50 protein-coding genes, 1 tRNA gene and 1 pseudogene (2 of these 52 running past the window's edge) are annotated in these 57,671 nt (G+C 65.6%); 40 read left to right on the top strand and 12 right to left on the bottom strand.

Translation table 11 applies throughout. The features are described 5' to 3' along the window. The 6 genes from WS57_RS29205 to ftsB all read left to right on the top strand — a co-directional run. Window positions 1–1,590, top strand: the 3' portion of a protein-coding gene (locus WS57_RS29205; protein ID WP_069245193.1) for a DNA internalization-related competence protein ComEC/Rec2. Its footprint begins 891 nt before the window's first position; 1,590 of the gene's 2,481 nt are visible here — the last part of the coding sequence; its start codon lies off the left edge, out of view; it ends in the stop codon at window positions 1,588–1,590. Between the two features lie 104 nt (window positions 1,591–1,694). Continuing rightward, window positions 1,695–2,525: an alpha/beta fold hydrolase gene (locus WS57_RS29200; protein WP_040127752.1), complete on the top strand. Its 831-nt coding sequence runs from the start codon at window positions 1,695–1,697 to the stop codon at window positions 2,523–2,525. Window positions 2,526–2,647: 122 nt separating this feature from the next. Then, window positions 2,648–4,309: a CTP synthase gene (locus WS57_RS29195; RefSeq protein ID WP_009689675.1), complete on the top strand. Its 1,662-nt coding sequence runs from the start codon at window positions 2,648–2,650 to the stop codon at window positions 4,307–4,309. After that, complete coding sequence (gene kdsA, locus WS57_RS29190; protein ID WP_009689674.1) at window positions 4,306–5,160, top strand: 3-deoxy-8-phosphooctulonate synthase; 855 nt, start codon at window positions 4,306–4,308, stop codon at window positions 5,158–5,160. The genes WS57_RS29195 and kdsA overlap by 4 nt, the downstream gene beginning before the upstream one ends. Before the next feature lie 106 nt (window positions 5,161–5,266). Further along, the gene (eno, locus tag WS57_RS29185) at window positions 5,267–6,550 is read left to right on the top strand and encodes a phosphopyruvate hydratase (protein ID WP_009689673.1); all 1,284 of its coding nucleotides are present in this window, start codon (window positions 5,267–5,269) and stop codon (window positions 6,548–6,550) included. A gap of 83 nt (window positions 6,551–6,633) precedes the next feature. Continuing rightward, on the top strand, window positions 6,634–7,059 hold the full coding sequence (ftsB, locus tag WS57_RS29180; RefSeq protein WP_059518835.1) for a cell division protein FtsB: 426 nt from the start codon (window positions 6,634–6,636) through the stop codon (window positions 7,057–7,059). An 81-nt stretch (window positions 7,060–7,140) separates the two neighbouring features. On the opposite strand, the gene WS57_RS29175 is transcribed toward ftsB, so the two are convergent. The 3 genes from WS57_RS29175 to WS57_RS29165 all read right to left on the bottom strand — a co-directional run bounded on the left by WS57_RS29175 (window position 7,141) and on the right by WS57_RS29165 (window position 9,118). Next, window positions 7,141–7,491 (bottom strand): hypothetical protein, encoded by a 351-nt coding sequence (locus WS57_RS29175; RefSeq protein WP_059481361.1) that lies wholly within the window; start codon window positions 7,489–7,491, stop codon window positions 7,141–7,143. A 126-nt stretch (window positions 7,492–7,617) separates the two neighbouring features. After that, window positions 7,618–8,568 (bottom strand): Hsp33 family molecular chaperone HslO, encoded by a 951-nt coding sequence (gene hslO / locus WS57_RS29170; RefSeq protein ID WP_009689670.1) that lies wholly within the window; start codon window positions 8,566–8,568, stop codon window positions 7,618–7,620. Between the two features lie 25 nt (window positions 8,569–8,593). Then, window positions 8,594–9,118: a gamma carbonic anhydrase family protein gene (locus WS57_RS29165; protein ID WP_059518833.1), complete on the bottom strand. Its 525-nt coding sequence runs from the start codon at window positions 9,116–9,118 to the stop codon at window positions 8,594–8,596. Between the two features lie 144 nt (window positions 9,119–9,262). Between WS57_RS29165 and WS57_RS29160 the strand changes: the two genes are divergently transcribed. The 11 genes from WS57_RS29160 to WS57_RS37730 all read left to right on the top strand — a co-directional run bounded on the left by WS57_RS29160 (window position 9,263) and on the right by WS57_RS37730 (window position 18,570). After that, on the top strand, window positions 9,263–10,117 hold the full coding sequence (locus tag WS57_RS29160; RefSeq protein WP_196787370.1) for a ferritin-like domain-containing protein: 855 nt from the start codon (window positions 9,263–9,265) through the stop codon (window positions 10,115–10,117). Between the two features lie 135 nt (window positions 10,118–10,252). Next, on the top strand, window positions 10,253–11,143 hold the full coding sequence (locus WS57_RS29155) for an alpha/beta fold hydrolase (protein ID WP_040127750.1): 891 nt from the start codon (window positions 10,253–10,255) through the stop codon (window positions 11,141–11,143). Window positions 11,144–11,214: 71 nt separating this feature from the next. Further along, on the top strand, window positions 11,215–12,045 hold the full coding sequence (locus WS57_RS29150) for a 3',5'-nucleoside bisphosphate phosphatase (protein WP_069245192.1): 831 nt from the start codon (window positions 11,215–11,217) through the stop codon (window positions 12,043–12,045). Between the two features lie 72 nt (window positions 12,046–12,117). Then, window positions 12,118–12,750: an L-threonylcarbamoyladenylate synthase gene (locus tag WS57_RS29145; RefSeq protein WP_009695048.1), complete on the top strand. Its 633-nt coding sequence runs from the start codon at window positions 12,118–12,120 to the stop codon at window positions 12,748–12,750. Window positions 12,751–12,797: 47 nt separating this feature from the next. Next, window positions 12,798–13,460, top strand: coding sequence for a site-2 protease family protein (locus WS57_RS29140; RefSeq protein WP_009695047.1), 663 nt, complete (start codon window positions 12,798–12,800; stop codon window positions 13,458–13,460). 8 nt (window positions 13,461–13,468) lie between these two features. Further along, window positions 13,469–14,671 (top strand): tryptophan--tRNA ligase, encoded by a 1,203-nt coding sequence (locus tag WS57_RS29135; protein ID WP_040127748.1) that lies wholly within the window; start codon window positions 13,469–13,471, stop codon window positions 14,669–14,671. 5 nt (window positions 14,672–14,676) lie between these two features. Further along, window positions 14,677–15,279 (top strand): class I SAM-dependent methyltransferase, encoded by a 603-nt coding sequence (locus tag WS57_RS29130; protein ID WP_069245191.1) that lies wholly within the window; start codon window positions 14,677–14,679, stop codon window positions 15,277–15,279. 46 nt (window positions 15,280–15,325) lie between these two features. Further along, complete coding sequence (dapA, locus tag WS57_RS29125) at window positions 15,326–16,231, top strand: 4-hydroxy-tetrahydrodipicolinate synthase (RefSeq protein WP_009691189.1); 906 nt, start codon at window positions 15,326–15,328, stop codon at window positions 16,229–16,231. Window positions 16,232–16,340: 109 nt separating this feature from the next. Beyond that, on the top strand, window positions 16,341–17,486 hold the full coding sequence (bamC, locus tag WS57_RS29120; protein WP_069245190.1) for an outer membrane protein assembly factor BamC: 1,146 nt from the start codon (window positions 16,341–16,343) through the stop codon (window positions 17,484–17,486). A gap of 4 nt (window positions 17,487–17,490) precedes the next feature. Continuing rightward, window positions 17,491–18,267, top strand: a complete 777-nt coding sequence (locus tag WS57_RS29115; protein WP_069245189.1) for an MBL fold metallo-hydrolase — start codon at window positions 17,491–17,493, stop codon at window positions 18,265–18,267. 120 nt (window positions 18,268–18,387) lie between these two features. Continuing rightward, window positions 18,388–18,570, top strand: a complete 183-nt coding sequence (locus tag WS57_RS37730; protein ID WP_162482999.1) for a hypothetical protein — start codon at window positions 18,388–18,390, stop codon at window positions 18,568–18,570. Window positions 18,571–18,891: 321 nt separating this feature from the next. On the opposite strand, the gene WS57_RS29110 is transcribed toward WS57_RS37730, so the two are convergent. Beyond that, window positions 18,892–20,112, bottom strand: a complete 1,221-nt coding sequence (locus tag WS57_RS29110; RefSeq protein WP_009691194.1) for a cupin domain-containing protein — start codon at window positions 20,110–20,112, stop codon at window positions 18,892–18,894. A 32-nt stretch (window positions 20,113–20,144) separates the two neighbouring features. Between WS57_RS29110 and WS57_RS29105 the strand changes: the two genes are divergently transcribed. After that, window positions 20,145–20,699, top strand: coding sequence for an FKBP-type peptidyl-prolyl cis-trans isomerase (locus WS57_RS29105; protein WP_009691195.1), 555 nt, complete (start codon window positions 20,145–20,147; stop codon window positions 20,697–20,699). Here the strand turns inward: WS57_RS29105 and WS57_RS29100 are convergent. From WS57_RS29100 to WS57_RS29090, 3 genes are all read right to left on the bottom strand, one after another. Continuing rightward, on the bottom strand, window positions 20,679–21,950 hold the full coding sequence (locus tag WS57_RS29100) for a hypothetical protein (RefSeq protein WP_059518830.1): 1,272 nt from the start codon (window positions 21,948–21,950) through the stop codon (window positions 20,679–20,681). The genes WS57_RS29105 and WS57_RS29100 overlap by 21 nt on opposite strands. After that, window positions 21,931–24,585: a DNA mismatch repair protein MutS gene (gene mutS, locus WS57_RS29095; RefSeq protein ID WP_059481270.1), complete on the bottom strand. Its 2,655-nt coding sequence runs from the start codon at window positions 24,583–24,585 to the stop codon at window positions 21,931–21,933. Before mutS ends, WS57_RS29100 begins: the two co-directional genes overlap by 20 nt. A 242-nt stretch (window positions 24,586–24,827) precedes the next feature. Beyond that, window positions 24,828–25,631, bottom strand: a complete 804-nt coding sequence (locus tag WS57_RS29090; protein WP_060245258.1) for an inositol monophosphatase family protein — start codon at window positions 25,629–25,631, stop codon at window positions 24,828–24,830. Between the two features lie 236 nt (window positions 25,632–25,867). Here WS57_RS29090 and WS57_RS29085 point away from each other — a divergent pair, with 236 nt between their 5' ends. Then, window positions 25,868–26,740 carry an RNA methyltransferase gene (locus WS57_RS29085; protein WP_009689449.1) on the top strand — a complete coding sequence of 291 codons (873 nt, stop codon included), beginning with the start codon at window positions 25,868–25,870 and terminating at the stop codon, window positions 26,738–26,740. A 367-nt stretch (window positions 26,741–27,107) separates the two neighbouring features. Beyond that, the gene (cysE, locus tag WS57_RS29080) at window positions 27,108–27,881 is read left to right on the top strand and encodes a serine O-acetyltransferase (RefSeq protein ID WP_009689448.1); all 774 of its coding nucleotides are present in this window, start codon (window positions 27,108–27,110) and stop codon (window positions 27,879–27,881) included. A 45-nt stretch (window positions 27,882–27,926) separates the two neighbouring features. Here cysE and WS57_RS29075 read toward each other — a convergent pair whose 3' ends face one another. The 4 genes from WS57_RS29075 to WS57_RS29060 all read right to left on the bottom strand — a co-directional run bounded on the left by WS57_RS29075 (window position 27,927) and on the right by WS57_RS29060 (window position 30,676). Next, window positions 27,927–28,727, bottom strand: coding sequence for a UDP-2,3-diacylglucosamine diphosphatase (locus WS57_RS29075; protein WP_009689447.1), 801 nt, complete (start codon window positions 28,725–28,727; stop codon window positions 27,927–27,929). 22 nt (window positions 28,728–28,749) lie between these two features. Further along, window positions 28,750–29,241, bottom strand: coding sequence for a peptidylprolyl isomerase (locus WS57_RS29070; RefSeq protein ID WP_009689446.1), 492 nt, complete (start codon window positions 29,239–29,241; stop codon window positions 28,750–28,752). Window positions 29,242–29,329: 88 nt separating this feature from the next. Then, window positions 29,330–29,905: a peptidylprolyl isomerase gene (locus WS57_RS29065; protein ID WP_009689445.1), complete on the bottom strand. Its 576-nt coding sequence runs from the start codon at window positions 29,903–29,905 to the stop codon at window positions 29,330–29,332. A 48-nt stretch (window positions 29,906–29,953) separates the two neighbouring features. Then, window positions 29,954–30,676 (bottom strand): tetratricopeptide repeat protein, encoded by a 723-nt coding sequence (locus tag WS57_RS29060; protein ID WP_009689444.1) that lies wholly within the window; start codon window positions 30,674–30,676, stop codon window positions 29,954–29,956. A 234-nt stretch (window positions 30,677–30,910) separates the two neighbouring features. On the opposite strand from WS57_RS29060, the gene cysS reads away from it, so the two are divergent. The 4 genes from cysS to tilS all read left to right on the top strand — a co-directional run bounded on the left by cysS (window position 30,911) and on the right by tilS (window position 35,784). Further along, window positions 30,911–32,308, top strand: a complete 1,398-nt coding sequence (cysS, locus tag WS57_RS29055) for a cysteine--tRNA ligase (protein WP_009689443.1) — start codon at window positions 30,911–30,913, stop codon at window positions 32,306–32,308. 43 nt (window positions 32,309–32,351) lie between these two features. Beyond that, the gene (locus WS57_RS29050; RefSeq protein ID WP_059481261.1) at window positions 32,352–33,230 is read left to right on the top strand and encodes a DNA-3-methyladenine glycosylase family protein; all 879 of its coding nucleotides are present in this window, start codon (window positions 32,352–32,354) and stop codon (window positions 33,228–33,230) included. 114 nt (window positions 33,231–33,344) lie between these two features. Next, window positions 33,345–34,316 carry an acetyl-CoA carboxylase carboxyltransferase subunit alpha gene (locus tag WS57_RS29045; RefSeq protein ID WP_009695370.1) on the top strand — a complete coding sequence of 324 codons (972 nt, stop codon included), beginning with the start codon at window positions 33,345–33,347 and terminating at the stop codon, window positions 34,314–34,316. Window positions 34,317–34,362: 46 nt separating this feature from the next. Then, the gene (gene tilS / locus WS57_RS29040) at window positions 34,363–35,784 is read left to right on the top strand and encodes a tRNA lysidine(34) synthetase TilS (RefSeq protein WP_069245500.1); all 1,422 of its coding nucleotides are present in this window, start codon (window positions 34,363–34,365) and stop codon (window positions 35,782–35,784) included. 134 nt (window positions 35,785–35,918) lie between these two features. On the opposite strand, the pseudogene WS57_RS38400 reads toward tilS, so the two are convergent. Then, window positions 35,919–36,156: pseudogene (locus WS57_RS38400) on the bottom strand (hypothetical protein); the annotation flags it as partial. Here WS57_RS38400 and WS57_RS29035 point away from each other — a divergent pair. From WS57_RS29035 to WS57_RS28955, 16 genes are all read left to right on the top strand, one after another. Further along, window positions 36,139–37,392, top strand: a complete 1,254-nt coding sequence (locus WS57_RS29035) for an aspartate kinase (protein ID WP_009692732.1) — start codon at window positions 36,139–36,141, stop codon at window positions 37,390–37,392. The pseudogene WS57_RS38400 and the gene WS57_RS29035 overlap by 18 nt on opposite strands. Window positions 37,393–37,502: 110 nt before the next feature. After that, window positions 37,503–37,596, top strand: a tRNA-Ser gene (locus WS57_RS29030). Between the two features lie 471 nt (window positions 37,597–38,067). After that, on the top strand, window positions 38,068–40,803 hold the full coding sequence (locus WS57_RS29025; RefSeq protein WP_009692731.1) for a type VI secretion system Vgr family protein: 2,736 nt from the start codon (window positions 38,068–38,070) through the stop codon (window positions 40,801–40,803). Window positions 40,804–40,837: 34 nt separating this feature from the next. Further along, entirely contained in the window at window positions 40,838–42,832 is a 1,995-nt protein-coding gene (locus WS57_RS36375) for a phospholipase D-like domain-containing protein (protein ID WP_009692730.1), read from the top strand. 127 nt (window positions 42,833–42,959) lie between these two features. After that, window positions 42,960–44,498 (top strand): tetratricopeptide repeat protein, encoded by a 1,539-nt coding sequence (locus WS57_RS29010; RefSeq protein WP_009692729.1) that lies wholly within the window; start codon window positions 42,960–42,962, stop codon window positions 44,496–44,498. Window positions 44,499–44,643: 145 nt separating this feature from the next. Beyond that, window positions 44,644–46,017: a hypothetical protein gene (locus WS57_RS29005; RefSeq protein ID WP_059518849.1), complete on the top strand. Its 1,374-nt coding sequence runs from the start codon at window positions 44,644–44,646 to the stop codon at window positions 46,015–46,017. Between the two features lie 552 nt (window positions 46,018–46,569). Further along, window positions 46,570–48,099 carry a complex I subunit 4 family protein gene (locus WS57_RS29000; protein WP_059518824.1) on the top strand — a complete coding sequence of 510 codons (1,530 nt, stop codon included), beginning with the start codon at window positions 46,570–46,572 and terminating at the stop codon, window positions 48,097–48,099. Between the two features lie 272 nt (window positions 48,100–48,371). After that, a complete protein-coding gene (gene cyoA / locus WS57_RS28995) occupies window positions 48,372–49,259 on the top strand; it encodes a ubiquinol oxidase subunit II (protein WP_059518823.1) in 888 nt (295 codons plus the stop codon). Between the two features lie 3 nt (window positions 49,260–49,262). Further along, window positions 49,263–51,269: a cytochrome o ubiquinol oxidase subunit I gene (gene cyoB, locus WS57_RS28990; RefSeq protein ID WP_059518822.1), complete on the top strand. Its 2,007-nt coding sequence runs from the start codon at window positions 49,263–49,265 to the stop codon at window positions 51,267–51,269. Continuing rightward, the gene (gene cyoC / locus WS57_RS28985) at window positions 51,269–51,877 is read left to right on the top strand and encodes a cytochrome o ubiquinol oxidase subunit III (protein ID WP_009692723.1); all 609 of its coding nucleotides are present in this window, start codon (window positions 51,269–51,271) and stop codon (window positions 51,875–51,877) included. Before cyoB ends, cyoC begins: the two co-directional genes overlap by 1 nt. After that, window positions 51,878–52,210, top strand: a complete 333-nt coding sequence (gene cyoD / locus WS57_RS28980) for a cytochrome o ubiquinol oxidase subunit IV (protein ID WP_009692722.1) — start codon at window positions 51,878–51,880, stop codon at window positions 52,208–52,210. It abuts the gene before it with no gap. Window positions 52,211–52,518: 308 nt separating this feature from the next. Beyond that, entirely contained in the window at window positions 52,519–52,860 is a 342-nt protein-coding gene (locus tag WS57_RS28975) for a hypothetical protein (protein ID WP_009692721.1), read from the top strand. 216 nt (window positions 52,861–53,076) lie between these two features. Beyond that, a complete protein-coding gene (locus WS57_RS28970; protein WP_059601492.1) occupies window positions 53,077–54,957 on the top strand; it encodes an extracellular solute-binding protein in 1,881 nt (626 codons plus the stop codon). 56 nt (window positions 54,958–55,013) lie between these two features. Then, window positions 55,014–56,057, top strand: coding sequence for a microcin C ABC transporter permease YejB (locus tag WS57_RS28965; RefSeq protein WP_009692718.1), 1,044 nt, complete (start codon window positions 55,014–55,016; stop codon window positions 56,055–56,057). Between the two features lie 75 nt (window positions 56,058–56,132). Continuing rightward, window positions 56,133–57,230 (top strand): ABC transporter permease, encoded by a 1,098-nt coding sequence (locus tag WS57_RS28960; protein ID WP_009692717.1) that lies wholly within the window; start codon window positions 56,133–56,135, stop codon window positions 57,228–57,230. Then, window positions 57,227–57,671, top strand: partial view of an ABC transporter ATP-binding protein gene (locus WS57_RS28955; protein ID WP_059518820.1) — the 5' portion only. 1,178 nt of this gene lie beyond the right edge of the window; 445 of the gene's 1,623 nt are visible here — the first part of the coding sequence; the start codon lies at window positions 57,227–57,229; its stop codon lies off the right edge, out of view. The genes WS57_RS28960 and WS57_RS28955 overlap by 4 nt, the downstream gene beginning before the upstream one ends.

The raw sequence follows: 57,671 nt of genomic DNA, 5'->3' as shown, positions 1-57,671 counted from the left end.
CTCGCGGTGCCGGCGCCTTACGCGGCGGCGCTTGCGGCGCTGGGCGGCGCCGCCGCCTACGCGACGCTGGCCGGTTTCAACGTGCCGGCGCAGCGCGCATGGTGGATGATCGCGGCCGGCGGCGTCGCGTATCTGGCCGGGCGCGGCGTGCCGACCTCGGCGGTGCTGTGCGCGGCGCTCGGCGGCGTGCTGCTGGCCGACCCGTGGGCCGTGCTGTCGGCCGGGTTCTGGCTGTCGTTCGGTGCGGTCGCGGTCATCCTGCTGTCGGTCGCCGGCTGGCGCGCGGTGCGCGATGACGATGCCGAAGCGGACGGCGACGCAGTTGCCGCTCCGTGGCAAAGGCTGCGCACATGGAGCCGGCGCGCGGCGCGACGCGTGGCCGAGGCGGCCCGCGTGCAATACGCGGTGACGATCGGACTCGCGCCGCTGACGGCCGCGTGGTTCGCGCAGATCTCGGTGTCGGGGCCGCTCGGCAACGCGTTCGCGATTCCGTGGGTCAGCTTCGTCGTCACGCCGGTCGTGCTGGCCGGCCTCGTGCTGCCCGCGCCGCTCGACGCTTATGCGTTCCGGCTCGCGCATGCTGCGCTCGAACCGATGATGGCGCTGCTCGGGCGGCTGGCGGACTGGCCGCCGGGCGTGATGGCGCTGCGCATGCCCGGCTGGCCGGTGCTGGCGCTCGCGTGCGTGGGCGTCGTCTGGATGCTGATGCCGCGCGGCTGGCCGCTGCGCTGGGCCGCGCCGCTCACATGGCTGCCGCTCGTCGCGCCGGCATCCGACGCGCCGCCCGTCGGCGGCTTCCGGCTGACCGTGCTCGATGTCGGGCAGGGCGCATCGGTGCTGGTCGAAACCGCGCGCCGCACCTTGCTGTTCGACGCGGGGCCGGGCGCGGAATCGACCCACGCGGGCCAGCGCATCGTCGCGCCGTCGCTGCGCGCACGCGGCATCCGCACGCTCGACGCGTTCGTGCTCAGTCACGCGGATGCCGATCATGCGGGCGGCGCGCCGGCCGTCTATGCGTCGGCGCAGGTGCGGCAGCTGCTGGCCGGCATTCCGCGCGGCCACCGGCTGTGGCGCGACGCGCAGGCGGCGGGCGTTGCCGACCGCGTGCCGTGCGCGGCCGGGCAGCGCTGGCGCTGGGACGGCGTCGATTTCACGGTGCTGTGGCCGCCGGGCGGCCCCGGCGCGGGCGCGTCGAACCGGCAGTCGTGCGTGCTGCGCATCGACGCGGGCGGGACGTCCGCGCTGCTGACCGGCGATATCGATGCCCATGCCGAGCGTCGGCTGGTCGATACGATGCGCGACGCGCTGGCCGCGCAGATCCTCGTGGTGCCGCACCACGGCAGCCGCACCTCGTCGGTCGAGCCTTTCCTCGACTCGGTCGGGCCGCGCGTCGCGGTATTTCCTGTAGGCTATCGAAACCGTTTCGGGCACCCGCACCCGAGCGTCCTCGCCCGCTACGCGGCACGCGCGATTCCGCTGCCGCGCACCGATCGCGACGGCGCGGTGCGGTTCGACGTCGCACCGGCGGATCGCGGCTTCGCGTTCGAGCGCTACCGCGATGCGCAGCGCCGCTACTGGATGGATCGGTGAGCGGGCGGGCGTCGGGCCGCAGCGATGTCGGCGCGCCCCGGCGCAGGGCAAGGAAACCGGGCAGGCGCCCGCCCGGTTCGACAAGACCACGGAGGCATCGGCGTTTGAAGGACATCCTGCATTTCTCTCACGCGAACGGTTTTCCGGCGTCGACGTACCGGACGATCTTCGCCGAGCTGGCCGACGACTACGAGCTGCGCTACATCGAGCGGATCGGCCACGATCGCCGCTATCCGGTGACGCGCGACTGGCCGCATCTGGTCGAGCAGCTGCTCGACGACATCGGCAGCCGCTACGAGCGCCCGGTGTGGCTGGTCGGCCATTCGCTCGGCGGCTACCTGTCGTTGATGGCCGCGCTGAGGAAACCGCAATGGGTGCGCGGCGTCGTGATGCTCGATTCGCCGATCATCGCGGGCTGGCGCGCCGGCGCGCTGCGCGCAAGCCAGTGGGCGGGGCTCGACGAGCGGCTGTCGCCGGCCGCCGCGACACGCAACCGGCGCACGCGCTGGGCGAGCCGCGACGAAGCGTGGCGGCATTTCCGCGAGAAGCCCGCATTCGCGCGCTGGGACGAGCGGATGCTCGCCGACTACATCGACTACGGGATTCCGCAGGCGGGCGCCGACGGCGAGCGCGCGCTCGCGTTCGACCGGCAGGTCGAATACCTGATCTACCGGACGCTGCCGCACACGCTCGGCCCGCGGCTCGCGCACGGCGCGCCGGTGCCGCTCGGCTTTCTGGCCGGCACGCGTTCGCGCGAGGTGCGGCAGGTCGGTCTCGAGGCGACGCGGCGGGCGTCGCGCGGCCGCATCGAATGGCTCGAAGGCAGCCACCTGTTTCCGATGGAGCGGCCGGTCGAGACCGCCCGGGCATTGCAGCGGATGCTGAATTCGCTGCGCGCGGCCGAAAGCGCGGTGCCGCTCGCGAAGCGCGCGTGACCGGTTGCGCGCGGCGCGCACGGCCGGCGCGGCACAGCGCGAAGGGGCGCGATCATCGCGTCAATTGCTGAGAGAAGGGCGGGCTTTACGGTATAATCCGTTTTTCCCGCGAGCATCCAGCGATGACCAAATATGTTTTCGTCACCGGCGGCGTAGTTTCTTCCCTCGGCAAGGGTATTGCCGCCGCCTCTCTCGCCGCGATCCTCGAATCGCGCGGTCTGAAAGTCACCCTCCTCAAACTCGATCCCTACATCAACGTCGACCCCGGCACGATGAGCCCGTTCCAGCACGGCGAAGTGTTCGTGACGGAAGACGGCGCGGAGACGGATCTCGACCTCGGCCACTATGAGCGCTTCATCAGCACGAAGATGCGCAAGGCCAACAACTTCACGACCGGCCAGATCTACGAATCGGTGATCCGCAAGGAGCGCCGCGGCGACTATCTGGGCAAGACCGTGCAGGTCATCCCGCACATCACGAACGAGATCCAGGCGTTCATCGAGCGCGGGGCCGCGTCGGCCACCTGCGGCGAGCCCGACGTCGCGATCGTCGAGATCGGCGGCACGGTCGGCGACATCGAGTCGCTGCCGTTCCTCGAGGCCGCGCGCCAGATGAGCCTGCGCCTCGGCCGCAACAGCGCGTGCTTCGTGCACCTGACGCTCGTGCCGTACGTCGCGACGGCCGGCGAGCTGAAGACGAAGCCGACCCAGCACAGCGTGCAGAAGCTGCGCGAGATCGGCATCCTGCCGCACGTGCTGCTGTGCCGTGCGGACCGCCGCATCCCGGACGACGAATCGAAGAAGATCTCGATGTTCTCGAACGTGCCGGAAGACGCGGTGATCTCGGTGTGGGACGCCGACAGCATCTACAAGATTCCGCAGATGCTGCACGACCAGGGCCTCGACAGGATCATCTGCGACGAGCTGAAGCTGTCGCCGCACGACGCCGACCTCAGCATGTGGGCGGAACTCGTCGAGAAGCTCGAGAACCCGAAGCATGAAGTGACGATCGGCATGGTCGGCAAGTACGTCGACCTGACGGAATCGTACAAGTCGCTGATCGAGGCGCTGCGCCACGCGTCGCTGCACACGTCGACGAAGGTCAACATCGAGTACATCGACTCGGAAGAGATCGAGACGAACGGCGTCGACAGCCTGAAGCACCTCGACGCGGTGCTGGTCCCGGGCGGTTTCGGCCGTCGCGGCACCGAAGGCAAGATCGCGGCGATCCGCTATGCGCGCGAGGCGAAGGTGCCGTACCTCGGCATCTGCCTCGGCATGCAGCTCGCGGTGATCGAGTTCGCGCGCGACGTCGTCGGCCTGAAGCAGGCGAACAGCACGGAATTCGATCCGGACACGCCGGAACGCGTGGTCGCGCTGATCACCGAATGGTACGACCGCGAAGGCAAGGTCGAGACGCGCACCGAGGAATCCGACCTCGGCGGCACGATGCGCCTCGGCTCGCAGCGCTGCCCGATCAAGCCCGGCACGATGGCGGAAGAAATCTACGGCAAGGACGTGAACGAGCGTCACCGCCACCGTTATGAAGTCAATAACCGCTTCGTGCCCCAGCTCGAAAGCGGCGGCCTTATCATCAGCGCGCGTACCCCGAGCGAGGATCTGCCGGAAATGATGGAACTGCCGCGCTCGATGCACCCGTGGTTCGTCGGCGTGCAGTTCCACCCGGAATTCACGTCCACGCCGCGTGACGGTCATCCCCTGTTCAAGTCGTTTGTCGAAGCCGCGCTCGCCAACAAGCAGGCGCGCGCCGGAGTGAAAGCATGAAGCTGTGCGATTTCGAGGTCGGTCTCGACAAGCCTTTCTTCCTGATCGCGGGAACCTGCGTCGTCGAGTCGGAGCAGATGACGATCGACACGGCAGGCCGCCTGAAGGAGATCTGCGAGAAGCTGAACGTTCCGTTCATCTACAAGTCGTCCTACGACAAGGCGAATCGCAGCTCGGGCAAGTCGTTTCGCGGCCTCGGAATGGACGAGGGACTGCGGATCCTGTCCGAGGTGAAGCGCCAGCTCGGCCTGCCGGTGCTGACCGACGTGCATTCGATCGAGGAGATCGAGCCGGTCGCGTCGGTCGTCGACGTGCTGCAGACGCCCGCGTTCCTGTGCCGCCAGACCGACTTCATCCACGCGTGCGCGCGCTCGGGCAAGCCCGTCAACATCAAGAAGGGCCAGTTCCTCGCGCCGCACGACATGAAGAACGTGATCGACAAGGCGCGCGACGCGGCGCGTGAAGCGGGGCTCTCCGAAGACCGCTTCATGGCGTGCGAGCGCGGCGTCTCGTTCGGCTACAACAACCTCGTGTCCGACATGCGCGCGCTCGCGATCATGCGCGAGACGAACGCGCCGGTCGTGTTCGACGCGACCCACTCGGTGCAGTTGCCGGGCGGGCAGGGCACGAGTTCGGGCGGCCAGCGCGAATTCGTGCCGGTGCTCGCGCGCGCGGCGGTGGCGACGGGCGTCGCGGGCCTGTTCATGGAAACGCATCCGAATCCGGCCGAGGCGAAGTCGGACGGCCCGAATGCGGTGCCGCTGAACCGGATGAGCGCGTTGCTGGAGACGCTCGTCACGCTCGACCAGGCGGTGAAGCGCAACCCGTTCCTGGAAAACGATTTCAATTAAAGACCGAATGAACCTTGCGGCGGCTTCGCGCGTCAGTAGCGAAAGCGGTATTGACGCGCGAGCCGCCGCAGTTTGAAGAATCCATCGTCATTCTCAGAGGAAACCCATGAGTGCAATCGTAGATATCATCGGCCGCGAGATTCTGGATTCGCGCGGCAACCCCACCGTCGAATGCGACGTGCTGCTCGAATCGGGCACGATGGGCCGCGCGGCGGTGCCGTCGGGCGCGTCCACCGGCTCGCGTGAAGCGATCGAACTGCGCGACGGCGAAGCCGGCCGCTACAACGGCAAGGGCGTGCTGAAGGCAGTCGAGCACATCAACACCGAAATCTCCGAAGCCATCATGGGCCTCGACGCGTCGGAACAGGCGTTCCTCGACAAGACGCTGCTCGAGCTGGACGGCACCGACAACAAGTCGCGCCTCGGCGCGAACGCGATGCTGGCCGTGTCGATGGCCGTCGCGAAGGCCGCCGCCGAAGAGGCCGGCCTGCCGCTGTACCGCTACTTCGGCGGCTCGGGCGCGATGCAGCTGCCGGTGCCGATGATGAACATCGTTAACGGCGGCGCGCACGCGAACAATAGCCTGGACATCCAGGAATTCATGATCGTCCCGGTCAGCCAGCCGACCTTCCGCGAAGCGCTGCGCTGCGGCGCCGAAGTGTTCCACGCGCTGAAGAAGATCCTGTCGGACCGCGGCATGAGCACGGCGGTCGGCGACGAAGGCGGCTTCGCGCCGAACTTCGGCAGCAACGACGAATGCCTGTCGACGATCCTGCAGGCGATCGAGAAGGCCGGCTACCGCGCGGGCGAAGACGTGCTGCTCGCGCTTGACTGCGCGGCCTCCGAGTTCTATCACGACGGCAAGTACCAGCTCGCGGGTGAAGGCCTGCAACTGTCGTCGGCCGAATTCACCGACTACCTCGCGACGCTCGCCGACAAGTTCCCGATCGTGTCGATCGAGGACGGCATGCACGAAGGCGACTGGGAAGGCTGGAAGCTGCTGACCGAGCGCCTGGGCAAGAAGGTGCAGCTGGTCGGCGACGACCTGTTCGTCACGAACACGCGCATCCTGAAGGAAGGCATCGAGAAGGGCATCGCGAACTCGATCCTGATCAAGATCAACCAGATCGGTACGCTGACCGAAACGTTCGCGGCGATCGAGATGGCCAAGCGTGCGGGCTACACGGCCGTGATCTCGCACCGCTCGGGCGAAACGGAAGATTCGACGATCGCGGACATCGCGGTCGGCCTGAACGCCGGTCAGATCAAGACGGGTTCGCTGTCGCGCAGCGACCGCATCTCGAAGTACAACCAGCTGCTGCGCATCGAGGAAGATCTCGGCGACATCGCCAGCTACCCGGGCAAATCGGCTTTCTATAACCTGCGCTAACGCGCTACTATCGGGTTCGTCATATCGACGCCGCTCTGTGCCACGATGCGCGGAGCGGCGCTTCTTATATCTGCGTCTCTTACATGCGGCTTGTCACTGTCGTCCTGATTGCCTTGCTGGCGCTCATTCAGTACCCCCTATGGTGGGGACACGGCGGCTGGTTGCGGGTGCACGAATTGCGTCAGCAGCTCGGCGATCAGCTCCAGAAGAATGCCGATGAAAAGCTGCGCAACGAGCGGATTGCGGGCGAAGTGCAGGATCTGCAAAGCGGCACCGCCGCCATCGAGGAGCGTGCGCGCTACGAGATGGGCATGGTGAAGGAAGGCGAAGTATTCGTGCAGTTCGTGTCGCCGAATGCGCCCGCCGCGCCCGTGAACAATGCGCCGTCGAACACGTCGACGCGCGGTGTGGTCTCCGCGGCGCCGGTACGCGTCGTGCCGAATCCGCAGTCGATCGCGAAGCCGTCGCGCCATCACGGCGGCGACAAGGGCAAGGCCGCGCATCACTGAGCGCGACGAACCGGTTGAATTGAAAAAGCGCGGGAAATGCCGCGCTTTTTTATTTCCTGCGAGTCGTCAATCGGCGGCGCGTCACCACCACCAGCCCGGGTAGCCGTAGCTGATGCCCGTGCCCCAGCGATTTCCCCATCCGCCGCCGTAATACCCGCCGTAGACGGTCACCGGCGGCGGCGCATAGTACGACCACGCGCGCGCGGCGGCTTCGGCCGCCATCGCATTGTTCTGGTCGCGCAGCACCTGCCGGTCGATCTCGTCGTAGCGCTTGCGCTCGGCGGCCGACAGCGCGGGCGGCTGGCCGCCCGATGCGCCCGGCTCCGGCAGGCGGCTCAGGATCGTGGACGACGGCTGCACCGCGCAGCCGGCAAGCACGAGCGTACCGGCGGCGACGCTCGTCAGGACGATGGTGCGGAACGGGCGATTCATGAATTTCTCCTGCGGCGCGCCGACGGCGGGAAACGGCTGGCGCCGACGGCTGTAGCCGTGGCGCAGCGCGTGCGGCGCTCGTACATCATTATGCGCCCGCGCATGGTGCATGCGCGGGCGCGCGGCTCAGTGATGCTGCCCGGCGGCGGGCGTGAGGCCGCTGGCGAGCTCGGGGGCCGCGAACAACTGCGCGACGTCGACGGGATCGAATTCGTAGCGCTGGTTGCAGAACTCGCAGTGGATCTCGACATGGCCGCGCTCGACGATCACGCTGTCGACTTCGTCGCGGCCGAGCATGCGCAGCATCGCGCCGACCTTCTCGCGCGAGCACGAGCACTGGAAGCGCGTGACGGCCGGTTCGAAGTGCTGCACGTTTTCCTGCCAGAACAGCCGGCGGAACACGACCTCCGGCTCGACCTCGAGCAGTTCGCGCGCGGACAGCGTGCCGCCGAGCGTGCACACGCGTTCCCACGTGTCGGTGTCCGTCTCGGCATTGCGCGGCACGATGCCGCCGTCGCCCGGCAGCTTCTGCAGCAGCATGCCGACCGCGCGCTCGCGATCGGCCGCGAGCCACAGCCGCGTATCGAGCTGCTCCGAGTGATGCATGTATTGCTCGAGCACCTGCGAGACCGATTCGAGCGGGCCGTCGACGCCGTTCAGCGGCACGATGCCCTGGTACGGTTGCTGGCCCGGCAGCTTGTCGGACGGGTCGAGCGTGATCACGCAGCGGCCGTGCCCGCTCGCGTTGACGAGCGCCGCGAAGCTCGTGTCGTCGCCGATCGTCTGCGCCGCCTCGCCGGAGAACTTCGCGGTGGCCCGCATCGACAGATCCGAGCCGCACTGGACGACCAGCATCTTCACCGGCCCGTCGCCGAAGATCTGCATGATGAGGGTGCCGTTGAATTTCAGGTTCGCGGACAGCAGCGCGCACGCGGCCATCATCTCGCCGAGCACCGTGCGCACCGGGGCAGGGTAGTCGCGGCGGACGAGCACTTCCTGCCACGTGTTGCGCAGCGAAACGATCTCGCCGCGCACGGGCGCCGCATTGAACATGAATTTCTGTAACTGGTCGCTCACTCTTCTTCCTTGAAATCCGCGCGGATCACCCGATCCGCACGAGTTGCTCCTTGAAATGCGCGCGTCGCTCGACATAGGTCTTCGCGTTCGCGCGCAGCCGCGCAATGTCGTCGGCCGACAGCTCGCGCACGACTTTCGCCGGTGCGCCGAGAATCAGCGAGTTGTCCGGGAACGTCTTGCCTTCCGTCACGACCGCGCCGGCACCGACCAGACAGTTGCGGCCGATGACCGCACCATTCAAGACCACGGCCTGGATGCCGATCAGCGAACCCTCGCCGATCGTGCAGCCGTGCAGCATCGCCTGGTGCCCGATCGTCACGTTTTCGGCAATCGTCAGCGGATAGCCGGGATCGGTATGCAGCACCGCGCCTTCCTGGACGTTGCTGCCCGCACCGACGGCGATCGTCTCGTTGTCGCCGCGAATCGTCGCGCCGAACCAGACGCTCGCGTTCTCTTCGAGCACGACTTTGCCGATGATGGCCGCCGTATCGGCGACGAACACGCTTTCGTGAATCGTCGGGGCCGTATCGCCCAGCTTGTAGATCGTCACGGAGTCTCCTTGGTCTCTTTCGATGATGGGCGCCGGTAAAATGGCGCGTTGCCGGGCGCGCCGCGCCGTGGCGAAAACACGTATTGTAAACCGTCGCGTGCATGCGCTCCCGCGATGCGCGCGGCGGCGTTCCCGCTGGTGAATATGGTGTCTTCTTCTTCCCTCGACGCGCAGGCCTGCGTGCGCCGCGCCGCGCTCGACGCGCTGCGCGAGCCCGAGCCGGCCGGCAAGGCGGCGCAGGTGCGTGCGCTTTACGACGCGCTGCTGGCCGGGCAGGCCGCGATCGCGCCGCCCCTCGAGCTGGCCGAGCCGGCCGACCTGCCCGGGCGCCCGGCGCGTCCCGTGCTCGTCGAGCCGCGCCAGCTCGAGCGGCGCAGCATGCGCTCGCCCGAGGGGCGCGCGGTGCTGCTCCACGCGCTCGCGCATATCGAGTTCAATGCGATCAATCTGGCGCTCGACGCGGTGTGGCGCTTCGCGGGCCTGCCTGAGGCGTTCTATGCGGACTGGCTGAAGGTCGCCGCCGAAGAGGCGTATCACTTCACGCTGCTGGCCGAGCGGCTGGCGGCGTTCGGCCACGTTTACGGCGATTTTCCCGCGCACAACGGACTCTGGGAGATGTGCGAGCGAACCCGCGACGACGTGCTCGCGCGCATGGCGCTGGTGCCGCGCACGCTCGAGGCGCGCGGGCTCGACGCGTCGCCGCCGATCCGCGCCAGGCTTGCGCAGGCCGGCGACGACGCGTCGGCGGCGATTCTCGACGTGATCCTGCGCGACGAGATCGGCCATGTCGCGATCGGCAACCACTGGTTCCGGTATCTGTGCGACCTGGCCGGTCGCGATCCCGTGCCGACTTACCGCGAGCTGGCCGAGCAGTATCGGGCGCCGCGCCTGCGCGGCCCGTTCAATTTCGATGCGCGGCGCAGCGCCGGGTTCGAACCGGCCGAACTCGACGAACTGGCCGCGCAGGACGGGGCGGACGGGCGCGCGGAGCAAGGCTGAGCCAGCGGTCCGGGGCAGCGCCGATCCGGAATGCTGCGCGGCGCCGGCGCTAGAGAGGTGCCTCGCCGCGCGGTCCGCCGCGACGAGGGCGCCGCCGCTATAATCGAACGACCATTCTTTTTTCTGGCGGCTGCAATGAATGCCTCGAGTTCTGTTTCCGATTTCGTCACGGTGCGCGGCGTCCGGCTGCATGTGCGGCGCTGGGGCCGGCCCGACGCGCCGACGCTGTTCATGCTGCACGGCTGGATGGACGTCGCCGCGTCGTTCCAGTTCGTCGTCGATGCGCTCGCCGGCGACTGGCAGGTGATCGCACCGGACGCGCGCGGCTTCGGGCTGTCCGACTGGCCGGTCGCGCGGCAGGGCGGGGGCCACTACTGGTTCCACGACTACCTCGGCGATCTCGATGCGCTGGTCGACCACTATGCGCCGACCGGCGAGGTGAACCTGGTCGGCCACAGCATGGGCGCGAACGTCGTGTGCCTGTATGCGGGCGCGCGGCCGGAGCGCGTGCGGCGCGTGGTCGATCTGGAAGGCTTCGGGCTGGCGCCCGCGCGTGCCGAACAGGCGCCGCGCCGGCTGCGCGGCTGGCTCGACGAGCTGCGCGAGCCGCCTGCGCTGCGCGCGTATGCGTCGCTCGACGACGTCGCGGCGCGCCTGACGAAGACCAACCCGCGGCTCGACCCGCGCCGCGCGGCGTTCCTGGCCGCGCACTGGTCGAAGCGCGGCGACGACGGCCTCTATCATCTGCTCGCGGATCCCGCGCACAAGATGCCGGGCCCGCTGCTGTACCGGCTCGACGAAGTGATGGCCGTATGGGCGAAGGTGCGCGCGAAGGTGCTGCACGTCGAGGCCGTCAATTCGCCGACGCTCGCACAGATCGCCGGCGACATCCCGCTGCCGGAATTCAAGGCGCGCTTCGCCGCGTTCCCGGACTGGCGCGAGAAGCTCGTCGAGGATGCCGGCCACATGGTGCATCACGACCAGCCCGAGCAGATCGCGGCGCTGATCGAGGCGTTCTGCGCGTAGGCCCGGCGGGGCAGGCGGCCGGCGCGATTGCCGCATTGCAGTAGAATGAAGCTTCACCTGCCATGCCGACAATGAACGCCGATCTCCACTGCCATTCGAATGTTTCCGACGGACTGCTGTCGCCCGCCGACGTCGCGCGCCGCGCCCAGGCCGGCGGCGTGACCCTCTGGGCGCTGACCGACCACGACGAGGTCGGCGGCCAGGCAGCCGCGCGCGCGGAAGCGGAAGCACTCGGCATGCGCTACCTGAGCGGCGTCGAGATTTCGGTCACGTGGGCGTCGCGCACCGTGCACATCGTCGGCCTGAACATCGATCCGGCGAACCCGGTGCTCGTCGACGGCCTGTATCGCACGCGCCACGGCCGCGCGGCGCGCGCGCAGGCGATCGGCGCGCAGCTTGCGACGCTCGGCATTGCCGGCGCGTACGAAGGCGCGCTGAAGTACGTGTCGAATCCGGACCTGATCTCGCGCACGCACTTCGCACGCTTCCTGGTCGAGAACGGCTATGCGGAATCGACCACCGACGTGTTCGATCGCCTGCTCGGCGACGGCAAGCCCGGCTTCGTCCCGCACCGCTGGGCGACGCTGTCCGACGCCGTGCAATGGATTCGCGGCGCGGGCGGCGAGGCCGTGGTCGCGCATCCGGGCCGCTACCGCTATACGCCGGTCGAATTCGACGCGTTCTTCGGCGAGTTCATCGATCTCGGCGGCCGCGCGATCGAGGTCGTGACGGGCAGCCACACGCCGGACCAGTACCGCGAATACGCGGACGTCGCGCGCCGCTTCGGTTTCGAGGCGTCGCGCGGCTCGGACTTCCACGCGCCCGGCGAGGGCCGCGTCGAGCTCGGCAGCCTGCCGCCGCTGCCGTCGGGCCTGAAACCGGTCTGGGAGCGCTGGCTCTGACGCTGCGCGGCGGTCCGCCGCCCGCGTGAGCGCCGGCACGCCCATTCGATCCTTCCTCCTTTATCTGTCCCCATGTCCCAGTTCTTCAGGATTCATCCGGACGATCCGCAGCCGCGCCTGATCAAGCAGGCCGTGGAGATCGTCAACAAGGGCGGCGTGATCGCGATGCCGACCGACTCGAGCTACGCGCTCGCCTGCCACCTCGACGACAAGGACGCGGTCGAGCGCGTACGCCGCATTCGCGGCCTCGACGAGAAGCAGCACCTGTCGCTGCTGGTGCGCGACCTGTCGGAACTCGCGAACTTCGCGATGGTGGACAATCGCCAGTACCGGCTGATCAAGTCGGTGACGCCGGGCCCGTACGTGTTCATCCTGCAGGCGACCAAGGAAGTGCCGCGCCGGCTGTCGCATCCATCGCGCAAGACGATCGGCCTGCGCGTGCCGGACCACGCGATCACGCTCGCGCTGCTGGAAGCGCTCGGCCAGCCGCTGCTCGGCACGACGCTGATCCTGCCGCCCGACGACGAGCCGCTCAACGATCCGGAGGAAATTCGCGCGCGGCTCGAAAAGCAGGTCGACCTCGTGATCGACGGCGGCGCCTGCCCGCGCGAGCCGTCGACGGTGATCGACCTGACCGGCGACGAGCCGCAACTCGTCCGCGCGGGGCGCGGCGCGCTCGAACCGTTCGGGCTTGCCGCTGCATGAGCGTGCCGTTCATTTTTGCGCGAGCGCGCTTGTTACAATAACGCGATATGGATGCTTCCCTGATACAGACCATCGCCGTCTACGCGCTGCCGGTGATCTTCGCGATCACGCTGCACGAGGCCGCCCACGGCTACGCCGCCCGCCTGCTCGGCGACAACACCGCCTACATGATGGGGCGCGTGTCGTTCAATCCGATGCGCCACATCGATCCCCTGGGCACGATCGCGATCCCGCTCGCAATGTATTTCCTGACCGGCGGCGCGTTCCTGTTCGGCTATGCGAAGCCGGTGCCGGTCGCGTTCCGCAACCTGCGCAATCCGCGCTGGGGCAGCCTGTGGGTGTCGCTCGCCGGCCCGGGCTGCAACTTCGTGCAGGCGCTGGTGTGGGGCGTGCTGAGCATCGTGCTTGCCGCCGCGGGCGTCGACGAGCCGTTCTTCACGCGGATGGCGGTCGCCGGCGTCAGCGTCAACCTCGTGCTCGGCGTGCTGAACCTGTTTCCGCTGCCGCCGCTCGACGGCGGCCGCGTGCTCGCGGCGCTGCTGCCGCCGAAGCAATCGATCGCGCTGTCGCGCATCGAGCCGTACGGCTTCATCATCGTCCTCGTGCTGGTCATGACGGGCGTGCTGACGAAATTCTGGCTGCGTCCGCTCGTCAACATCGGTTACGACGTCGTCAGCGCCATCCTGACTCCTTTCGCCTCGCTTTTCTAACGACAATCATGTTCCCAGATCGTATTTTCTCCGGCATGCGACCCACCGGGTCGCTGCACCTCGGCCATTACCACGGCGTGCTGAAAAACTGGGTGAAGCTGCAGTCCGAGTACCCGTGCTTCTTCTGCGTGGTCGACTGGCATGCGCTGACGACGCACTACGAGACGCCCGAGGTCATCGAGAAGAACGTGTGGGACGTGCTGATCGACTGGCTCGCGTCCGGCATCGACCCGGCGCAGGCGACGCTGTTCATCCAGAGCAAGGTGCCCGAGCATGCGGAACTGGCGCTGCTGCTCGGCATGAGCACGCCGCTCGGCTGGCTCGAGCGCGTGCCGACCTACAAGGAGCAGATCGAGAAGCTGAAGGACAAGGACCTGTCGACCTACGGCTTTCTCGGCTACCCGGTGCTGATGGCGGCCGACATCCTGCTGTACCGCGGCTCGCTCGTGCCGGTCGGCGAGGACCAGGTGCCCCACGTCGAGATGACGCGCGAGATCGCGCGCCGCTTCAACTACCTGTACGGCCGTGAACCGGGCTTCGAGGAGAAGGCGCTGGAAGCCGCGAAGAAGCTCGGCGGCAAGCGCGCGAAGCTCTATCACGAACTGCGCAACGCGTACCAGCAGGAGGGCGACGACGAGGCGCTCGAACAGGCGCGGGCGATGCTGCAGGAGTCGCAGAGCCTGTCGATGAGCGACCGCGAGCGCCTGTTCGGCTATCTCGAAGGCGCGCGCAAGATCATCCTGGTCGAGCCGCAGGCGCTGCTGACCGAGGCGTCTCGGATGCCGGGCCTCGACGGGCAGAAGATGTCGAAGTCGTACGGCAACACGATCGGCCTGCGCGAAGACGCGGAGACGATCACGAAGAAGGTCCGCACGATGCCGACCGATCCCGCACGGGTGCGCCGCACCGATCCGGGCGATCCCGACAAGTGCCCGGTGTGGCAGCTGCACCAGGTCTATACGGACGAGGCGACCCACGACTGGGTGCAGAAGGGCTGCCGCTCGGCGGGCATCGGCTGCCTCGACTGCAAGCAGCCGGTCGTCGAAGGCATCCTGCGCGAGCAGCAGCCGATGCTCGAGCGCGCGCAGAAGTACATGGACGATCCGTCGCTGCTGCGCGCGATCGTCGCGGACGGTTGCGACAAGGCACGCAAGCACGCGACCGAAACGATGCGCGACGTGCGCGACGCGATGGGCCTGTCGTACACCTGATCGCCATGCACGGAACCGTCAGCGCCGCCGCGGGCGGCCATCTTGCGCAGACCGAAGCGTCGCGCTGGGTCGCCCGCTGGTCGCATCTCGTCGCGGCGGGCGGCGCGGTGCTCGACGTCGCCGCGGGCGGCGGCCGCCATGCGCGCTGGTTCGCGTCGCGGGGCCATCCGGTGCTTGCGCTCGATCGCGACCCGGCGGCGCTGGCCGCGTTGCGCGCGATTCCCGGCGTCGACGCCCGCGACGCCGACCTCGAAGGCGCGCCGTGGCCGCTGGCGGCCGGCACGCAGTTCGCGGCGGTGATCGTTACGCATTATTTGCATCGCCCGCTCTGGCCTCATCTGCTCGATGCGGTGGCGCCGGGCGGCGTGCTGATCTACGAAACGTTCGCGCAAGGAAACGAAACGGTCGGCAAGCCGTCCAATCCTGCGTTCCTGCTCGCCGCGGGCGAGCTGCTGGACGCGGTGCGGGGCCATCTCAGGGTGGTCGCGTACGAGGACGGATGCGTCGCCGCGCCGCGCGCCGCGTTCGTCCAGCGCCTCTGTGCAGTACGCGAGGGCGCGACCCCGAAGGCGGGGGCGGGAATTCCACGTTACGAACTGCCCGGCTAATCCGCTACAATCTCAATGTTTACCGGTACATACTCAATCGCGTTTCATGGCTAACGGCACCCAAGACGGCATTCAAATCCGCGGCAGCATCCCCGCGATCGTCACCCCGATGCTCGAAGACGGCAGTCTCGACCTGCCGGCGTTTCGCAAACTGATCGACTGGCACATCGAGGAAGGCACCGACGCGCTGGTCGTGGTCGGCACGAGCGGCGAGTCGGCGACGCTCAACGTCGAAGAGCACATCCTGATGATCCGCACGGCCGTCGAGCACGCGGCCAAACGCATCCCGATCATCGCGGGCGCGGGCGGCAACTCGACCGCCGAGGCGATCGAGCTGACCAAGCACGCGAAGGCCGTCGGCGCGGACGCGACGCTGCAGGTCGTGCCGTACTACAACAAGCCGACGCAGGAAGGCATGTACCGCCACTTCAAGACGATCGCCGAAGCGGTCGACCTGCCGGTGATCCTGTACAACGTGCCGGGCCGCACGGTCGCCGACATGGCGAACGAGACGATGCTGCGCCTCGCGCAGGTGCCGGGCATCATCGGCGTGAAGGAAGCGACGGGCAACATCGATCGCGCCGCCCACCTGATCAAGGCCGCGCCCGCGCATTTCGCGATCTACAGCGGCGACGATCCGACCGCGATCGCGCTGATGCTGCTCGGCGGCCACGGCAACATCTCGGTGACGGCGAACGTCGCGCCGCGTGCGATGAGCGCGCTGTGCCGCGCCGCGCTGGCCGGCGACGTGAAGACGGCGCGCGAACTGCACATGAAGCTGCTGTCGCTGCACAAGAACCTGTTCATCGAGGCGAACCCGATCCCGGTGAAGTGGGCGCTGCAGGCGATGGGCAAGATGCAGGGCGGTATCCGCCTGCCGCTGACGGCGCTCGACGAGCGCTGCCACGATGCCGTGCGTTCGGCACTCGTCGAGGCGGGCGTGCTCGCCTGATGTCCCGGCGGCCGCGCCCTGCGGCCGCCCTCGACCCCTGATCAACCCGCACCGGCCGGCTCCGTCCGGCGCCGCTCCTGACGAGCGTTCAAGCAAGACGAAGGATTTCATGAAACGTTTCGCCTTTTCCTCTCGCGCCATCCAGATGTCGGTGATGGCGCTGGCGCTGGGCGCGCTCGCCGGCTGCGATACGCTGAACGACTACCTCGCCCCCGACCGGGTCAACTACAAGAACACGGGCTCGGCGCCCCCGCTCGCCGTGCCGAGCGATCTGAAGCCGGTACCGACGACGCAGCAGTTCGTCGCGCCGCCGACCAACGCCGGGCTCGGCACGCTGCCGCCGCGGGCGAAGACGGCGGCCGGCAATGCGACGGACGGCATCCCGAATGCGCAGGATCCGTACGGCATGCACATCGAGCGCGACGGCGATCGCCGCTGGCTCGTCGTCGACGGCCGTACGCCTGAGCAGCTGTGGCCGATCCTGAAGGAGTTCTGGCAGGAAAACGGCTTCTCGCTGAAGACCGACGCGCCGTCGACCGGCATCATGACCACCGACTGGGCCGAGAACCGCGCGAACATCCCCGACGACTGGTTCCGCCGCACGATCGGCAAGGTCATCGATTTTGCGTATTCGTCGGGCACCCGCGACCGGTTCCGCACGCTCGTGAACCGCACGCCGGACGGCAACACCGACATCTCGATCACGCACAGCGCGATGGAGGAAATGATGGTCGGCCCGCAGGGCGGCACGTCGTCGCGCTGGGAAGAGCGTCCGCGCAACCCGGTGCTCGAGGCGGTGTTCCTGACCAAGCTGATGCAGAAATTCGGCCTGACCGAGGCGCAGGCGAAGCAGCTGCTGACCAATGCGCGCTCGTCGACCGCACCGGCGCAGGTGACCGACACGAGCAGCGGCGCGGCGACGCTGCAGCTGTCCGAGTCGTTCGACCGCGCATGGCTGCGCGTCGGCCTCGCACTCGATCGCACCAACTTCACGGTCGACAATCGCGACCGCGAGAAGGGCGTGTACACGGTGCGCTATGCGAACTCGATGGAAGAGCTCAAGCGCGACGGCCTGTTCGGCAAGCTGTTCTACGGCGGCCCGTCGGCCGCCAAGCCCGGCAAGGAGTTCCTGGTCAACGTGCGTGCGCAGAGCAATGGCGGCACGCAGGTCGCGGTGGTCGACGCGAACGGCCAGGTCGACAACTCGTCGGATGCGCAGCGGATCATTTCGCTGCTCCACGCGCAGCTGAACTGAGCGCGTGCGATTCGCCAGCCTCGGAAGCGGCAGCGAGGGCAACGCGCTGGTCGTCGAGGCCACGAGCGGCACGACCACCACGCGCGTGCTGCTCGATTGCGGCTTTTCCGCAAAGGAGGTCGAGCGCCGGCTCGGCCGCCTGAATCTCTGCATCGGCGATCTCGATGCGATCCTGATCACGCATGAACACAGCGACCACGTCGGCAGTGCGCTGACGCTCGCGCGTCGCGCGTCGCTGCCGCTCTACATGAGCTGGGGCACTGCGCGCGCGGTGGGCGCGGACGACGCCGAGGTCGATCTCCACGTGCTGTGGGGCGACGAGACGGCCGCGATCGGCGATCTGGCCGTGATGCCCTATACGGTCCCGCACGACGCGCGGGAGCCGCTCCAGTTCGTCTTTATGGACGGTTGCCGCCGCCTCGGCGTGCTGACCGACGTCGGGATGGCCACGCCGCACATCACGACCGTGCTGAGCGGCTGCGACGCGCTGGTGCTCGAATCGAACCACGACACCGCGATGCTCGCCGGGAGCCGCTATCCGCAGTCGCTGAAGGCGCGTATCGGCGGCAGTCACGGCCACCTGAGCAACGACGCGGCGGCCGGCATCCTCGCCTCGCTCGAACGCAGCCGGCTGCGGCATCTGGTAGCCGCGCACCTGAGCCAGCAGAACAACCTGCCGGATCTGGCGCGCCAGGCGTTTGCCGGCGTGCTGGGGACGGACGGGGAGGACGTGATCGTCGCCACGCAGGACACGGGCTTCGACTGGCTGATGCTCGACTGAGCGGGCCGGGGTGGGGCAGGGCCGCGATGGCGGCGGTCGGGCCGGCGCGGACGCGCTGCCCGGCACCGCCAGACGGCAGACGTAAAAAAACCGGCCCATGGGCCGGTTTTTTTTCAGCTGATGCTGAGGCTTACTGGCTTGCGCCCGAAGCCGGAGCAGCCGTCGCAGCCGAAGCAGCCGACGCCACAGCAGCAGCTGCATCGCTCGCAGCAGCGGATGCCGACGAAGCAGCAGCCGACGCGTCGCTCGCAGCACCAGCAACTGCCGAAGCAGCCGACGAAGCGGCAGCCGATGCGTCGCTAGCAGCCGACGATGCGCTTTGGTCTGCGCTCTTGTTGCAAGCAGCCAGAGCAACAGCAGCCAACAGGGAAGCTACGAGGAGGGATTTCTTCATGATCACGTCCTTTTATGGTTAAAGGTAAGCAACAGCGCGAAACAATACCGGTAATGTGCTCCAACACCGACCTGGGCCGCTGGTGGAGACGCACTTCTAGAGCGTGAATCTTCCCTACGGCTTGGGCGGAAATTATATGCACTTTCCTATCGACCGTCGACAAATGCGGGGTCAATACGTTGTCTTTCCCATACAAAATTGATTTGCATGAGCGTACAGGTCGGCTCACCCTAATTCCGGCTTCCGACCCGTATCCAGCCCGCACGATACCATTCGTGCAGCAAGGCTGTCATTGAGGGAACCCGGCAGAGTGTTACAAACCGTTTCGCCTCCATCTGGCGCTGATTTGCCAATTCGGGAAGCCATTCGTCGGCTTGCTCGAGCGGCCCTTCCTCGCCATTGATGAAGTACGAGCGCGCGTTATACAACAATGCGGCGCGTCTGTCGAGACGCACGCCGCGGCGCGACGCTTGCGCGACAAATGCGGCTTCGTTCAGCGGCCGCGCGGGCGGCTCGAACACGACGTTCGGCTTCGGTTCGCTCAGATAGCAGCCGAGGAATTCGGCGATGTCGCGCTTGCGCCAGCGGATCGCATCGACGATCTCGGCCACGCGCTCGACCATGGCCGGCGGCAGCTGCGCCGGCGTGTCGACCGCCGGCTGTTTCGGGTCGCGGTAGAGGTCGTCGCCGAGGCTGTCGCGCAGGCCGCCGCGCTCCGCGAGGTAGTAGAGGAACTGCGCGCCCAGCTCGCCCGCGGACGGCGCGCGAAAGCCGATCGAGCACGTCATGCATTCGCCTTCGGCCACGCCGTCGTGCGCGATGTGCGGCGGCAGGTACAGCATGTCGCCGGGCTCCAGCAGCCACTCTTCGCTCGGCTCGAAATGCTCGAGGATCTTCAGCGGCACGTCCGGCTGCAGCGACAGGTCCTGTTGCGCGCCGATGCGCCAGCGGCGGCGCCCTTCGACCTGCAGCAGGAATACATCATACGAATCGAAGTGCGGACCGACGCCACCGCCGTCGGTCGCGTACGAGATCATCAGGTCGTCGAGGCGCGCATCGGGGATGAAGCGGAAGCGGTCGAGCAGCGCGCGCGCTGCGTCGACGTGCAGGTCGAGCCCCTGCACGAGCAGCGTCCAGGCCTGGCGCGTGACGGGGGGCAGTGCGCCCGGCTCGAACGGGCCGTGCGCCAGTTGCCACTTGTTACGAAAATGGGTGATCAGTCGCGATTCGGCGTCATAGTCGGCTGCCAGCTCGAACAGCGCGTCGCGCGTGACGGGCGGCTTCACGCCGGGCATCGCCTGGCGGATCAGCAGCGGTTTTTTCTGCCAGTAGCGGCGCATGAATTGCGCCGGCGTGAGGCCGCCGAGCAGCGGTGTGGGAAGATCGGGAGGCAGCGCGCCGAACGGGGCGGCAGCGGCGTCCCGCGGTTCGGCTTGAGACCGGTTGCGCATCGTATAATGAGACTTGTATTTGGGAGAATTGGATGAAAATCGCAAAAAACACGGTCGTCTCGATCGCCTACAAGCTGTCGGATGCGCAAGGCAACCTGATCGAGGAAAGCGACGAGCCGATGGTCTATCTGCACGGCGGCTATGATGGCACGTTCCCCAAGATCGAGGAACAGCTCGATGGCCAGGAGCCCGGCTACCAGACGCAGATTCAGCTCGAGCCGCAGGACGCGTTCGGCGACTACGATCCCGAACTCGTGAAGATCGAGCCGCGCGATCGTTTTCCCGAGCCGATCGAAGTGGGCATGCAGTTCGAAGGCACGCCGGAGGATGGCGACGAGGAAGTCGACTCGCTGATCTACACGGTCACCGACATCGCCGAAGACAAGGTCGTGCTCGACGGCAACCACCCGCTCGCGGGCATGGCGCTGCGTTTCGCGCTGACCGTGCAGGACGTGCGCGAAGCGACCGAAGACGAGATCGAGCACGAGCACGCGCATGGCGCGGAAGGGCTGGAGATCGTCGACGAGGATGACGACGAGGAAGACGGCGCGAACGGCGAGTCGCCGTCAGGGCGCACCCTGCACTGAGCTCGCGGGCCGGTCGGGTGCCGGCCCCGACGCCGCGGGCGGCGCCGGCCACGGCGCGCCGCCCGGCATCGTGCCGTCGCCCTGCAGCGGCGGCGCGACCGACGACGAGTCGGGCAGCGCCGGCAACGCCGGGATTTCCGGCATCTGCGGCAGCGGGACGTCGTCGTGCTGCATCTGCGGCAGCGCGGGCGGCACCGGCAGGTTCCGGGGCACGTCATGCAGGCTCACGCTGAAGAGCGTCTGCCGCGCCGGCGACACGCTCACTTTCACCCACTGATTCGCCGGCTGGCGCGGTCCGATCGCCACGCGCGTCACATTTCCCACCAGTTCGCCGTTATCCGCGTGCAGCGGGCGGTCGATCAGAAAACCGTTCGCCAGCGGTTCGCTGCTCGCATGCATCACGAGTATCGGGCCGCGGAACGTCGTCGCGGCCTTCACCAGCGTGCGTTTGAGTTCGCGAAAGCCGTCGCGTACGCGCGGCCGGTTGAAGCGCAGCCACGCAAAGCGCTCCGCGCGCTCGTAGCGATCGAACTGCGGATCTCCCTCGAAAACCACCACCATCGCGCGAGCATCGCGCCGCTTTGCGTATTCGGCCGCATGGTCGATCCAGAAGCCGTTCGCGATGATGCGGTCCTCGAATTCGCCGTTGCGGCCGCCGGCCGTCAGGAAATGATTGTTCGGCGCGGGCGCGTTGAGCGCGACGTAGACGATGTCGTCGCGCATCCAGCGTGCGTTTTCGCGATACGGCCGGAAGCGCGCGACTTCGCTCTCGCGCGTGATCTGCAGCGCGCCGGGGCCGGGCAGCGCGGAGTCGGCGAACAAGGTCTGCCGCAGGAAGTCGAGCCGTTCGACCGGATCGTAGCCGCCGCCGGCCGGCGTGCCGCAGGTCACCCAGTCGTCATGGCCCGGGATGAACACGAGCGGCACGCGCGCGGCATCGAGGATCGCGCCGCGCTGCGTGTATACCGAATCGCGGCATGCTTCCTTCGCACCCTTCAGGTTGCCCGCATAGACGATGAACGCGAGGTTGCGCTCGCGTGCGATCGCCTCGAGCATGCGCTGCGCGGCCGCCTCGTCTGCGGGCACGCTGATCACGCCCGAGACGACCGCGAACGAATAGGGCGCGGCGGCGCGCGCGGCGGGCGCCGCGAGCGCGCCGGCCTGCGACAGCGCGAGGGCCGCCGCGACGAACGCGGCGGCCGCGCGGGCGGGCAGGCCCGACATCGGGCGCTTACGCGTGCCCGTCGGCATCGTGCGACCGGACGAGCGTGCGCAGCTCGTACAGCAGGTCGAGCGCTTCGCGCGGCTTGAGGTCGTCGGGATCGACTTCGCGCAGCTTTTCGAGCGCCGGGTGAGGCGTGTCGGGCACGGTCGGCGCGTCCGCGCATTCGAAGTCCCCGGCCGCCGGCTGCGCGCTGAACAGGTCGAGCTGCGGCGTATGCTGCGTGGCCGACTGCTGTTCGAGATACGCGAGGTGCTTGCGCGCCGCGCGGATCACGGGCGCCGGCACGCCGGCGAGCTGCGCGACCTGCAGGCCGTAGCTCTGGTTCGCCGGGCCTTCGTTGACGGCGTGCAGAAACACGATGCCGTGGCCGTGCTCGACGGCCGACAGGTGCACGTTGGCGGCCTGCGGGAATTCGGCCGGCAGTTGCGTGAGCTCGAAGTAGTGCGTCGCGAACAGCGTATAGCAGCCGTTGTGGGCGAGCAGATGGCGGGCGATCGCCCAGGCGAGCGCGAGGCCGTCGAACGTCGACGTGCCGCGGCCGATCTCGTCCATCAGCACGAGGCTTTGCGGCGTCGCGTCGTTGAGGATCGCCGCCGCTTCGGTCATCTCGACCATGAAGGTCGAGCGGCCGCCCGCGAGGTCGTCGGCTGCGCCGATGCGCGTGAAGATCCGGTCGATCGGCCCGAAGCAGGCCGACTTCGCCGGCACGTAGCTGCCGACATAGGCCATCAGCGCGATCAGCGCGGTCTGCCGCATGAACGTCGACTTACCGCCCATGTTCGGGCCGGTGATCAGCAGCAGCTTGCGTTCGGCGCCGAACCGGCAGTCGTTCGCGATGAACTGCTCGACCTGCGCCTCGACCACCGGATGGCGGCCCTGTTCGATCTCGATGCCGATTTCGTCGGTGAAGGTGGGCGCGACCCAGTCGAGCGCGCGGGCGCGTTCGGCAAACGCGGCGAGCAGGTCGAGCTCCGCGAGCGCCGACGCGACGCGCTGGCATTCCGGGATGAACGGCAGCAGCGCCTGCAGCACGCCGTCGTACAGCGCGCGCTCGCGCGACAGCGCGCGTTCCTGCGCGGACAGCGCCTTGTCCTCGAAGGTCTTGAGCTCGGGCGTGATGTAGCGTTCGGCGTTCTTCAGCGTCTGGCGGCGGCGATAGTCGTCGGGCACCTTGTCGGTCTGGCCGCGCGTGACCTCGATATAGAAGCCGTGCACCTTGTTGTACTCGACGCGCAGGTTCGCGATACCGGTGCGGGCGCGCTCGCGCGCCTCGAGATCGATCAGGAACTGCCCGCAGTTCTCGGAGATGTCGCGCAGTTCGTCGAGCTCGGCGTCGTAGCCGCGCGCGATCACGCCGCCGTCGCGCACCATCGCGGCCGGCTCGGGCGCGATCGCGCTCGTCAGCAGGTCCAGGCATTCGGCGGGCGGCTCGAGTGCCGCGTCGATGCGGGCGAGCGCATCCGCATTCGCGACGATCGGGCTGATGCGCTCGCGCAGCGCCGGCAGCGCCGCGAACGTGTCGCGCAGGCTCGACAGGTCGCGCGGCCGCGCGGACAGCAGCGCAAGCCGCCCGGTGATGCGCTCGACGTCGGCGATCTGGCGCAGCGCGCTGCGCAGCGCGTCGAGGCTCGCGTTCGCCGGTGCGTCGAGCAGCGCGCCGATTGCCTGCTGGCGCGACTGCGCGGCAACCGACGCGCGCGGCGGATGATGCAGCCAGTGGCGCAGCAGGCGGCTGCCCATCGTCGTGCAGCAGGTGTCGAGCAGCGAGTAGAGCGTCGGCGATTCGGTGCCGCGCAGCGTCTCGGTCAGCTCGAGGTTGCGGCGCGTCGCCGGATCGAGGCCGATGTACTCGGTCTCGTTCTCGACCTTCAGGCTGCGCACGTGACGCAACTGCTGTCCCTGCGTGGCGGCCGCGTACAGCAGCAGCGCGCCGGCCGCGCCGCAGGCGCTCGTCAGCGAATGCGCGCCGAAACCGTCGAGGCCCGCGACGTCGAGCTGGTCGCACAGGCGCTGGGTGCCCGACGCGATGTCGAAGTGCCACGCCGGCACGCGCTTGACCGTGCCCGCACCGGCCGGCATCGCGTCGGTCGCGCCGTCCGCGGTCAGGATTTCGGCCGGCCGGATGCGTTCGAGCGCCGCGCCGAGCTGGTCGGGTTCGATCTCGGCGAGCCGCAGCGCGCCGCTTGCGAGGTTCAGCCACGCGAGGCCGATGTTGACCGCGACGCCGCGCTTGTTGTGGCCCGTGCACATCGCGAGCAGGTAGACGTCGTTCTTGTCGGACAGCAGCGCGGCATCGGTGAGCGTGCCGGGCGTGACGACGCGCACGACCTTGCGCTCGACGGGGCCCTTCGACGTCGCCGGATCGCCGATCTGTTCGCAGATCGCGACCGATTCGCCCATCTTCACGAGCTTGGCCAGATATTGCTCGACCGCATGGTGCGGCACGCCGGCCATCTTGATCGGATTGCCGGCCGATGCACCGCGCTGCGTGAGGGTCAGGTCGAGCAGGCGCGCGGCCTTCTCGGCGTCCTCGAAGAACAGCTCGTAGAAATCGCCCATCCGGTAGAAGACGAGGGTGTCGGGATGATCCGCCTTGATGCGAAGGTACTGCTGCATCATGGGCGTGTGGGCTGCAAAGGCCTCGGGCGACAACGTGGTCATAGGTCAGGCATCGGGTATGTTGCTTGGGATGCCCGAGTTTACCAGCGGCTTCGACAGGCAAGCGCGAAGTTGGCTGTTCGGCCGGGTTTCGGCGATCGCGATGCGTGATAACCGGGCATCGGTCGGCGCGTATGCGTCCCTCGATGCGGCGGTTTCGCGTCCGTCGCCCGAAAACGCCGACGGCCCGTGCCGCACGAAGCGGAACACGGGCCGTCGCATTGCCCGCGACTGCGGGCCGGAACTTATTCCGCAGCCGGATGCATGCGGCTGTAGCGGTTCAGGATCGGAATCATCTGCGCGTAGATCTTCGGGTTCGCGGCGACGATCTCATGACGATGCAGGAAGTCGGCGTCACCCGTGTAGTTGCCGACGAGGCCGCCGGCCTCGGTGATCAGCAGGCTGCCCGCGGCCATGTCCCACACGTTGATGCCCTGCTCGAAGAACGCATCGAGGCGGCCGGCCGCGACGTTCGCGAGGTCGAGCGCCGCGGCGCCCGGGCGGCGCAGCCCCGTGCAGGCCTGCGTCATTTCGGTGAACAGGCGCGCATAGGCGTCGAGGCCGTCCTTTTCGCGGAACGGGAAGCCGGTGCCGACCAGCGCGTCGGACAGGCGGTCGCGGCGGCCGACGCGGATGCGGCGGTCGTTCAGGTACGCGCCGCGGCCGCGGGTGGCCGTAAACAGGTCGTTCTTGTTCGGATCGTAGACGACGGCCTGCGTGATCACACCCTTGTGCTCGAGCGCGATCGACACGCAGTAGTACGGGAAGCCGTGAATGAAGTTGGTCGTGCCGTCGAGCGGATCGATGATCCAGCGGAATTCGGATTCGTTCTCGGACTCGCCCGATTCCTCCGCGAGGATCGCGTGGTCGGGGTAGGCGGTCTTCAGCGTCTCGATGATCGCGTCTTCGGCGGCCTTGTCCACTTCGGTGACGAAGTCGTTCTGCTGCTTCCTGCGGATCTCGATCAGGTCGAGATCGAGGGACGCGCGATTGATGATCTGTCCGGCGCGGCGCGCAGCCTTGACAGCGATGTTGAGCATGGGATGCATGAGCCTGGATCCTGTAGCCGGCGGCATGGGCCGCCACGAAGTGGAACAACCCGCCCTGGACGGCGCAAGCATGCCGGGCGAGATGAGACGCGAATTGACAAAGAGCGGGGTACGACCCGCGCCACATCGGGTGTGACGCGTAAGCGCATGATTTTACCCGATTTTCGGCGGTTTCAGGAAACCGGAATGCGGGGAAACCCCCACTGGCCGTCCGGCCGGGTGGGTTTGCCGCGTCGATGGCGATACCATACGGCCATTCTGATGAATCGAGTCGCATGGTAGTGGAAACCCCGCAGAACATCGCCGCGCCGTCCGTATCGGACGCGGCGCCGTCCCGGTCGCCTTCGGGCGGCTTTACGTCAACCCGCTTCGTGCTCGTCGAGCCGAGCCATCCCGGCAACGTCGGCGCCGCCGCGCGCGCACTGAAGACGATGGGCTTTTCGCGGCTGGTGCTGGTCGCGCCGCGCGTGCCGCACGTGCAGAGCGACCCCGAGGCGATCGCGATGGCAAGCGGCGCCGACGACGTCCTCGCGTCCGCGCACGTCGTGCCGACGCTCGGCGAAGCATTGTCCGGCGTTCACTGGTCGATCGCACTGACTGCCCGCGCGCGCGAATACGGCCCGCCGCGCCTCGCGCCGCGCGCGGCCGCCGGGCAGGCCTGCGCCCAGGTCGGCACGGGCGACATCGCGCTCGTGTTCGGCAACGAGCGCACGGGTCTCGCGAACGAGCATGTCGAGCAGTGCAGCGCACTCGCCCACATTCCGGCGAACCCGGCCTACAGTTCGTTGAACCTTGCGCAGGCCGTGCAGGTGCTCGCCTACGAACTGCGCGTCGCGTTTCTCGAGCAGCAGGCCAGCGACGCGCAGCAGCCGCCGGCGGGTGAGGCCGGCACGCTCGCGCAGAGCGACGAGATCGAGCGGATGTACGTGCATCTCGAGAATGCGCTGATCGCGCTCGACTTTCTCGACCCGCGCAATCCGAAGAAGCTGATGCCGCGTTTGCGGCGCCTGTTCGCGCGCACGGGACTGGAGCGCGAGGAGGTCAACATCCTGCGCGGCATCGCGAAGCACGTCCTGCTGAAGACGCATACGCCGGACGGCGACGCGTAACGCGCGGGCGGGGCTCCAGCAGGCGCGGGGCGATCGTCGCGAGAACGCGCGGGCCATCCCGGTCGAACCGGCGGAATGCACGGCCGGTCGGGGCGGTTCCGGGCGTGCCGGTCTTTTCGCGGAGATTTCGCCGCTCGGCGCGCTGGCCGCCGCCGGGCTGCATCGCTTCTCCTTGATCAGGCAGCCCGAAAGCCTGCCCGCCGTACGGTCCCGCGAATACCCGCGCCGTCGGCGGGGTGAACGCGCGGCCTCGAGCGGCCGCGCGCGACAGGCCCTACAATCGCCGGACGTCATATGCTAATTACCCGGTGCGATAACGGCCGGCGATCGCCGGCGGCGTCCGCCGGCTTTTTTTTCCTATCCGACCATGTTCACGAGACTGCGCGAAGACGTTGCGACGATTCGCGAGCGAGATCCCGCCGCTCGCAGTGCCTGGGAAGTGCTGACCTGTTATCCGGGCCTGCATGCGCTCCTGCTGCACCGGCTCGCGCATGCGTGCTGGCGCGCGAAGCGCTACTGGCTCGCGCGCTTCGTGTCGCAGGCCGGGCGGTTCCTGACCGGCATCGAGATCCACCCCGGCGCGACGATCGGCCGGCGCGTGTTCATCGATCACGGAATGGGCGTCGTGATCGGCGAGACGGCGATCGTCGGCGACGACTGCACGATCTATCAGGGCGTGACGCTCGGCGGCACCTCGCTCACGCGCGGCGCGAAGCGTCACCCGACGCTCGAGGCCGGCGTGATCGTCGGCGCGGGCGCGAAGGTACTCGGCGGTTTCACGGTCGGTGCGGGCGCGAAGATCGGTTCGAACGCGGTCGTCGTGAAGCCGGTGCCGGCCGGCGGTACGGCGGTCGGCAATCCGGCGCGCGTCGTGATGCCTGCGCAGCCGAAGCCGCAGTCGGGGCGCGCGGCGTTCAGCGCATACGGGATCACGCCGAACGCCGACGACCCGATGTCGCTCGCGATCCACGGGCTGATCGATCATGCGGCGAAGGAAAGCCGCCGCGTCGACGAGATCGTCGCGGCGCTGGAGCAGCTTGGCACGCATCTGGAGACGCTGCAGGGCGCGGATGCCGCGCGCCTCGACCTGCGCCGCCTGTCGGCGGTGCTGGAAGGGAAGGCGGTCGAGCGCCAGTCGTGAGGGGGCGCGGTGCCTGCCGGCGAGCGCGGGCAGGTAGCGGTCGAATCAGTCGAGCGGCATCGCGTGGATGCCTTCCGCATCGACGCGCAGGTAGCCGCCGCGCGGCATGCCGTGGTCGAGATCCCAGTCGGGCAGCACCCAGCGCACGCCGTCGGCTTCGAGATGGCGCGCCGGGCGGTGCGTGTGGCCGTGAATCATCACTTTCGCGCGGCTTTTCCGGAACAGCGCGGCAACACCGTCGCGCGTGACGTCGTAGATCGCCGACACGGGGCGCATCCGGCCCGCTTCGCTGTTCGTGCGCATGCGCTGCGCGAGCGCGCGGCGCCAGCGAAGCGGCCACGCGAGGAACAGCCATTGCGCGGCGCGATTGCGCGCGAAGCGGCGAAACAGCTGATAGCCGCGGTCGGCCGTGCACTGCGCATCGCCGTGCGCGAGCACGATGCGCTGGCCGAATGCCATGATCAGCGAAGGATCGGGCAGCAGCATCGCGCCGGCCGCCTTCATGAAGCGCCGGCCGAGCAGGAAATCGCGATTGCCGTGCATCACGTACAGCGCGATCCCGCGCTCCGAGAACGTATGCATCAGCGCGGCCATGCGCGCGGCGAACGGGTCGTCGTCGAGAATGTCGTCGCCGATCCAGTATTCGAACAGGTCGCCGAGGATGAACACCGAGTCGGCGCTGTCGGCGGTGTATTTCACGAAATGCTCGAACGCGGCGACCGTGTTCGGAATCGCGTCGCTCAGATGCAGATCGGACAGGAACAGGAACGGGCGTGCGGCTTGCGCGTATTCGCGCTCGCCCGGCACGCCCGCGGAGACGCTTCGCGGCGGACTCTCCTGCAGCATCGAAGTGCCTCCTGATCGTGCGTCAGACGACGACAGCCTTCTCGATCACGACGTCGTCGGTCGGCACGTCCTGGTGGAAGCCTGCGTTGCCGGTCTTCACGCCCTTGATCTTGTCGACCACGTCCTGGCCTTCGACGACCTTGCCGAACACCGCGTAGCCCCAGCCCTGCGGCGTCGGCGACGAGTGGTTCAGGAAGTCGTTGTCGTTCACGTTGATGAAGAACTGGGCGGTTGCCGAGTGCGGATCGTTGGTGCGCGCCATCGCGATCGTGTAGGCGTCGTTCTTCAGGCCGTTGTTGGCCTCGTTGTCGATCGGCGCGTCGGTCGGCTTTTGCTTCAGGCCCGGCTCGAAGCCGCCGCCCTGGATCATGAAGCCGTTGATCACGCGGTGGAACACGGTGCCGTCGTAGTGGCCCTTCTTCACGTAGTTCAGGAAGTTCTCGACCGTCTTCGGTGCCTTCGCGGCGTCGAGTTCGAGCTTGATCACGCCGTGGTTCGTATGCAGTTCAACCATGATGAATTCCTTCGGTGAGGCGGTTTAAATGGCACGCGGCCGGTCGTGCGACGCGGCCGCGTGAGGCGCCGGACAGGCCGGCAGGGTCTTACTTCGAGACGATGCTCGCCGATTCGATCGTGACCGGTTGCGCCGGCACGTCCTGCATCGGGCCGCGCGACGTGGTCGGCACCGCCTCGATCTTCTTCACGACGTCGAGGCCCGACACGACCTTGCCGAACACCGCATAGCCGTTGCCGTCCGGGTTCGGGTAGTCGAGGCCCGCGTTGTCGACCGTGTTGATGAAGAACTGCGCGGTGGCCGAATTCGGATCGCTCGTGCGCGCCATCGCGATCGTCCCGGTCAGGTTCTTCAGGCCGTTCTTGCTCTCCAGCGGAATCGGCGCGCGGGTCGGCTTCTCGTCGAAGTTCGCCTTGTAGCCGCCGCCCTGGATCATGAAGCCCTTGATCACGCGATGGAAGATCGTGCCGTTGTACTGGCCGGCCTTCACGTACTCGAGGAAGTTGGCGACCGTCTTCGGCGCCTTCTCCGGGTAGAGCTCGACACGGATGTCGCCCTGCGAGGTCTTGAGCTGCACGACCGGGTGCGCGGTGGCCGTTTGCGCGAACGCGGGCGCGGTCGCGAGAAGGGCGGCGCCGCCAAGCGCCAGCAACAGACGTTTCATTGCGATCCTCAGGTTGGGGGTGAAAAGGGAGGGAAGACGTCGCGCCGCTTACTGCGACGGCGCGACATACGGCGCGGCCAGCGCGCCCGACGGGCCGCTGAACTGGAACGTCGGCGACATCGGCAGCGTGGTGGTGGTGACGTTGGCCGCGGCGCGATCGGTGTACTCGCGCGTGGCCGGCGCGGCAGCGTGCGCGTTCGGTGCGGACTTCGGCGGCGACACGATCTTCTGGATGTCGGCGAGGCGCTGCGCGGTCGCGCCGCTGGTGCGGCCGAGCGATTGCGCGCGCTTGTACGATTCGGCCGCGAGGCGCAGGTACAGGTCGCCGAGGTTTTCGTAGGCGAGCGAGTAGCTCGGGTTCGATTGCGTCGCGGTGACGAGCGCGGCGCGCGCTTCGTCGTAGCGGCCGTGCTTCGCGTACAGCGCCGCGAGGTTGTTGTACGGCTCGGGCAGTTCGGGGTACGCCTGCGTGATCGCGACGAACTGCTGGATCGCGTCGTCGTCGCGGTTCAGGCGTGCGAGCACGGTGCCGCGCTTGAACTGCGCCTGCACGTCGTGCGGGTTCGAGGCGATGCGCGCGTCGAGCTGCGCGAGCGCCTGCTTCCACTGCTTGCCGGCGATCGATGCATCGATTTCGGGCGTGCCGTCGGCGGTGGCGGGGGCCTTCTGCGCATGCGCGGCGGGGGCCGCGAACAGGGCCAGTGCGACGCCCATGACGGCGGTCGCAACGAGGGTCGCAGCGCTCGGCGCGCGGCCGCGATGAGATTTCATAGGCGTAAATCGGAATGTTATACTCCGAGCCATTCTAACAAAACGTCTGCGCGTTCCGGCGAGCGGCAGACAGTCTTTCTTTGCCTCTCGTGGCCGTCACCGCTGTGCTTGCAGCCTGACCGCCCCATGTGATATCGAGGACGCGCGGCGTCGCGCCGCAGCAGGTGGTCCGTCCGTTTCGCATGCTGGGCGAGCTTCGCCAGGGCGGTTTCCTTCGGCTCACGGTTCATCTCTATGGAATCACTGCGCATCTACAACACGCTCGCGCGTGACAAGCAAGTTTTCGTGCCGCGCCAGTCCGGCGAAGTGCGGATGTACGTATGCGGGATTACCGTCTACGACTATTGTCACGTGGGCCATGCGCGCATGCTGGTCGTGTTCGACCTCGTCCAGCGCTGGCTGCGCGCGATCGGCTACCGCGTCACGTACGTGCGCAACATCACCGACATCGACGACAAGATCATCCGCCGCGCGGTCGAGAACGGCGAGACGATCAAGTCGCTCACCGACCGCTTCATCGACGCGATGCACGCGGATGAAGACGCGCTCGGCATCCAGCGGCCCGACATCGAGCCGCGCGCGACGCTGTTCATTCCTCAGATGCTCGGGATGATCGAGAAGCTCGAGGCGAACGGCTACGCGTACCAGGCGAGCGACGGCGACGTCAATTATTCGGTGCGCAAGTTCAGGAACTACGGGAAGCTGTCGGGCAAGTCGCTCGACGATCTTCGCGCGGGCGAGCGCGTCGCGTCGAACGACGCGAAGGAAGATCCGCTCGATTTCGTGCTGTGGAAGCGCGCGAAGCCGGAGGATCCGGAAGGCGCGTCGTGGGCGTCGAAGTACGGAATGGGGCGTCCGGGCTGGCACATCGAGTGCTCGGCGATGGGCTGCACGCTGCTCGGCGAGCATTTCGACATCCATGGCGGCGGCCAGGACCTGCAGTTCCCGCACCACGAGAACGAGATCGCGCAGAGCGAGGGAGCGACCGGCCAGACCTTCGTCAATTACTGGATGCACAACGGCTTCGTGCAGGTCGACAACGAGAAGATGTCGAAATCGCTCGGCAACTTCTTCACGATCCGCGAAGTGCTCGAGCGGTACGACGCCGAGGTGATGCGCTTCTTCATCGTGCGCACGCACTATCGGTCGCCGCTCAACTACAGCGACGTGCACCTCGACGATGCACGCGCGTCGCTCACGCGTCTCTACACGGCGCTGAAGGACGTCGAGCCCGACACGCTCGCGCTCGACTGGAACGAGCCGCACGCGCAGCGTTTCGCGGCCGCAATGAACGACGACTTCAACACGCCTGTCGCGGTCGCGACGCTGTTCGAGCTGGCGGGGGAAGTCAACCGCACGCGCGACGCGTCGCTCGCGCGGCAGCTGAAGCAACTGGCGGGCCTGCTGGGCCTGCTCGGCCGCGAACCGCGCGCGTTCCTGCAGCAGGCGTCCGGCGCCGCGCAGGCTGGCGCGCTGGCGGCCGACGAAATCGAAGCGAGGATCGCCGCGCGGGTCGCGGCGAAACAAGCGAAGGACTATGCCGAAGCGGACCGGATCCGGGCGGAACTGCTCGAGGCCGGCGTCGCGCTTGAAGACAAACCGGGCGGATCGACCGAATGGCGTCGCGTATGAGCGTGGCGCGTTCCACTGACCGATCCGTCGGGTAGGAGGCAAGATGGCAACGGCCAGAAAAGCGCCGGTCAGGCGTGCGACTCCGGTCGCCGCGCGTCCGGCAGCCAAGCGCGCGCCGGCGGCGAAGGCGGACGCGACGCGCGCCGTGCCGAACGGCGCACTCAACGGTCACGCGCAGCCGGCAGCGAAGCCCGCGCGCGCGAAGGGCGCCGATGCGGCGCAGCCGGAGCCCGCGATGCCGGCCGCCGACGCGACCCGCAAGACGCGCGCATCCGATGCGGCGATCGACGGCGCGGATGTCGGCGTACGTCCCGCATATTGGGACAAGGCCTGCGCCGATCTCGTCAAGCGCGACCGCATCCTGAAGAAGCTGATCCCGAAGTTCGGGCCCGCGCATCTCGTCAAGCGCGGCGACCCGTTCGTCACGCTCGCGCGCTCGGTCGTCGGCCAGCAGATCTCGGTGCCGTCCGCGCAGTCGCTGTGGGCGCGCATCGAGGCCGCGTGCCCGAAGCTCGCGCCGCAGCCGGTGATCCGGCTCGGCGCGGACAAACTGATCGCGTGCGGCTTGTCGAAGCGCAAGACGGAATACATTCTCGATCTGGCGCAGCACTTCGTGTCGGGTGCGCTGCACGTCGACAAATGGACGTCGATGGACGACGAGGACGTGATCGCGGAACTCACGCAGATCCGCGGCATCAGTCGCTGGACGGCCGAGATGTTCCTGATCTTCAACCTGTCGCGGCCGGACGTGCTGCCGCTCGACGATCCGGGCCTGATCCGCGCGATCAGCGTCAATTACTTCAGCGGAGAACCCGTCACGCGCAGCGAGGCGCGGGAAGTCGCAGCCAACTGGGAACCGTGGCGCACCGTCGCGACCTGGTACATGTGGCGCAGTCTCGATGCGCCCGACGCCGACGCCTGAACGGCGCCGGAGTGGCGGCTATCGGGTTTTAAACATCAATAGTTGAGAGCCGGTCTTGCGCGTCGTGCGCGCGGGTAGAATACGCGCTGCCGCAAGACCCAAGGATTCGAACACATGAAGACCACGTTTCTGGATTTCGAACAGCCGATCGCCGAACTCGAGGCCAAGATCGAAGAACTGCGATTCGTGCAGGACGACTCGGCTGTCGATATTTCGGAAGAAATCGATCGGTTGTCGAAGAAAAGCCAGCAACTGACGAAAGACCTGTACGCGAACCTGACGCCGTGGCAGGTTTCGCAGATTGCGCGGCATCCGCAGCGTCCGTACACGCTCGATTACGTTGCGGAACTGTTTACCGATTTTCACGAACTGCACGGCGACCGCGCGTTTGCGGACGACCTGTCGATCGTCGGCGGCCTCGCGCGCTTCGGCGGCCATCCGTGCATGGTGATCGGCCACCAGAAGGGCCGCGACACGAAGGAGCGCGCCGCGCGCAATTTCGGGATGCCGCGTCCGGAAGGCTATCGCAAGGCCGAGCGCCTGATGCGTCTGGCCGAGAAGTTCGGGCTGCCGATCTTCACGTTCGTCGACACGCCGGGCGCATACCCGGGCATCGGCGCAGAAGAGCGCGGCCAGTCGGAAGCGATCGGCCGCAACCTGTACGTGATGGCCGAACTGAAGACGCCGATCATCACGACCGTGATCGGCGAGGGCGGTTCGGGCGGCGCGCTCGCGATCGCGGTGGCCGACACCGTGATGATGCTGCAGTTCTCGACCTATTCGGTGATCTCGCCGGAAGGCTGCGCCTCGATTCTGTGGAAGAGCGCGGCGAAGGCGCCCGAGGCTGCGGAAGCGCTGGGCCTGACCGCGCATCGACTGAAGGCGCTGGGCCTGATCGACAAGATCGTCAACGAGCCGCTCGGCGGCGCGCATCGCGACCCGAAGGGCATGGCCGCGCTGCTGCGTCGTGCGCTGGCCGATTCGCTGCGCCAGTTCCAGGGCATGAGCATCGATGCGCTGCGCGAGCGCCGCTTCGAGCGCCTGATGGCCTACGGCAAGTTCAAGGAAACCACGCCGGGCGCATGACCGGCTCGCTCCTCGCACCGTGCGCCGTCGTGCGCACGTCCGCTCCGTGATTCCCCCGACCGAATTCTCCGCCGACCGCGTCGTCCTCGATGCGGTCGGCGCTGCGCTTTCCGGCGTCCCGTCCGATGCGCGCATCGCGATCGCGTACAGCGGCGGCCTCGACTCGACGGTGTTGCTCGACGCGGCCGTGCGCGTCGCGGGCGCGTCGCGCTGTGTCGCGCTGCACGTGCATCACGGCCTGAGCGCGAACGCCGATGCGTGGGTCGCGCATGCCGAAGCGACCGCCGCGCGGCTCGGCGTTGCGTTCGACGCGATGCGGGTCGAGGTGCCGCGCGACAGCGGCCTCGGCATCGAGGCGAGCGCGCGCGAGCGCCGTTATGCGGCGCTCGACGCGATGTGCGAGCGCCACGGCGCAGCCGTGCTGTGGATCGCCCAGCATGCGGACGACCAGGCGGAAACGGTGCTGCTGCAGCTGCTGCGCGGCGCGGGAATCGCGGGGCTGGCCGCGATGGCGCCGCGCTATCGTCCCGACGGCGCGTGCGTCGAGCGCGTGCGGCCGTTGCTGAGATTGTTGCGCGCACAACTGGAACGCTACGCGGTCGCACGCGAACTCGCGTGGATCGACGACGAATCGAACGGCGATACGCGTTATGCACGCAATGCGCTGCGCATCGACGTGTTGCCCGCGCTGGCCGTGCACTTTCCGGGCTTTCGCGATGCGCTTGGCCGCGCGGCCCGGCATGCGGCCGCCGCGCAGCGGCTGCTCGACGATCTCGCCGAACTGGATTTCGCCGGCGTTGCGCGCGACGACGGCCGCGCGCTGTCGCGTGATGCGCTGATGGCGTTCGACGACGAGCGCGGCGCGAACCTGCTGCGCTACTGGATGCGCACGCTCGGCCTGCCGGGCGCCTCGGCCGCGCGACTCGCCAGCATGATGCGCCAGTTGCGCGACGCGCACGATGCGCATGCGCTGCGCGTCGATCATGCGGGGCAGTGCCTGCGGCTCTACCGCGACATGGTCTACTGGGAGGCGGGCGACAGCGCGGACCCGGCCGACGACGGCACCGGCACGCCGCACGCGGCAGCGTCGCTCGCATGGACGGGGCAGGAAGTCTGGCATCTGCCGGCGTGGCGCGGCACGTTCGTGTTTGCGCCGGCCGCCCCGGGCAGCGACGATGCGCTGCCCGAGACGCTGCTGCGCGGCGCGACGCTGGTGGTCCGTGCCCGCGCGGGCGGCGAGCGGATGCGCACGTCGCCGGGCGGCCCGGGCCGGACGCTGAAGAACCTGTTCCAGGAGCGCGGCGTGCCGGCGTGGCAGCGCGACGTGCCGCTGCTGTTCGCGGGCGAGCACCTGATCTACGTGCCGAGGCTCGGCGTGAACCGCGACGGCGGGTTGTTCGATGGCCGGCCGGCGGCCGACGACGGCTGGCGGCGGATCGAATGGCGGCCCGACCTGCTGATCGCGTGACGCAGCCCGAGCTCGACGCAGGCGTCTGGCGCAGCGATGGCGCGCCGGTTTTCACCATTTGGTAAACAGCGCCGGAACACCTGCCGGCGCGGCGAGCGGCTTGTCAAGCGGGCGTCTATCGGGTACGCTCGGTCGTTTGCTCGGCTCGATTTTTGAGCGATTTGTGCAGGTTTTCCGCGTGACGTACCCGGTTTGCGCGGCCTGATCGGCCTTCCGGGCAAAATCCGTCACGCTTGCGTGTTGCGTCCCAGCCGTTCCTCTCGTCGTCCGTCCACAGCCACAAGCCGCGTGACCGAACGGCAACGCGGTCTGCCCAGCGCGCCCGTGCGGTCTCTCCTCCAGTTCAGAACGACAATGGCACTCATCGTACACAAATACGGCGGCACTTCGATGGGCTCGGTCGAGCGCATCAAGAACGTCGCGAAACGCGTCGCAAAATGGCATCAGGCCGGGCACCAGATGGTGGTCGTGCCGTCCGCGATGTCCGGCGAAACCAACCGTCTGCTCGGTCTTGCGAAAGAGATTTCGAGCCAGCCGAGCCCGCGCGAGCTCGACATGATCGCGTCGACGGGCGAGCAGGTCAGCGTCGGCCTGCTGTCGATCGCGCTGCAGGAAATCGGCGTCGAAGCGGTGAGCTACGCCGGCTGGCAAGTGCCGATCAAGACCGACAGCGCGTTCACGAAAGCGCGCATCCACTCGATCGACGACGAGCGCGTGAAGGCCGATCTGAACGCCGGCAAGGTCGTGATCATCACGGGCTTCCAGGGCGTCGATCCGGACGGTCACATCACGACGCTGGGCCGCGGCGGCTCGGACACGTCGGCGGTGGCGGTCGCGGCTGCGCTGGGTGCCGAAGAGTGCCTGATCTACACGGACGTCGACGGCGTGTACACGACCGATCCGCGCGTGGTCGAAGAGGCGCGCCGCCTCGACCGCGTGACGTTCGAGGAAATGCTGGAAATGGCGAGCCTCGGCTCGAAGGTCCTGCAGATCCGCTCGGTCGAATTCGCCGGCAAATACCAGGTGAAGACGCGTGTGCTGTCGAGCCTGACCGATCCGCTGATTGCGCTCGACGAAGAAATGCGCTCGGGCACCCTGATTACTTTTGAAGAAGACGAGACCATGGAAAAGGCAGTCATTTCCGGCATCGCGTTCCAGCGCGACGAAGCCCGCATTGCGGTGATGGGCGTGCCCGACAAGCCGGGCATCGCGTATCAGATTCTCGGGCCGGTCGCCGACTCGAACATCGACGTCGACATGATCATCCAGAACCAGAGCGTGCAGGGCAAGACGGACTTCACGTTCACGGTTGGCCGCGGCGACTATCAGAAGGCGATGGACATCCTCACGAATCAGGTGAAGGGCCATGTGAACGCCGAGACCGTGCAGGGCGACCCGAAGGTGTCGAAGGTGTCGGTGGTCGGCGTCGGCATGCGCTCGCACGTGGGCGTGGCGAGCAAGATGTTCCGCACGCTGTCGGAAGAGGGCATCAACATCCAGATGATCTCGACGTCCGAAATCAAGATTTCGGTGCTGATCGACGAGAAGTACATGGAGCTGGCCGTCCGCGCGCTGCACAAGGCATTCGAACTCGACCAGGCATCGTGAATCTTTCGTGATGCATCGAAGAAAATGCATCACGGAAATTGACGAACGGTTCGAAACCCTATATTATCTCGTTCTCGTCGCACTGCCTCCCTGGTGCGAGCGAAAGTTTGGGAGACGTGGCCGAGAGGTCGAAGGCACTCCCCTGCTAAGGGAGCATCTGGGCCAAAACCTGGATCGAGGGTTCGAATCCCTCCGTCTCCGCCAAAAGCGGTGACAAAGCCCCACAAGTTTTCGGACTTGTGGGGCTTTTTCTTTTTGGGCCCGATTGATAGCCATCGCCGAGAGACGGCTTGAGCGCATCCGGCTCGGCACTCCTTGTCGGCTTGGCGGTGGCGCGCAATGATCTGCCGTTCTGTGTGCTTTGAGGTGGTCGCAACGAACGACCATTTTGGGATGGAGCGACGTGGCGCAACCGGTTGCACTTCGCCGGAATAGCTGATGACCCGTCGCTCTCAGAGAGGCGGTGGGAGAGGGGCGTTAAAAGCCCCTTTCATGCTGAAAATATGCTTGAGGTCGATCGTCAACATGTGTCAGACGCGCAGAACGCAACGGCGACACGAAGGTGGATGTTCAGCATTTTTAGCAATTGCCAAGCTCAATAGGCGGTAGAATCTGTCACCTTGGCGTGTCAATTCGATGACGGTGGCCGAGTAAAAATAATAAAAGGGACTTAACATGAATGCGCAGGACATTGTGAGAGCGATTCAAGGTGGCTTGATTCAGAGTGAGAGGCTGATCAAGCTCGATACACCGCTCGGTCCGGACGTGCTGTTGCCGCAACGTGTCGCGGGATGCTCACGCATTGGGCGGCATTTTGAGTTCATACTCGATGTCCAGTCGACTAGCAGTAGTATCAAATTAAAGCAGTTAATTGGTCAGCCCGTCACCCTGTGGCTCCAGCAACCCAATAAATCCTATCTTCCGCGACACGGTTATGTTTATTCGGTCAGGCGGCTGGGGTCGGAAGGCGGATTGACTAGTTACCAGATTCGCTTTGCGTCGTGGATGTATTTCCTAAAATTCCGCCGCGACCAGCGAATCTGGCAGGACAAGCCAGTTGATGAAATCCTGACGGACGTTTTCAATGCGCACTCCCAGGCGAAAGGTCAATTCAGATTCGTCGTCTCGCAACCGCTCGAACCGCGGTCGTATTGCACGCAGTATGAAGACGATTGGACGTTTGTTCATCGGCTCATGGAAGCGGAAGGACTGTTCGGTATCTGGAAGCAGGGCGAGGATGGCAGGTCGCATACGCTGACGATTACTGACCGCTTGGACGCATGTGAGCCACTTGACCCGCAGAACGTGGCGTTCTCGCGAGACGGCATCAATAGTGAGACCGACGCTTTACTGCACTGGTCAGGAATGCGAAACCTGCATAGTGCCGTGCTGACAACGCGGACGTTTGATTACAAGAGCCCATCGTCACTCGGCAACCCGAAAGGCACCCATGTGCCAACGCTGTCGCATGAGTTGCCGGAGGAACTCGAAGTCTACGAATATACCGGCCCGTATACGTATTTTAAGGACGATCGTGGCGAGTACCTGACCAAAATTCGCATGGAAGAATGGGAGTCGCGCGCCAAACGATTTTATGGCATGGGCGGTTTGCGTGGAGTCGATGCTGGCCGCTGGTTCGAGTTGACCGGACACCCTGAGCACGACCGGGATCCCGCTGGTAGACGCGAGTTCGTTGTCATTGAAGCCACTTGGCTGATTGAAAACAATCTTCCGGGGTCAAGCCATCATGCGAATTTACCCGGCAGCCTGCGAAATAAACTAGTCGAAGCAGCGGCTAGCCGTGAAGAGATCGGTGCGGCCAGCATCGCTCATCCGGACGGCTCCACGGGTTTTTACTTCGTGGAAATCGAAACGCAACGCAGGTCTGTTCCATTCCGCAGTCCGTTCGAACATCGCAAGCCAATCATGCAGATGCAGACGGTAACCGTGGTCGGCCCACCAGGCCAGGAAATCTACACCGATGAGTTAGGTCGCGTGAAGGTTCAGTTCCACTGGGACCGGATCGGTCAACGCAATGAGCAGAGTTCGTGCTGGGTGCGTGTGGCGCAGCCATGGGCGAGCGGTGGCTTCGGTGGCATCCAGTTGCCTAGAATCGGAGATGAGGCGGTCGTATCGTTTCTCGATGGCGACCCGGACAGGCCAATCATTACTGCGCGCGTCGGGAACGGTACGAATCGACCGCAGTGGAACCTGCCAGACCAGCACCCACTATCGGGCTTCGTCAGCAAGGAAATCGGCGGTATACAGAACAACGTCTGGCTGAAGGATGACACACAGGGGCAGGTGCAGACGCAGATACGCAGTGACCACCTCGAATCTGGTTTGCATGCGGGCTATATCACGCGCGTGAGCGAACCGGCTGGTCGCGGTGAAAAGCGTGGCGAAGGGGTGGAATTGCGTACCGATGGGAATGCAGCCGTGCGCGGCGCGCGTGGGCTGCTACTGACCACCCACCCGCGCCCTGGTGCGACCGGAGATGCGTTCAGTGTCGACGAGGTGAACCTCCAGTTGGCAGGCGCCCAGGACACTGCAGCGAGCCTCGCGCAGTCCGCGCAATCCGCTGGTGCGCAGGACGGCGAGCAGAAAGCCGTTGCCGGTACTCTGAAAGCGCAGGCGAAAGGTATCCAGGGCGGCGGTACTTTGAAACAGTTCGAGCAGCCGCATCTGGTGTTGGCGAGTCCCGCAGGGATTGCTGCTAGCACACCGGAATTGATTCACCTGAGCAGCGGCAAGACCACCTCATTGACGAGCGGTGAGCACGTATCGATCAGCACGGGCGGTGGCTTCTTCGCAAGTGCGCGACGAGCGCTGCGCTTGTTCGTCACGGAAGCGGGCATGCGTCTCGTTGCGGCGGCAGGCGACATCGATGTGAAGGCGTTAAAAGACAGTATCAACCTGCTGGCGAAAATGAACGTCACGGTAACGGCTAACAAAATAACTATCAGCGCCCAGCAGGAGGTTGAGATTAACGGCGGCGGCAGTTATACCCGATGGACGGCAGGACAGGTCAAGAGCGGGACGTCGGGTAGCTTTGAGGTCCACGCGGCGAACCATACGTTCGTCGGACCGGACAGCGTTAGCACGCCGAGCATTTCTGCGTTGCCACCGGAGAAGGGGCAACTGCACTTCGCGTTAGGGGCGCTCCCCAGCGAGGCCCATCAGTACGTGAACGAACCATATGATCTGTACAAAGGCGGTGCAAAAATCGGCCAAGGTGTAACGGACGAATTCGGGCGTGTCGTAGTAAAGGATCATGAGCCTGGTACATCCGCCTATCAGGTCAAGCTTTCCAATGGCGGGCAGTTTGATCTAAAGGTCAAGGACGCCCTTCAAGCCGATCCCGATCACCACGACCAGCGAACTAACCGGGGCGAACGGCTGAACGGATAGCCGCAACTGACCTACTAATAATGAGGATCTGAACGTGGTCGACTGTATCCTGAAATCTCAAAATCCCGCCACGGTCGCGATTGACGAGCAGTCGCGAACGGCGAAGTCATCGGCACAATGGTTGCTGGAAAACCGCACGGACATTGCGCCGATTACCTACGAAAACCACCTTGAATTCTTTGTTTGTGGCGAAGAGGGATTCGCGAACATCGCGAATGACCTCAAACTCGCAAAAGGGTCCGTCAATCTGTGCTGTTGGGGCTTCGACCCTGGCATGGAACTCGTCCGAGATAAAAGTAAAACGACGTGGCCCCGCGGTCAGACTTACGGTGAACTGCTTGAGGAGGTCGCGAATAAGGGTGTCACTGTCCGATTGATGGTTTGGTACCAAGAAACCGCTTCGGCTAAACAGAACAACGTTCCCGGCTATTCCGACACGGGGCACAATCCCTTTACAAATCCGGCAGCCTTTATCGTCGGTACATCGAAATCTCCTTACGATGGAAAGGAGCGCCAGAAATACTGCATCGAGTGGTGGAAGACCCATCGACCCAAGGGCAATTGCAGCGGGAAAAACAAAAACTTGCTGGTGACATTCCGCTCTGTCGATTCAGCGGATGCTGTGGACGCGCTAGCCGACGAGAAGGTCAAGCCAGAAACGGGCATATTGCCGACCAATGAACGTCCTTTGATGACGAGCTATCCGACCCATCATCAGAAGCCGATCGTGATCGACTACGACTACGAGGACGGCTATAAAGCGGTTGGCTATGTTATGGGCCTGAACTCGGTGACTGACTATTGGGACACGACGGAGCATGTTATCGATGATTCCCGGCGGGAATTCCTGGCGAGCAAAACACTGGAAGCAGAGCAGGCTCATGAGCAAGCAACGCTGGATCAAGTCCCAACGAAGGGGTATCAGCATGGCCGTCCTTATCAGGATTATGCGTGCCGTCTGTTCGGCCCAGCATTAAAGCGGGTCTACGAAAACTTTGCACGGGATTGGAATTACTATGCTCCCGATTCTCACGGAATGACGGAGCTTGTAGGGATACCCAGTAAAATTCAGAAGGTCCCTGAAAATCCCAATCATGCCGTACAGATTGTCCGCACGCATCCCCGGGATAAGGATAAAACGATAAAAGAACTCTATCTCCATGCGAGTTCCTGGGCGCGCAACTATATTTACATGGAGAATCAGTATTTCTTCTATCCGACCTTTGCTCAACAGCTGAAAGCGACACGACAAGCCCATAGGGCGGCGTGGACGGAAAAGGCTGGAGGGCCGAGTAGCGAGATGGGAATCCTGTATATGTTCATCGTCATTCCGCATCCTGAGGATGACGGTATGATTCCTCGCACCTACGACATGCTCACCGAATTTGGTGCGAGCGATCCGACTGCAAACAACCCGGCGATGTCCAATCAAGGGGTCTATGATAAAGAAAATCACCGATCCCAGGATTATCCTGACGCAAGGACTGTATCGTACAAAGTGGATACCGGGGAAGGGCCCGTCTTTTTGCAGAAAAAAGTGCTCGATCACCCTAGCGTGCAGGAACTCGCATCCACATATGGAATCAAGGTTAGCGTTGCCCGACTACGTACCAGCGGACCCATTCCGGGGCACGGAATGGCCTACCGTGAAATCTACATCCATTCGAAATTGATGATCATCGACGATGTATTTATTACGGTTGGAAGTGCAAACATGAATCAGCGCAGCATGACAGTGGATAGCGAGATCAATATTGGTGCGACTGGCTTAGAGTACGCAGCTCCGCTTCGGGAGAGAATATTCAAGCTTCACTCGGGTGGCGATATTCCCGGTAGCGGCGATTATAAAGAGATCCCGTCGACGTTCAAACGGTGGGTGGCTCGCATGGACAACAATCGCGATGTTTGGAAATCAGGTAACGCAGCTCTCAAAGGTTTTCTTTTGCCTTTCGAAGATCATCGCGCTACTGGCACTATGCATGCCTCCGTGACGGTGCCGTCGTCTTCAGATACATCTGCCATTGCTTAAGATGATTCGATCTAAAACGAAACTCATTGGTCCCGTTCTGCGATTTCTGATCGTCAGTGTATGTGTATTGACTGCTGACTCGCAGGCTAGCCCTTTTACCGATGTGACCAGCAAGCTGAGTATATCCATGTCCGATCTCCCGCGTTACGAGAAGCTGCCGTTGTTTAGTCCGCACCGCAAGACCTTCACTTGTGTGTATCAGAACCAACACGTTCCACCCATCGACCCCCAGGCTGAGTTGTGGTTCCAGGAGGCGTTGGCACTTGATGATCCGAATATTGACTACGACAAGCGTAATTACCAGAAAATCTATCAACTATACACGCAGGCCGCCGAACGTAATCACTGGAAGGCTATGCTCAATATCGCTTCATTAATATTAAGTAACCGCCCTGGAGTCCCTGATCACGATCCCGAAACCGCTATCCGTTGGGTTGAAAAGGCGATGAAGCTGGGTGTGCCAGACGCCTACGACACGATGGGGATCTATCATCAAAATGGACTGATTAAAGGCGGTGATGCCACCAGCGCCTATGCGTTTTTTCAGCGCGCGGCGGATATGGGCAGTCCCTCAGCGCAAACATTTATCGGAACAAAGACAGATGCTGCCTATGATGATCCCGGTGGTGAATTCTGGGGCAATCTGCCTGTTGCGACACAGATGCTAGAGTGCGCCCTTGCTCAAGGGGACGGGAATGCAGCGAAAGAGTTAGGGCACGTTTACGCGAGGCCGAAGACTGCTGAAGCGAAGCTTCGCGCGCTTAACGTTCTCCATCTAGGTGTCAAGCTGGGTTCCGCTGAGTGTGCAAATAAGCTGTTTACAGAATTTGATGGGATGGATCTTACCGAGGGCACGAATCTTGTTGGCCATATCGACAAAGCGCGCGCTGAGCGTTACAGCAAGCTCGGAGATGCGCTTGAGTTCTATCAAGGACGCCTGAAGCTACCCAATCTTGACAAGGTACTTCCATTGCCGCCAGCTCCGCTGCCGAAATGGGACGGTAAAGTACAAACGTTGATCGACGGCGCAAAGGCAGTGACGCCTGCCCCCAAAACGCAGAAGAGCGCGGCATCGCAGGGGCGCGAGTTCATACCGCACGGATATGCCGTGCCAGCGCTGGAGCAAAGCACGCTAGTCGTCATGGGAAGCGAGCCGGTGCCGCGCGACGGCTATTGGATTGCGCTATACGGGCCGTCCTCGGTCCCCAAGGCTGACCTCATTCCCGCACGCCGGAACATGCCAGAACGCTATCAGGTCGGTGAGCATTTTGAGGCGTCGCCCTTTGGCTGGCTAGCGGCAGAGCAGGTACAGTGGCATTACCTCGGTGAAGCCTATGCTCTTCCTCCGCAACGGCATGATTTCCTGAAGCACATGATCGATGCCGGGCTGCTGCGTGAAATTCCTGAACCCGCTTCACTGGTCCAATGTAACGGTCAACAACGTTGCCCGCAAAGCGGAATATGGGAAAGTCGCGTGGACACTGAGCACCCGATGGCGAGGATATATAACCAGTGGGACCGTCAGGCGTTCGTTGAAAAAGGACAGATGTTTCCGCCTGCGGGTGATCGGTTCATCGATGTCGCGATGAAGGATGTGCAATGGACGTACCTAGGCAGTCCGAACGCCGAAACTGGTATGCCCGGCATCTTGAAGATCCATCTATAAAGGAGTCGGTTTGCTGGATTGTCGCGCGCGGGCGTGAGGCTAGCCTCAAACAGGCACCCGGCCCGTCCGCCGCCACCCAACCCCCGGCACCCCACCCAATATCGTGTATCGTTTGACACGACTCACCGTGGCGCATGCCGACCCGATGCATTCCGTACTGACTCTCCTTTCCCATCGCCCCGTCGACGGCCTCGTCGCGAACCACGAGCGCTACGCGCGACGCCACGGCTACGCGCATGCGATCGTCGACGGCACGCATGTCTACGGCGAGCGTCAACAGGTGCTGCACAAGTACCACGCGATCGCCCGGCAGCTGGTCGCGATGGAGCAGGGTGCCGTGCTGCTCGTGCTCGACCCGTTTTCGGTCGTGTACAGTCCGCATCCGCTGCCCGATGTCGCGCACGGCTACGATGCGATCGTCACGACGCAGGCGTCCCGCTCGTCGCTGCCTGCGGCGAGCGGGATGATCTTCCGCAATACGCTCGAAGTGCGCGAACGCTTGCGCGCGCTGATCGCGACGCTGGGCGCATGGGCGATGCACATGCCGGAGCGGCGGCACGACTGCGAGGCGACGCTGCTCGCGCAATGCTTTCCACCGCTGCCGTTCGACGTGCGGCTCGAGAACGGCCATTTCGCGTCGGCGCAGACGGTATGGTTCGACGGACTCGCGATCGATTCGATCGCCGGCGCCCAGCCGCTCGTTGCGCACCATGCGCCCGAGTGGCGACAGGTCGACGGTGCGTGGGTGCCGGCCGTCGATTACGATTTCCGCTACGTGCAGGCGCTTGTCGACGATGCCGAGCGATTCCAGCGCGGCGAGCATCCGGACGCGATGGGCGAGTGGCGCGCCGCGCAGCAGCGTCCGCGCGAGCCGGAACGGCATGTGAATCCCGGCGCACGCATTGCGTTCGTAAGCCTGCATACCTCGCCCATCGCCGGCTATGGCGACCTTCATGAAGAGAACTTCGTTCGCTACTGCACGCGGCACGGCTATGCATACCACGCGTATCGCACGCCGCCCGCATTCCTGCCCGACGGCGTCGATGCAAACTGGGCGAAGCTGCATCTGATTCGCGAACATCTGCCGCATCACGATTTCGTGTTCTGGGTCGACGCGGACATTCTGGCGATCAACCAGCGCCAGCCGGCCGACAGCGTGATCGCGGCGCGCGACTTCGTGATCGGCACCGATCATACGGCCTGGGCCGTCAATTCCTGCATGATCGGTGTGCGCAACGTGGCGCCGATGCGGGCGCTGGTCGAGCGGATCTGCGCGCGCATCGAGAGCTTCGACGACCGTTCGTCCGTCTATGCGAGCGGCGGCGACCAGCAGGCGATCTATGTCGAACTGCTGGAGTCCGGGATGATCGATGCGCGCTACATCGTCGATGCGATGACGCTGGCCGCTTCGCCGGTTTACGCCACGCGCGATAGCCGCTTCGTTCACTTCCCCGCGCAGCACAACCACTATCGTGCGGTGACGATGCGCGTGTGGGATCGCTTGAGTCACGAGCGATAGCGGCGACGATGGGCCCGGGCGGGGCGTGTTCCTGTCTTGCATCGAGAACCCCGCGTAGCGGGGTTTTTTCTTTTGCACACTTGCCGACCTGCGCTATCGCCTGCAAAACACCATTTCCGATCGGCGCAGAATCGGAGCAAATAGAAATAAAAATGTAATGATCGGCGTAAGGAAGTCGCCGCCCCGGAATCGCGAGCCGCGATGGTTGCGCTCGCAACATTCTGACCCCTTGCGACCCTGCGATCGCGTCAAAAATGACGCATCGCACCGATTCGAGCGCTGCGTGTCGCCGCAGAATACAAAAAATTACATATTCAAATCAATGCTCTGCGATCTCGCGAAAAAACGATGCTTTGCTGCGATGCAGAAAATAATCAACCGCTTTATGCTGGTTAACCCGATTGCGTTTGAGCGGCGTCAAGTTTTCGTTCGATGCCGCTTTACATTTTGCCAACACTGGCGATTCGCGAAATCTACCTGTCGTTTTGGTTTCGTTTCTTTCGTCGTGCGCGTTCCCGATGCCGTGCGCGACCCACTCTAGGCCCTGTTGACATGCATGATTTTCCCTTTCTGAGCCTGGCTATCTGGGTTCCGATTCTGTTCGGCGCGTGCCTGCTGCGTGCCGGTTCCGACCAGCATCCGCGTCGAACGCGGTTGATCGCGCTGACGGGCGCGATCGCGGGGCTGGCCACGGTCGTCCCGCTCGTCGCGGGCTTCGCGCCGCATTCGGCGGCGATGCAGTTCGTCGAAAGCCGCGACTGGCTGGCGGCGTTCGGTTCCGGGTGGCGCGTCGGCATCGACGGCGCGTCGCTGTGGCTCGTCGTGCTGACGGCGTTCACGACGCTCGTGGTCGTGATCGCGTCGTGGGAAGCGATCACGGTGCGCGTCGCGCAGTACTACGCGTCGTTCCTGATCCTCTCGGGGTTGATGGTCGGCGTGTTCGTCGCGCAGGACGGCCTGCTGTTCTTCATCTTCTTCGAGGCAACGCTGATTCCGCTGTACCTGCTGATCGGCACGTGGGGGCGCGAGCATCGCATTCATGCAGCCGTGAAGTTCTTCTTCATCTCGTTCGCGGGTTCGCTGCTGCTGCTGATGGCGATCCTGTACCTGTACGCGAAGTCGCATACGTTCGACATGGCGGTGTGGCGCACGCTGCAGCTCGGTTTCGCGCCGCAACTGCTGGTGTTCCTCGGCTTTTTCGCGGCGTTCGCGGTCAAGGTGCCGATGTGGCCCGTGCATACGTGGCTGCGCGACGTCTACACGGACGGCCCCACCGGCGCCGCGCTGATGCTCGGGATGCTGAAGCTCGGCGGTTACGGCTTCCTGCGCTTCGCGCTGCCGATCACGCCCGACGCCAGTCATTTCTTCGCGCCGGCCGTGATCTCGCTGTCGCTGTTCGCGATCGTCTACGCGAGCCTGGTCGCGCTCGCGCAGACCGATCTCGGCAAGCTGCTCGCGTATTCGACGGTCGCGCACATGGGGATCGTCACGCTGGGGCTGTTCCTGTTCAACCGGATCGGCGTCGAAGGCGCGATCGTTCAGCTCGTGTCGTACGGCTTCGTTGCCGGCGCGATGCTGCTCTGCGTCAGCGTGCTCGTCGATCGCACGAAGCAGCGCGAGATCGCCGCGTATGGCGGCGTCGCGAACGTGATGCCGCGCTTCGCGATCTTCGTGCTGCTGTTCTCGATGGCGAACGTCGGCCTGCCGGGCACGTCGGGCTTCGTCGGCGAATTCATGGTGATCATGGGCGCGATCCGCCTGAACTTCTGGATCGGTGCGCTGGCGGCGCTTACGCTGATCTTCAGCGCGTCGTACACGCTGTGGATGCTCAAGCGCGTCGTGTTCGGCAAGGTGTCGAGCCCGCGCATCGCGCAGCTCGCCGACCTGAGCCGTCGCGAGATCGTGATGTTCGCGTCGCTCGCATTGGTGGTGCTGATGGTCGGCGTCTATCCGAAGCCGTTCACCGACGCGATCGATCCGACCGTCGGGCGCCTGCTCGACGAGGCAAGTCATTCGAAGGTCCCGGCAGGGGACGACACCGCGCCCGCGCAACCTTCGTACATGGCGTCGGCTCACGGCTGAGCGCGATGCACCATGCGTGTGCAATGCTGCGCCGGGCGACGGCGCGGTCGTTGCGCGCGCATCGATTGCGGGCCGGCGCGCTCGGCGCCGGGCCGGCTTCCGGCTCCGCGAAATTGCCCCGCGACACTATGACTCACCGCAGATTCCGCAATGATGATTTGCCGCATCAATCGATTTTTCATTGCGCTCGCGCGACGTATGATTCGGCCACTTTCGTGGATCGAATGCGCATCGGGCGTACGCAACGGATTCAATGACTCTCGGGCAGTGTGATGAAAAGAAGAGCTTCAAGGGGCTGGTCGGCGCTGATGGCAATCGGCGCGGCTTTAAGCCTGTCAGGTTGTAATTTAGATGTACTAAATCCGAAAGGAAGCGTCGGCGCGGCGGAAAAGGCGCTGATCGCGACCTCGACATGGGCGATGCTGATCGTCGTCGTGCCGGTGATCCTGCTCACGATGTGGTTTGCGTGGCGCTATCGCGCGTCGAACCGCAACGCGACCTATGCGCCGAACTGGTCGCACTCGACCGCGATCGAGGTGGTGATCTGGACGGTGCCGACGCTGATCATCCTGTTCCTCGGCGTGCTCACGTGGAAGACCACGCATGAGCTCGATCCGTACAAGCCGCTCGAGTCGTCGGTGAAGCCGATCGACGTCGAGGTCGTCGCGCTCGACTGGAAATGGCTGTTCATCTATCCGGAACTCGGCATCGCGTCGGTGAACCAGCTCGCGATTCCGGTCGGCACGCCGGTGAATTTCCGCATCACGTCGGACTCGGTGATGAATTCGTTCTTCATTCCGCAGCTCGGCGGCCAGGTCTATGCGATGGCCGGCATGCAGACGCGCCTGCACCTGATCGCCGACGAGCCCGGCAACTACGCGGGCACGTCCGCCAACTTCAGCGGCCGCGGCTTCTCCGACATGAAGTTCCGCACGCTCGCCGAGCCGCGCGAGCAGTTCGACGCCTGGGTGCAGAAAGTGAAGGCGTCGCCCGACCGGCTCGACGCGACTGCATACGGCGCGGTCGCGCAGCCGAGCGAGAAGGCGCCGGTGCGCTACTTCTCGACGGTCGATCCGCGACTGTTCCACAACATCATCGCGAAATACAACGATGGCCACGTCCTCGACCTGAAGGACGCCGCCTGCGGCACGAAGGGGTAACGCATGTTCGGCAAACTCACACTCTCGGCGATCCCGTTCGATCAGCCCATCATCATGGGGGCCGGCGCCTTCATGGGGCTGGTCGTGCTGGGCATTCTCGCCGCCCTGACGATCACCGGCCGCTGGAAATGGCTGTGGACCGAGTGGCTGACGACGGTCGACCACAAGAAACTCGGCGTGATGTACATCATCGTCGCGCTGATCATGCTGCTGCGCGGCTTCGCCGACGCGATCATGATGCGCATGCAGCTCGCGCTCGCGTACAACGCGCCCGGCTATCTGCCGCCGCATCACTACGACCAGGTCTTCACCGCGCACGGCGTGATCATGATCTTCTTCATGGCGATGGTGTTCATGGTCGGCCTGATGAACCTGATCGTGCCGCTGCAGATCGGCGCGCGCGACGTCGCGTTCCCGTTCATCAACTCGCTGAGCTTCTGGATGACGGCCGTCAGCGCGATCCTGATCAACATCTCGCTCGTGATCGGCGAATTCGCGCAGACGGGCTGGCTCGCCTATCCGCCGCTGTCGGAGCTGCAGTTCAGCCCGGGGGTAGGGGTCGACTATTACCTGTGGGCGTTGCAGATCTCGGGCGTCGGCACGCTGCTGACCGGCGTGAACTTCTTCGTGACGATCATCAAGATGCGTGCGCCCGGCATGACGCTGATGAAGATGCCGGTGTTCACGTGGACGGCGCTCTGCACGAACGTGCTGATCATGGCGTCGTTCCCGATCCTGACCGCGACGCTCGCGCTGCTCGGCCTCGACCGCTATCTCGGCATGCACTTCTTCACGAACGAAGCCGGCGGCAACGCGATGCTGTACCTGAACCTGATCTGGGCGTGGGGCCATCCGGAGGTGTACATCCTGATCCTGCCGGCGTTCGGGATCTTCTCGGAAGTCATCTCGACGTTCTCGAAGAAGCCGCTGTTCGGCTACAAGACGATGGTGTACGCGACCTGCGCGATCATGGTGCTGTCGTTCCTCGTGTGGCTGCATCACTTCTTCACGATGGGTTCGGGCGCGAACGTGAACGCGTTCTTCGGCATCATGACCATGATCATCGCGATCCCGACCGGCGTGAAGGTGTTCAACTGGCTGTTTACGATGTACCGCGGCCGGATCGAGTTCACGACGCCGGTGCTGTGGACGATCGGCTTCATGGTCACGTTCACGATCGGCGGGATGACCGGCGTGATGATGGCGATTCCCGGTGCGGACTTCGTGCTGCACAACAGCCTGTTCCTGATCGCGCACTTCCATAACGTGATCATCGGCGGCGTGCTGTTCGGCTATCTCGCGGGCTTCAACTACTGGTTCCCGAAGGCGTTCGGCTTCAAGCTGAACGAGAAGCTCGGCAAGGCGGCGTTCTGGTTCTGGCAGGTCGGCTTCTACGTCGCGTTCGTGCCGCTGTACGTGCTTGGCTTCATGGGCATGACGCGCCGCCTGAACCACTACGACAACCCGGCGTGGCATCCGTGGCTGCTGGTCGCCGCGTTCGGCGCGGTGCTGATCGCGATCGGCATCGGCTGCCAGCTGCTGCAGCTCGTCGTCAGCATCCGCAACCGCAACCTGCCGGCCTATCGCGACACGACCGGCGATCCGTGGGGCGGCCGCACGCTCGAGTGGGCGACCACGTCGCCGCCAGCCGACTACAACTTCGCGGTGATTCCGCAGGTGCGCACGCTCGACGCGTATGCGGACATGAAGGCGCGCGGCGACGGCCGGCCGAACCCGGCGACGTTCCGCGACATCCACATGCCGTCGAATACCTGCGCGGGCCTCGTGATCGGCGTCTTCAGCCTGGTGCTCGGCTTCGCGATGGTGTGGCACATCTGGTGGCTGGCGATCGCCGGGCTGGTCGGCATCGTCGCGACGCTGGTGGTCTACAGCTCGCGCGATAACGACGGTTATTACATCCCCGCGTCGACGGTGCGGAAGATCGAAGAGAAGCAATCGACGACGCGCGTGGCCGCGCGTGTCGACGACGTGGAACTGGAGGCCAACTGATGTTGCAGAAAACCCTGAGCGCAACCCTGCTCGAGCACGACGACCATCCGCCGTCGCATTCGGTGTTCGGTTTCTGGCTGTACCTGATGACCGACTGCGTGATCTTCGCGGCGCTGTTCGCGACCTTCGCCGTGCTCGGCCACCAGTATGCGGGCGGCCAGACCGCGAAGGAGCTGTTCGACATCCCGGGCGTGGCGGTCGAAACCGCCGCGCTGCTGCTGTCGAGCATCACCTACGGTTTCGCGATGCTGTCCGCGTACCAGCAGCGGCGCGGCGCGCTGCTCGGCTGGCTCGCGGTGACCTTCGTGCTCGGCGCGGCGTTTCTCGCGATGGAACTGCGCGAGTTCTCGCACCTGATCGCCGAAGGCGCCGGCCCGCAGCGCAGCGCGTTCCTGTCGGCGTTCTTCACGCTGGTCGGCACGCACGGGCTGCACGTGACGGCCGGCCTGCTGTGGATGGTCGTGCTGGCCGCGCAGATCGTGTCGCGCGGCGGCGACCTGACCGATCGCGACCTGCGGCGTCTGACGTGCCTGAGCCTTTTCTGGCACTTCCTCGACATCGTGTGGATCTGCGTGTTTTCCTTTGTCTATCTTGCGAGCGTGATCTAAATGGCCCATTCGCATTCGTCTCAACTCGAAGAAGGGCACGGCAGCGTCGGCGGGTATGTCGCCGGCTTCATCCTGTCGGTCCTGCTCACGGCCGCGTCGTTCGGCCTCGTGATGGGCGGCGTGCTGTCGCCGCATGCGTCGCTGGTCGCGCTCGCGGTGCTCGCGTTCGTGCAGATCGTCGTGCATCTCGTGTATTTCCTGCACATGAACGGCTCGTCGGGGCAGCGCTGGAACGTGATGGCGTTCAGCTACACGGTGCTGACCGCGGCGATCCTGATCGTCGGCACGCTGTGGGTCATGCACAACGTCAGCATGAACATGATGTCGCGCTGAGCGATGTCGCCGCGCATGGCGCCGGCAACCGGAAGCGGCACGCAGGTGCCGCTTTTTTTTCGTCCGCCGCGGCGCGCGCGGACGATATGATCCGGCGCGTGGCACGTGCGGCCGGCGCGAATGCCGCGCCGGGAAAGGCGCTGCGGTGTGCGGAACGGCGCCCGGTCGGGCCGTCGATTGTTACAAGACGTTAGCGGACACGTCGTGTTGCGATTCTGCGCATCAGTTCTTACAAAGTTGAAATATGCGGCGACGACGCTTGCCGTTATAGTCGAATCACACATCAAACAACCCCAAAAGAGGAATCCATGAAGACCTTGCGTGTTGCCTCGCTCATGACCGGTATGACGGCCTTGCTCGTGTCGGGCGCAGCAATGGCGGGTGTCAATGTCGGGATCAATCTCGGCGTGCCGGCTCCGGTCTACGTCGCGCCCGCACCCGTGTATGCGCCGCCGCCTCCGCCGCCGGTCGTCTATCAGCCGGCGCCGGTCTACGCGCCGGCACCGGCGATCGTGATCGGCTGGCATGGCGATCGCTACTGGGACGGCCGTCGCTACTGGGGGCGCGACGAGTGGTATCGCCGCCACGGCCGCGGCCCGGGCGGCGATCGCGGTCACTGGGATCACGGCCGTCACAACGGCTGGCGCTGATCGGCTCTCGGGCACGTGCGACATGACACGTGCACGCGCATGACGAAACCGCCCTCGGGGCGGTTTTCTTTTTGGTCGGAACGGGGTGTCGGCGTGGCGGCCGGCGCCGTTTTTCGGCCCGAAACCCCACCCGGATGGCCGCCGGATGGCTCGCAGCCGATTTGAATGGGTAGAATCGCTCAACGTTACTACCCTTAATCGACCGACAGGGCTTCTATGACGATGGGTTCGTCCCGGGCCGCCGCCCGCGTGCGCTCCGGCGCGCGGCAGGCCGTCCGCGCCGCCGTCCGCGCGGCCGCGATGCTCGCGCTGCACGCGGCGCTGGCCGCACCGGCCGCTCACGCCGCCTATGCGATCGCGCAGTACGGCGAGCCGAAATATCCGCCGGGCTTCAAGCATTTCGACTACGTCAATCCCGATGCGCCGAAGGGCGGCACACTGGTGCTGGCGAACCCGAACCGGCTCACGTCGTTCGACAAGTTCAACCCGTTCACGATGCGCGGCAACCCGGCGCCGGGCATCGACATGCTGTTCGAGAGCCTCGCGACCGGCAGCTCGGACGAGCCGGCTTCCGCATACGGCCTGCTCGCCGACGACATCGCGGTCGCGCCGGATCGCCGGTCGGTCACGTTCCATCTGAATCCGCGCGCGCGTTTCTCGAACGGCGACCCCGTCACGGCCGACGACGTGAAGTTTTCGTTCGACACGCTGAAGAGCAAGCTCGCCGCGCCGCAGTTCGGCGCGTATTTCGCGGAGATCGACAAGGCGGTGGTGGTCGATCCGGCGACCGTGCGTTTCGAGTTCCGCAGCGCCAACCGCGAATTGCCGCTGATCGCGGGCGGCGTGCCGGTGTTCTCGCGCAAGTGGGGCCTGCGTGCGGACGGCTCGCGCATTCCGTTCGACCAGCTCGCGTTCGAGCAGCCGATCGGCAGCGGCCCGTACTTGATCGAACGTTACGACAACGGCCGCACGATCACCTACCGGCGCAATCCCGAATACTGGGGCGCCGACCTGCCGGTGCGGGTCGGCACCAACAACTTCGCGCGGATCGTCTACAAGCTGTACGGCGACGGCACCGCGCGCCTCGAGGCGTTCAAGGCTGGCGAGTACGACGTGCTCGTCGAGTACATCGCGCGCAACTGGACGCGGCGCGACGTCGGCAAGCGTTTCGACAGCGGCGAGCTCGTCAAGCGCGAGTTTCGCCAGCACAACGGCGCGGGCATGCAGGGTTTCTTCATGAACCTGCGCCGGCCGCTGTTTCGCGACGTCCGCGTGCGGCAGGCGCTTGACCTCGCGTTCGACTTCGAATGGCTGAACCGCCAGCTGTTTTACGGCGCGTACACGCGCATGGACAGCTATTTCGCCGATACCGACCTGCAGGCGACCGGCATGCCGAGCCCCGGCGAGCTGAAACTGCTGGAGCCGCTGCGCGCGCAGCTCGACCCGGCCGTGTTCGGTCCGATGGTCGCGCAGCCCGACACGAACCCGCCCGCTTCGCTGCGCGCGAACCTGCTGAAGGCGCGCGCGTTGCTCGCGCAGGCCGGCTGGACCTACCGCGACGGCGCGTTGCGCAACGCGCAGGGCGAGCCGTTCGCCTTCGAGATCCTCGACGACTCGGGCGCGTCGATGGAGCCGGTCGTGACGGCCTACCAGCGCAATCTCGCGAAGCTCGGCATCGACGCGCGCTTTCGCACGGCCGATTACGCGCTGCTGCAAAAGCGCCTCGACGCGTTCGACTACGACATGACGACGGTCCGCTACCCGGGCGTGCAGGTGCCGGGCGCCGAGCAGTTCGCGCGCTTCGGCAGCAAGTTCGCGGACGAGCAGGGATCCGACAACATCATCGGCCTGAAATCGCCGGCCGTCGACGCGCTGCTGCATGCGCTCGCCGTCGCGCAGACGCGCGACGAACTGCTCGACGCGACGCATGCGCTCGACCGCGTGCTGATGCACGGCTACTACGCGGTACCGCAGTGGTACAGCACGACGCACCGGATCGCGTACAAGCGCACGCTCGCCTATCCGCAGACGCTGCCGCTGTACTATTCGGCCGAGGGCTGGGTCGTGTCGACCTGGTGGGCGAAGCCCGATCGCTGAGTCTCGCCGGCCCGTCATCCCGTCCAACCCAGCCTACCGATCGCGAGTCGACGCCCATGTGGAGCTACATCCTCAAACGCCTGCTGCTGATGATCCCGACGCTCGTCGGCGTGCTGACGCTCACCTTCGTCGTGATCCAGTTCGTGCCGGGCGGCCCGGTCGAGCAGGCCGTGCAGGAACTGCGCAAGGGCGCGACGGAGCAGGGCGCGGTGCCGTTCGGCATGCGCGCGCATACCGGCGTCGACCCGCAGCAGCTCGCGCAGCTGAAGGCGCTGTACGGCTTCGACAAGCCGCCGCTCGAACGCTACTGGCTGATGCTGAAGCGCTTCGCGCGCTTCGATCTCGGCCAAAGCTACTTCCGCCACCAGAGCGTCTGGTCGCTGATCGTGCAGAAGCTGCCGGTGTCGATCAGCATCGGCCTGTGGACCTTCTTCCTCACCTACCTGATCTCGGTGCCGCTCGGCATCGCGAAGGCCGTGCGCAACGGCTCGGCCTTCGACGTCGCGACGAGCCTGATCGTGCTGGTCGGCTACGCGATCCCCGGCTTCGTGCTCGGCGTGCTGCTGCTCGTGCTGTTCGGCGGCGGCTCGTTCTGGCAGATCTTTCCGCTGCGCGGACTCACGTCGGACAACTTCGCGCAGCTGTCGCTTGCCGGCAAGGTGCTCGACTATCTGTGGCACATCGCGCTGCCGATCACCGCGTCGGTCGTCGGCAGTTTCGCGGTCGTCACGATGCTGACGAAGAACGCGTTCCTCGACGAGATCCGCAAGCAGTACGTGCTGACCGCGCGCGCGAAAGGGCTCACCGAGCGCCGCGTGCTGTGGAAGCACGTGTTCCGCAACGCGATGCTGCCGCTGATCGTCGGGTTTCCGGCCGCGTTCATCGGCGCGTTCTTCACCGGCAGCCTGCTGATCGAGACGCTGTTCTCGCTCGACGGCCTCGGGCTGCTGTCGTACGAATCGGTCGTGCGGCGCGACTATCCGGTCGTGCTCGGCACGCTGTACCTGTTTACGCTGATCGGGCTGGCGACCAAGCTGGTCTCGGACCTCTGCTACGTCTGGGTCGATCCGCGCATTCAATTCGAGAACCTGGAGCGCTGACATGAAATCGTCTGTCCGCCTGCCGCTGTGCGGCACGTTCGCCCGCATGCCCGGCGTCGCCGGGCGAGGTGCGCGATGAACCGGGCCCTCGTGTCGTCCCGTCTGGACGCGGCCCGCGCGCGCGTGTCGCCGTCGCCCGCGCGCCGCGTCTGGCAGCGCTTCCGGCAGCAGCGTCTCGGCTACTGGAGCTTCGTGATCTTCGTCGTCGCGTTCGCCGCGAGCCTTGCCGCGCCGCTGTGGTCGAACGACAAGCCGCTGGTGGTCCGTTACGACGGCCAGTACTATTTCCCGCTGTTCCATGCGTATCCGGAGACGACCTTCGGCGGCGACTTCCCGACGCCGGCCGACTATCTCGATCCGTACGTGCGCAAGCGGCTCGAGGCACCGGGCAACTTCGTCGTCTATCCGCCGAACCGCTATTACTACGACACGCTGAACTATTTCTCGAACGTGCCGAACCCGGCGCCGCCGTCGCGCGCGAACTGGCTCGGCACCGACGCGCAGGGGCGCGACCTGCTCGCGCGGCTCGTGTACGGGTTTCGCGTGTCGGTCGAGTTCGGGCTGATCCTGACCGCGATCGGCACGCTGCTCGGTATCGCCGCAGGGGCGGTGCAGGGCTTCTTCGGCGGCCGCATCGACATCGTCGGGCAGCGCCTGATCGAAATCTGGAGTTCGCTGCCCGAGCTGTACCTGCTGATCATCTTCGCGTCGATCTTCGAGCCGAGCTTCCTGCTGCTGATCGTGCTGCTGTCGCTGTTCGGCTGGATCGGGCTCGCCGACTACGTGCGCGCCGAATTCCTGCGCAACCGCACGCAGGACTACGTGCGCGCGGCGCGCGCGATGGGGCTGTCGAACTGGCAGATCATCTGGCGCCACGTGCTGCCGAACAGCCTGACGCCGGTGATCACGTTCCTGCCGTTCCGGATGAGCGGTGCGATCCTCGCTCTGACGAGCCTCGACTTCCTCGGGCTCGGCGTGCCGCCGCCGACGCCGAGCCTCGGCGAGCTGCTCGCGCAGGGCAAGGGCAACCTCGACGCGTGGTGGATCTCGCTGTCGACGTTCGGCGTGCTGGTCGCGACGCTGCTGCTGCTGACCTTCATGGGCGACGCGTTGCGCAATGCGCTCGATACGCGGATCGGCGACTCGATGCGCGCCGCGGGAGGCCAGCGATGAGCGACGCCACCGTATCGAAGCCCTGCGAGCCGCTGCTGTCGCTCGAACACCTGCACGTGCGCTTCGGCGACACGGTCGCGGTCGACGACGTGACGCTCGCGATCGGTCGCGGCGAGCGCGTCGCGCTCGTCGGCGAGTCGGGTTCGGGCAAGAGCGTGACCGCGCTGTCGATCCTGCGGCTGCTGCGCGACGCGGACGTGAGCGGCACGATCCGCTTCGCCGGGCAGGACCTCGCCGCGAAGAGCGAGCGCGAGATGCGCGGGCTGCGCGGGTCGGATATCGCGATGATCTTCCAGGAGCCGATGACGGCGCTCAATCCGCTGTACACGATCGGCGCGCAGATCGGCGAGACGATCATGCTGCACGACGGCGTGACGGCGGCGCAGGCGCGCAGCCGCGCGGTCGCGCTGCTCGCACGCACGGGGATCGCGGAGCCGGACA

This window comes from Burkholderia pseudomultivorans (assembly GCF_001718415.1).
Taxonomy (GTDB): Bacteria; Pseudomonadota; Gammaproteobacteria; order Burkholderiales; family Burkholderiaceae; genus Burkholderia; species Burkholderia pseudomultivorans_A.
The sequence above is the reverse complement of the archived record's forward strand: the minus strand, read 5'-3'. Positions and strand labels throughout refer to the sequence as shown.

Bases quoted from the DNA above. Each gene is read 5' to 3' on its own strand.
- WS57_RS29195 (WP_009689675.1), top strand. From the start codon at position 2,648: ATGACCAAATATGTTTTCGTCACCGGCGGCGTAGTTTCTTCCCTCGGC.
- kdsA (WP_009689674.1), top strand. From the start codon at position 4,306: ATGAAGCTGTGCGATTTCGAGGTCGGTCTCGACAAGCCTTTCTTCCTG.
- eno (WP_009689673.1), top strand. From the start codon at position 5,267: ATGAGTGCAATCGTAGATATCATCGGCCGCGAGATTCTGGATTCGCGC.
- ftsB (WP_059518835.1), top strand. From the start codon at position 6,634: ATGCGGCTTGTCACTGTCGTCCTGATTGCCTTGCTGGCGCTCATTCAG.
- WS57_RS29175 (WP_059481361.1), bottom strand. From the start codon at position 7,491: ATGAATCGCCCGTTCCGCACCATCGTCCTGACGAGCGTCGCCGCCGGT.
- WS57_RS29160 (WP_196787370.1), top strand. From the start codon at position 9,263: ATGGTGTCTTCTTCTTCCCTCGACGCGCAGGCCTGCGTGCGCCGCGCC.
- WS57_RS29155 (WP_040127750.1), top strand. From the start codon at position 10,253: ATGAATGCCTCGAGTTCTGTTTCCGATTTCGTCACGGTGCGCGGCGTC.
- WS57_RS29150 (WP_069245192.1), top strand. From the start codon at position 11,215: ATGAACGCCGATCTCCACTGCCATTCGAATGTTTCCGACGGACTGCTG.
- WS57_RS29145 (WP_009695048.1), top strand. From the start codon at position 12,118: ATGTCCCAGTTCTTCAGGATTCATCCGGACGATCCGCAGCCGCGCCTG.
- WS57_RS29140 (WP_009695047.1), top strand. From the start codon at position 12,798: ATGGATGCTTCCCTGATACAGACCATCGCCGTCTACGCGCTGCCGGTG.
- WS57_RS29135 (WP_040127748.1), top strand. From the start codon at position 13,469: ATGTTCCCAGATCGTATTTTCTCCGGCATGCGACCCACCGGGTCGCTG.
- WS57_RS29130 (WP_069245191.1), top strand. From the start codon at position 14,677: ATGCACGGAACCGTCAGCGCCGCCGCGGGCGGCCATCTTGCGCAGACC.
- dapA (WP_009691189.1), top strand. From the start codon at position 15,326: ATGGCTAACGGCACCCAAGACGGCATTCAAATCCGCGGCAGCATCCCC.
- bamC (WP_069245190.1), top strand. From the start codon at position 16,341: ATGAAACGTTTCGCCTTTTCCTCTCGCGCCATCCAGATGTCGGTGATG.
- WS57_RS37730 (WP_162482999.1), top strand. From the start codon at position 18,388: ATGCTGAGGCTTACTGGCTTGCGCCCGAAGCCGGAGCAGCCGTCGCAG.
- WS57_RS29110 (WP_009691194.1), bottom strand. From the start codon at position 20,112: ATGCGCAACCGGTCTCAAGCCGAACCGCGGGACGCCGCTGCCGCCCCG.
- WS57_RS29105 (WP_009691195.1), top strand. From the start codon at position 20,145: ATGAAAATCGCAAAAAACACGGTCGTCTCGATCGCCTACAAGCTGTCG.
- WS57_RS29100 (WP_059518830.1), bottom strand. From the start codon at position 21,950: ATGCCGACGGGCACGCGTAAGCGCCCGATGTCGGGCCTGCCCGCCCGC.
- mutS (WP_059481270.1), bottom strand. From the start codon at position 24,585: ATGACCACGTTGTCGCCCGAGGCCTTTGCAGCCCACACGCCCATGATG.
- WS57_RS29090 (WP_060245258.1), bottom strand. From the start codon at position 25,631: ATGCATCCCATGCTCAACATCGCTGTCAAGGCTGCGCGCCGCGCCGGA.
- WS57_RS29085 (WP_009689449.1), top strand. From the start codon at position 25,868: ATGGCGATACCATACGGCCATTCTGATGAATCGAGTCGCATGGTAGTG.
- cysE (WP_009689448.1), top strand. From the start codon at position 27,108: ATGTTCACGAGACTGCGCGAAGACGTTGCGACGATTCGCGAGCGAGAT.
- WS57_RS29075 (WP_009689447.1), bottom strand. From the start codon at position 28,727: ATGCTGCAGGAGAGTCCGCCGCGAAGCGTCTCCGCGGGCGTGCCGGGC.
- WS57_RS29070 (WP_009689446.1), bottom strand. From the start codon at position 29,241: ATGGTTGAACTGCATACGAACCACGGCGTGATCAAGCTCGAACTCGAC.
- WS57_RS29065 (WP_009689445.1), bottom strand. From the start codon at position 29,905: ATGAAACGTCTGTTGCTGGCGCTTGGCGGCGCCGCCCTTCTCGCGACC.
- WS57_RS29060 (WP_009689444.1), bottom strand. From the start codon at position 30,676: ATGAAATCTCATCGCGGCCGCGCGCCGAGCGCTGCGACCCTCGTTGCG.
- cysS (WP_009689443.1), top strand. From the start codon at position 30,911: ATGGAATCACTGCGCATCTACAACACGCTCGCGCGTGACAAGCAAGTT.
- WS57_RS29050 (WP_059481261.1), top strand. From the start codon at position 32,352: ATGGCAACGGCCAGAAAAGCGCCGGTCAGGCGTGCGACTCCGGTCGCC.
- WS57_RS29045 (WP_009695370.1), top strand. From the start codon at position 33,345: ATGAAGACCACGTTTCTGGATTTCGAACAGCCGATCGCCGAACTCGAG.
- WS57_RS29035 (WP_009692732.1), top strand. From the start codon at position 36,139: ATGGCACTCATCGTACACAAATACGGCGGCACTTCGATGGGCTCGGTC.
- WS57_RS29025 (WP_009692731.1), top strand. From the start codon at position 38,068: ATGAATGCGCAGGACATTGTGAGAGCGATTCAAGGTGGCTTGATTCAG.
- WS57_RS29010 (WP_009692729.1), top strand. From the start codon at position 42,960: ATGTCCGATCTCCCGCGTTACGAGAAGCTGCCGTTGTTTAGTCCGCAC.
- WS57_RS29005 (WP_059518849.1), top strand. From the start codon at position 44,644: ATGCATTCCGTACTGACTCTCCTTTCCCATCGCCCCGTCGACGGCCTC.
- WS57_RS29000 (WP_059518824.1), top strand. From the start codon at position 46,570: ATGCATGATTTTCCCTTTCTGAGCCTGGCTATCTGGGTTCCGATTCTG.
- cyoA (WP_059518823.1), top strand. From the start codon at position 48,372: ATGAAAAGAAGAGCTTCAAGGGGCTGGTCGGCGCTGATGGCAATCGGC.
- cyoB (WP_059518822.1), top strand. From the start codon at position 49,263: ATGTTCGGCAAACTCACACTCTCGGCGATCCCGTTCGATCAGCCCATC.
- cyoC (WP_009692723.1), top strand. From the start codon at position 51,269: ATGTTGCAGAAAACCCTGAGCGCAACCCTGCTCGAGCACGACGACCAT.
- cyoD (WP_009692722.1), top strand. From the start codon at position 51,878: ATGGCCCATTCGCATTCGTCTCAACTCGAAGAAGGGCACGGCAGCGTC.
- WS57_RS28975 (WP_009692721.1), top strand. From the start codon at position 52,519: ATGAAGACCTTGCGTGTTGCCTCGCTCATGACCGGTATGACGGCCTTG.
- WS57_RS28970 (WP_059601492.1), top strand. From the start codon at position 53,077: ATGACGATGGGTTCGTCCCGGGCCGCCGCCCGCGTGCGCTCCGGCGCG.
- WS57_RS28965 (WP_009692718.1), top strand. From the start codon at position 55,014: ATGTGGAGCTACATCCTCAAACGCCTGCTGCTGATGATCCCGACGCTC.
- WS57_RS28960 (WP_009692717.1), top strand. From the start codon at position 56,133: ATGAACCGGGCCCTCGTGTCGTCCCGTCTGGACGCGGCCCGCGCGCGC.